At 70.2% G+C, this 56,845-nt stretch carries 51 protein-coding genes (1 of these 51 only partly in view); 25 read left to right on the forward strand and 26 right to left on the reverse strand.

The window, feature by feature from the left end:
• A protein-coding gene (locus ABR737_RS04745) for a M64 family metallopeptidase (protein WP_350248926.1) crosses the window boundary here: on the forward strand, positions 1-1,189 show its 3' portion. 152 nt of this gene lie to the left of the window's left edge; the window shows 1,189 of its 1,341 coding nt (coding positions 153-1,341); its start codon lies off the left edge, out of view; it ends in the stop codon at positions 1,187-1,189.
• A 413-nt stretch (positions 1,190-1,602) separates the two neighbouring features.
• On the opposite strand, the gene ABR737_RS04750 is transcribed toward ABR737_RS04745, so the two are convergent.
• Positions 1,603-3,201, reverse strand: coding sequence for a sigma-70 family RNA polymerase sigma factor (locus ABR737_RS04750; protein WP_350248927.1), 1,599 nt, complete (start codon positions 3,199-3,201; stop codon positions 1,603-1,605).
• A gap of 435 nt (positions 3,202-3,636) precedes the next feature.
• Here ABR737_RS04750 and ABR737_RS04755 point away from each other — a divergent pair, with 435 nt between their 5' ends.
• Positions 3,637-4,563, forward strand: a complete 927-nt coding sequence (locus ABR737_RS04755) for a CAP domain-containing protein (protein WP_350248928.1) — start codon at positions 3,637-3,639, stop codon at positions 4,561-4,563.
• A gap of 122 nt (positions 4,564-4,685) precedes the next feature.
• Here ABR737_RS04755 and ABR737_RS04760 read toward each other — a convergent pair whose 3' ends face one another.
• Positions 4,686-5,336, reverse strand: coding sequence for an alpha/beta fold hydrolase (locus ABR737_RS04760; protein WP_350248929.1), 651 nt, complete (start codon positions 5,334-5,336; stop codon positions 4,686-4,688).
• A 331-nt stretch (positions 5,337-5,667) separates the two neighbouring features.
• Between ABR737_RS04760 and ABR737_RS04765 the strand changes: the two genes are divergently transcribed.
• Positions 5,668-6,177: a MarR family winged helix-turn-helix transcriptional regulator gene (locus tag ABR737_RS04765; protein WP_350248930.1), complete on the forward strand. Its 510-nt coding sequence runs from the start codon at positions 5,668-5,670 to the stop codon at positions 6,175-6,177.
• A gap of 30 nt (positions 6,178-6,207) precedes the next feature.
• Here the strand turns inward: ABR737_RS04765 and ABR737_RS04770 are convergent, their stop codons facing one another.
• The 8 genes from ABR737_RS04770 to ABR737_RS04805 all read right to left on the reverse strand — a co-directional run bounded on the left by ABR737_RS04770 (position 6,208) and on the right by ABR737_RS04805 (position 14,370).
• A complete protein-coding gene (locus ABR737_RS04770) occupies positions 6,208-7,470 on the reverse strand; it encodes an amidohydrolase family protein (RefSeq protein WP_350248931.1) in 1,263 nt (420 codons plus the stop codon).
• Positions 7,467-7,994: a nuclear transport factor 2 family protein gene (locus ABR737_RS04775; protein ID WP_350248932.1), complete on the reverse strand. Its 528-nt coding sequence runs from the start codon at positions 7,992-7,994 to the stop codon at positions 7,467-7,469. Before ABR737_RS04775 ends, ABR737_RS04770 begins: the two co-directional genes overlap by 4 nt.
• A complete protein-coding gene (locus ABR737_RS04780; RefSeq protein ID WP_350248933.1) occupies positions 7,991-8,749 on the reverse strand; it encodes an O-methyltransferase in 759 nt (252 codons plus the stop codon). Before ABR737_RS04780 ends, ABR737_RS04775 begins: the two co-directional genes overlap by 4 nt.
• Positions 8,746-9,687: a TauD/TfdA family dioxygenase gene (locus ABR737_RS04785; protein ID WP_350248934.1), complete on the reverse strand. Its 942-nt coding sequence runs from the start codon at positions 9,685-9,687 to the stop codon at positions 8,746-8,748. Before ABR737_RS04785 ends, ABR737_RS04780 begins: the two co-directional genes overlap by 4 nt.
• A complete protein-coding gene (locus ABR737_RS04790) occupies positions 9,684-11,252 on the reverse strand; it encodes an AMP-binding protein (RefSeq protein ID WP_350248935.1) in 1,569 nt (522 codons plus the stop codon). Before ABR737_RS04790 ends, ABR737_RS04785 begins: the two co-directional genes overlap by 4 nt.
• The gene (locus tag ABR737_RS04795; protein ID WP_350248936.1) at positions 11,236-11,889 is read right to left on the reverse strand and encodes a thermostable hemolysin; all 654 of its coding nucleotides are present in this window, start codon (positions 11,887-11,889) and stop codon (positions 11,236-11,238) included. The genes ABR737_RS04790 and ABR737_RS04795 overlap by 17 nt, the downstream gene beginning before the upstream one ends.
• A gap of 29 nt (positions 11,890-11,918) precedes the next feature.
• The gene (locus ABR737_RS04800) at positions 11,919-12,923 is read right to left on the reverse strand and encodes a methyltransferase (RefSeq protein ID WP_350248937.1); all 1,005 of its coding nucleotides are present in this window, start codon (positions 12,921-12,923) and stop codon (positions 11,919-11,921) included.
• A gap of 835 nt (positions 12,924-13,758) precedes the next feature.
• On the reverse strand, positions 13,759-14,370 hold the full coding sequence (locus ABR737_RS04805) for a flavodoxin family protein (RefSeq protein WP_350248938.1): 612 nt from the start codon (positions 14,368-14,370) through the stop codon (positions 13,759-13,761).
• 486 nt (positions 14,371-14,856) lie between these two features.
• Between ABR737_RS04805 and ABR737_RS04810 the strand changes: the two genes are divergently transcribed.
• Entirely contained in the window at positions 14,857-15,153 is a 297-nt protein-coding gene (locus ABR737_RS04810) for a hypothetical protein (RefSeq protein ID WP_350248939.1), read from the forward strand.
• A 277-nt stretch (positions 15,154-15,430) separates the two neighbouring features.
• Positions 15,431-15,760: a DUF4326 domain-containing protein gene (locus ABR737_RS04815; protein WP_350248940.1), complete on the forward strand. Its 330-nt coding sequence runs from the start codon at positions 15,431-15,433 to the stop codon at positions 15,758-15,760.
• Positions 15,761-15,832: 72 nt separating this feature from the next.
• Here ABR737_RS04815 and ABR737_RS04820 read toward each other — a convergent pair whose 3' ends face one another.
• Positions 15,833-16,216, reverse strand: a complete 384-nt coding sequence (locus ABR737_RS04820) for a DUF3662 domain-containing protein (protein WP_502964281.1) — start codon at positions 16,214-16,216, stop codon at positions 15,833-15,835.
• A 184-nt stretch (positions 16,217-16,400) separates the two neighbouring features.
• Between ABR737_RS04820 and ABR737_RS04825 the strand changes: the two genes are divergently transcribed.
• Together ABR737_RS04825 and fabV are read left to right on the forward strand one after the other, a co-directional pair.
• Positions 16,401-16,967: a GNAT family N-acetyltransferase gene (locus ABR737_RS04825; RefSeq protein WP_350256674.1), complete on the forward strand. Its 567-nt coding sequence runs from the start codon at positions 16,401-16,403 to the stop codon at positions 16,965-16,967.
• 659 nt (positions 16,968-17,626) lie between these two features.
• Positions 17,627-18,835, forward strand: coding sequence for an enoyl-[acyl-carrier-protein] reductase FabV (gene fabV / locus ABR737_RS04830; protein WP_350248942.1), 1,209 nt, complete (start codon positions 17,627-17,629; stop codon positions 18,833-18,835).
• Positions 18,836-19,210: 375 nt separating this feature from the next.
• Here the strand turns inward: fabV and ABR737_RS04835 are convergent, their stop codons facing one another.
• The 4 genes from ABR737_RS04835 to ABR737_RS04850 form a co-directional block, all read right to left on the reverse strand.
• A complete protein-coding gene (locus ABR737_RS04835) occupies positions 19,211-19,648 on the reverse strand; it encodes an ATP-binding protein (RefSeq protein ID WP_350248943.1) in 438 nt (145 codons plus the stop codon).
• Between the two features lie 486 nt (positions 19,649-20,134).
• Entirely contained in the window at positions 20,135-21,238 is a 1,104-nt protein-coding gene (locus ABR737_RS04840; protein WP_350248944.1) for a CPBP family glutamic-type intramembrane protease, read from the reverse strand.
• 420 nt (positions 21,239-21,658) lie between these two features.
• A complete protein-coding gene (locus ABR737_RS04845) occupies positions 21,659-23,056 on the reverse strand; it encodes a purine-cytosine permease family protein (RefSeq protein ID WP_350248945.1) in 1,398 nt (465 codons plus the stop codon).
• Between the two features lie 200 nt (positions 23,057-23,256).
• A complete protein-coding gene (locus tag ABR737_RS04850; RefSeq protein WP_350248946.1) occupies positions 23,257-25,050 on the reverse strand; it encodes a pectate lyase-like domain-containing protein in 1,794 nt (597 codons plus the stop codon).
• 245 nt (positions 25,051-25,295) lie between these two features.
• Between ABR737_RS04850 and ABR737_RS04855 the strand changes: the two genes are divergently transcribed.
• Entirely contained in the window at positions 25,296-25,631 is a 336-nt protein-coding gene (locus ABR737_RS04855; RefSeq protein WP_350248947.1) for a hypothetical protein, read from the forward strand.
• Positions 25,632-25,697: 66 nt separating this feature from the next.
• Here the strand turns inward: ABR737_RS04855 and ABR737_RS04860 are convergent, their stop codons facing one another.
• Complete coding sequence (locus tag ABR737_RS04860; protein WP_350248948.1) at positions 25,698-27,533, reverse strand: glycoside hydrolase family 15 protein; 1,836 nt, start codon at positions 27,531-27,533, stop codon at positions 25,698-25,700.
• A 329-nt stretch (positions 27,534-27,862) separates the two neighbouring features.
• Here ABR737_RS04860 and ABR737_RS04865 point away from each other — a divergent pair, with 329 nt between their 5' ends.
• Positions 27,863-28,831, forward strand: coding sequence for a trypsin-like serine peptidase (locus tag ABR737_RS04865; RefSeq protein WP_350248949.1), 969 nt, complete (start codon positions 27,863-27,865; stop codon positions 28,829-28,831).
• 166 nt (positions 28,832-28,997) lie between these two features.
• Entirely contained in the window at positions 28,998-29,495 is a 498-nt protein-coding gene (locus ABR737_RS04870; protein ID WP_350248950.1) for a potassium channel family protein, read from the forward strand.
• A gap of 37 nt (positions 29,496-29,532) precedes the next feature.
• On the opposite strand, the gene ABR737_RS04875 is transcribed toward ABR737_RS04870, so the two are convergent.
• Entirely contained in the window at positions 29,533-30,327 is a 795-nt protein-coding gene (locus ABR737_RS04875; protein ID WP_350248951.1) for an alpha/beta fold hydrolase, read from the reverse strand.
• A gap of 216 nt (positions 30,328-30,543) precedes the next feature.
• Here ABR737_RS04875 and ABR737_RS04880 point away from each other — a divergent pair, with 216 nt between their 5' ends.
• Positions 30,544-30,876, forward strand: coding sequence for an MmcQ/YjbR family DNA-binding protein (locus ABR737_RS04880; RefSeq protein ID WP_502964470.1), 333 nt, complete (start codon positions 30,544-30,546; stop codon positions 30,874-30,876).
• Positions 30,877-31,049: 173 nt separating this feature from the next.
• Here ABR737_RS04880 and ABR737_RS04885 read toward each other — a convergent pair whose 3' ends face one another.
• Positions 31,050-31,220: a hypothetical protein gene (locus ABR737_RS04885; RefSeq protein WP_350248953.1), complete on the reverse strand. Its 171-nt coding sequence runs from the start codon at positions 31,218-31,220 to the stop codon at positions 31,050-31,052.
• A 380-nt stretch (positions 31,221-31,600) separates the two neighbouring features.
• Here ABR737_RS04885 and ABR737_RS04890 point away from each other — a divergent pair, with 380 nt between their 5' ends.
• The 4 genes from ABR737_RS04890 to ABR737_RS04905 all read left to right on the forward strand — a co-directional run bounded on the left by ABR737_RS04890 (position 31,601) and on the right by ABR737_RS04905 (position 37,315).
• Positions 31,601-32,014 (forward strand): hypothetical protein, encoded by a 414-nt coding sequence (locus ABR737_RS04890; protein WP_350248954.1) that lies wholly within the window; start codon positions 31,601-31,603, stop codon positions 32,012-32,014.
• Between the two features lie 271 nt (positions 32,015-32,285).
• Positions 32,286-34,766: an ATP-binding protein gene (locus tag ABR737_RS04895; protein ID WP_350248955.1), complete on the forward strand. Its 2,481-nt coding sequence runs from the start codon at positions 32,286-32,288 to the stop codon at positions 34,764-34,766.
• A gap of 521 nt (positions 34,767-35,287) precedes the next feature.
• Positions 35,288-36,046, forward strand: a complete 759-nt coding sequence (locus ABR737_RS04900) for a dioxygenase family protein (RefSeq protein ID WP_350248956.1) — start codon at positions 35,288-35,290, stop codon at positions 36,044-36,046.
• 90 nt (positions 36,047-36,136) lie between these two features.
• On the forward strand, positions 36,137-37,315 hold the full coding sequence (locus ABR737_RS04905; RefSeq protein ID WP_350248957.1) for a hypothetical protein: 1,179 nt from the start codon (positions 36,137-36,139) through the stop codon (positions 37,313-37,315).
• Positions 37,316-37,487: 172 nt separating this feature from the next.
• Here ABR737_RS04905 and hemC read toward each other — a convergent pair whose 3' ends face one another.
• Positions 37,488-38,423, reverse strand: coding sequence for a hydroxymethylbilane synthase (hemC, locus tag ABR737_RS04910; protein WP_350248958.1), 936 nt, complete (start codon positions 38,421-38,423; stop codon positions 37,488-37,490).
• Positions 38,424-38,544: 121 nt separating this feature from the next.
• On the opposite strand from hemC, the gene ABR737_RS04915 reads away from it, so the two are divergent.
• Positions 38,545-39,204 carry a maleylpyruvate isomerase N-terminal domain-containing protein gene (locus tag ABR737_RS04915; protein WP_350248959.1) on the forward strand — a complete coding sequence of 220 codons (660 nt, stop codon included), beginning with the start codon at positions 38,545-38,547 and terminating at the stop codon, positions 39,202-39,204.
• 246 nt (positions 39,205-39,450) lie between these two features.
• On the opposite strand, the gene proP is transcribed toward ABR737_RS04915, so the two are convergent.
• From proP to ABR737_RS04940, 5 genes are all read right to left on the reverse strand, one after another.
• The gene (proP, locus tag ABR737_RS04920; protein WP_350248960.1) at positions 39,451-40,962 is read right to left on the reverse strand and encodes a glycine betaine/L-proline transporter ProP; all 1,512 of its coding nucleotides are present in this window, start codon (positions 40,960-40,962) and stop codon (positions 39,451-39,453) included.
• A gap of 483 nt (positions 40,963-41,445) precedes the next feature.
• Positions 41,446-42,144 carry a class F sortase gene (locus ABR737_RS04925; protein WP_350248961.1) on the reverse strand — a complete coding sequence of 233 codons (699 nt, stop codon included), beginning with the start codon at positions 42,142-42,144 and terminating at the stop codon, positions 41,446-41,448.
• 127 nt (positions 42,145-42,271) lie between these two features.
• Positions 42,272-43,201, reverse strand: a complete 930-nt coding sequence (locus ABR737_RS04930; protein WP_350248962.1) for a hypothetical protein — start codon at positions 43,199-43,201, stop codon at positions 42,272-42,274.
• A 1,020-nt stretch (positions 43,202-44,221) separates the two neighbouring features.
• Positions 44,222-44,950: a Mut7-C RNAse domain-containing protein gene (locus tag ABR737_RS04935; RefSeq protein ID WP_350248963.1), complete on the reverse strand. Its 729-nt coding sequence runs from the start codon at positions 44,948-44,950 to the stop codon at positions 44,222-44,224.
• A gap of 233 nt (positions 44,951-45,183) precedes the next feature.
• Positions 45,184-45,945 carry a chitinase gene (locus ABR737_RS04940; RefSeq protein WP_350248964.1) on the reverse strand — a complete coding sequence of 254 codons (762 nt, stop codon included), beginning with the start codon at positions 45,943-45,945 and terminating at the stop codon, positions 45,184-45,186.
• 500 nt (positions 45,946-46,445) lie between these two features.
• On the opposite strand from ABR737_RS04940, the gene ABR737_RS04945 reads away from it, so the two are divergent.
• A complete protein-coding gene (locus ABR737_RS04945; RefSeq protein WP_350248965.1) occupies positions 46,446-47,144 on the forward strand; it encodes an aspartate/glutamate racemase family protein in 699 nt (232 codons plus the stop codon).
• A 630-nt stretch (positions 47,145-47,774) separates the two neighbouring features.
• On the opposite strand, the gene ABR737_RS04950 is transcribed toward ABR737_RS04945, so the two are convergent.
• Positions 47,775-48,311, reverse strand: a complete 537-nt coding sequence (locus ABR737_RS04950) for a helix-turn-helix domain-containing protein (protein WP_350248966.1) — start codon at positions 48,309-48,311, stop codon at positions 47,775-47,777.
• 64 nt (positions 48,312-48,375) lie between these two features.
• Here ABR737_RS04950 and ABR737_RS04955 point away from each other — a divergent pair, with 64 nt between their 5' ends.
• Positions 48,376-49,266: an alpha/beta fold hydrolase gene (locus ABR737_RS04955; RefSeq protein WP_350248967.1), complete on the forward strand. Its 891-nt coding sequence runs from the start codon at positions 48,376-48,378 to the stop codon at positions 49,264-49,266.
• A 303-nt stretch (positions 49,267-49,569) separates the two neighbouring features.
• Here ABR737_RS04955 and ABR737_RS04960 read toward each other — a convergent pair whose 3' ends face one another.
• A complete protein-coding gene (locus ABR737_RS04960; protein WP_088796009.1) occupies positions 49,570-49,800 on the reverse strand; it encodes a DUF6296 family protein in 231 nt (76 codons plus the stop codon).
• A gap of 722 nt (positions 49,801-50,522) precedes the next feature.
• On the opposite strand from ABR737_RS04960, the gene ABR737_RS04965 reads away from it, so the two are divergent.
• The 7 genes from ABR737_RS04965 to ABR737_RS04995 all read left to right on the forward strand — a co-directional run bounded on the left by ABR737_RS04965 (position 50,523) and on the right by ABR737_RS04995 (position 56,671).
• Positions 50,523-50,900 carry a VOC family protein gene (locus tag ABR737_RS04965; RefSeq protein WP_350248968.1) on the forward strand — a complete coding sequence of 126 codons (378 nt, stop codon included), beginning with the start codon at positions 50,523-50,525 and terminating at the stop codon, positions 50,898-50,900.
• 979 nt (positions 50,901-51,879) lie between these two features.
• Positions 51,880-52,635, forward strand: coding sequence for a hypothetical protein (locus tag ABR737_RS04970; protein ID WP_350248969.1), 756 nt, complete (start codon positions 51,880-51,882; stop codon positions 52,633-52,635).
• Positions 52,636-52,931: 296 nt separating this feature from the next.
• On the forward strand, positions 52,932-54,134 hold the full coding sequence (locus tag ABR737_RS04975) for a PQQ-dependent sugar dehydrogenase (RefSeq protein ID WP_350248970.1): 1,203 nt from the start codon (positions 52,932-52,934) through the stop codon (positions 54,132-54,134).
• A 260-nt stretch (positions 54,135-54,394) separates the two neighbouring features.
• Positions 54,395-54,934: a methylated-DNA--[protein]-cysteine S-methyltransferase gene (locus ABR737_RS04980; protein ID WP_350256675.1), complete on the forward strand. Its 540-nt coding sequence runs from the start codon at positions 54,395-54,397 to the stop codon at positions 54,932-54,934.
• 29 nt (positions 54,935-54,963) lie between these two features.
• The gene (locus ABR737_RS04985; protein WP_350248971.1) at positions 54,964-55,524 is read left to right on the forward strand and encodes a hypothetical protein; all 561 of its coding nucleotides are present in this window, start codon (positions 54,964-54,966) and stop codon (positions 55,522-55,524) included.
• Between the two features lie 259 nt (positions 55,525-55,783).
• Positions 55,784-56,410 carry an alpha-ketoglutarate-dependent dioxygenase AlkB family protein gene (locus tag ABR737_RS04990; RefSeq protein WP_350256676.1) on the forward strand — a complete coding sequence of 209 codons (627 nt, stop codon included), beginning with the start codon at positions 55,784-55,786 and terminating at the stop codon, positions 56,408-56,410.
• Between the two features lie 27 nt (positions 56,411-56,437).
• Positions 56,438-56,671: a DUF2277 domain-containing protein gene (locus tag ABR737_RS04995; protein WP_350248972.1), complete on the forward strand. Its 234-nt coding sequence runs from the start codon at positions 56,438-56,440 to the stop codon at positions 56,669-56,671.
• Positions 56,672-56,845 lie beyond the last annotated feature (174 nt).

Raw genomic sequence — 56,845 nt, forward strand, 5'->3', positions numbered from 1 at the left:
CCGCACCCAACAGGTCGAGTACTTCACCGGAGCGGCCGGTCACCCCCGGCACACCACCGTCCCGGCCTCGAAACCGGTCTCCCCCTCCGACAGGGCCGCGATCGCCGGCGACGGCGACGTCACCTCGATCGTGCAGAACGGCCCGGTCGGCGCCAAGCTCGATGTGGTCTTCGTCGGGGACGGCTACACCACCGCCCAGCAGGAGGACTTCCACGCGGACGTCCGCGCCAAGTGGGCCAAGATCTCTGCCGTCGAGCCCTATGCCTCGTACGCCGGACTGTTCAACGTCTGGGCCGTCGACGCCGTCTCCAACGAGTCCGGCGTCTCCGGGGACCCGACGCAGGACGTGGTCCGCGACACCGCCCTCGACTCCGCCTTCTTCTGCGACGGCACCGAGCGGCTGCTGTGCGTCGACACCGGCAAGGTCGAGGCGTACGCCTCCAAGGCCCCCGCGGCCGACCTCGTCGTGGTGCTCGCCAACTCCACCAAATACGGCGGCGCGGGGTACAACGACATCTCCTCGCAGGTCGGTTACGACGGGATCGCCACCGCCTCCTCGGACAACGACCGGTCCGACCAGATCGCGGTGCACGAGACGGGCCATTCACTCGGCAAGCTCGCCGACGAGTACGACTACGGCCAGTCCGGCACCTACTCCGGCCCCGAACCGGCCGAGGCCAACCTGACCACGCTCTCCGCCGACCAGATGACCGCTCAGCGGCAGAAGTGGTACCGCTGGATCGGCCAGGAATCGCCGGACGGCGGAGCGGTCGGCGCGTTCGAGGGCGGCGGCTACTACCAGTACGGGCTCAACCGCCCCACCGAGAACTCGATCATGCGGACACTCGGCCAGAAGTTCAACCTCCCCGGCCGCGAGGCGATGATCGCGGGCTTCTACCGCTATGCGAGCGTGCTGAGCAGCACCGTGGCCACCGACCGCGCCATACCGCGCAGGACGCGCCTCCATGTCGGCGCACCCGCCTCCGCAAAGGTGACGTGGTATGTCGACGGCCGCGAGCGCAGGGCCGCACGCGGCAGGTACACGGTCGTGGTGCGGGCCCTCGGCGTCCCGGCCGACGGCCGCACCCATACGGTCACGGCCAGGGCCACCGACCGTACGGCTGCCGTCCGTGACCCGGCACTGCGCAAGCAGCTCTCCGGGAAGCTGAGCTGGCGGGTCTCCCCCTGACGGCCAATTGGTCGTTGATTCCTTGTCGTTGCCCTTCGGACCGGCCGGATCTCTTCCATGCTGCCGGTGGCGTCTCCGGGGTGCCGCACCCGGAAGGCGGACGCACTACGGCCGGTGCGGTCGGGGGCGCGACGTTCTTGAGGGCGAGGTCGCTCAAGCCTCCCCAGGGGAAGACTTGGGCGGCGGCGTTCTGTCGACGTCGACGTTGCCGAAAGGTTTCAGCGCAGCGGACCGAGCAGACGGAGCAAGCAGAGCGGGCGGAGTGAGGCGGAGCGAGGAAGACCTGGCGGGCCCACGGCCGGACGTGACCGGACCGGACGGGACCGAACCGGACCGGACGGGACCGAACCGGACGGGATCGAACCGGACTGAACCGGACTGGACAGGCAGCCGGTGCCCCGGAGCAGCACGGGTCAGCGCGGTGCCGCGAGGTCCTGGGTCCACCAGGGCCCGCCCGCTCCCTGGACGACACCGATGCCGACCGATGTGAACTTGCAGTTCAGCAAGTTGTCGCGGTGCATGGCGTCGCCCATCCAGTCGTTCACCGCCGCGGCGGCAGTGCGCGGGCCCCGGTCGAGGTTCTCGCCCCAGCTGCTCCACTGATATCCGGCGGCGGTGATCCGCTCGTCGGGGCCGGTGCCGTCCGGGGCGTTGTGCTCGTAGTACTGACGTGCCGCCATGTCGGAGGAGTGGCGCCGCGCCGCGGTGTGCAGTCTCCGGTCGATGTGCAGCGGCCCGCAGCCGGCCCGGGCCCGCCGGCGGTTGATGAGCGAGGTGGCCTGTTCTTCCAGGCTGGGCGGGGCGGGGGTCGGCCGGGCGGACGGGGTGGGCGAGGCGGTGGCGGTCCGCGACGGGGTCGGGGTGGGTGTGGGGGTGGGAGTGGGTGTAGGGGTGGGGTCCGGCGTCGGCGGGGGTGAGGGCACGGTACGGGCCGCCTTCGGCTCGGCCCTCCGTTCGTCCTTCCGCTCGGCCGGCGGCGTAGCGGTCGACCACCACAAGGCGACGGTGACGGCCACGGCGAGCGTGGCGGTACCCGTTACGGCAGTGCCCTTCTTCACTCGGCGGGGCCGGGGAAGCCGCTTCGGCAGTGGGTGTGAGCCGGGCACACCGGATGCTCCGGGTACTCCGGACGCCCCGGACGCCCCGGACGCCCCGGACGCCCCGGACGCCCCGGGCACAGGGTGCGCAGGCGCCGCGGTCGCCGACGCCGTTGCGGCGGTGGGGGCCAGGGCGGCCGGCGGAGCGAGGTGCGCAGGCAGCGGCAGCAGGGCGAGGCCGGCCAGCAGTCCTTCCGCGGGCAGGAGGTCGTTCCAGTGCCCGGAGCAGGCCGCGCACCGGCGGGCATGGCGGGATATGCGTTTGCGCCACAGGGCGCAGGGTTTGTTGTCCCACGTGACGGTCACCTGGGCCAGCTCGGGACATGGGGGACTCGCCGAGAGCGCACGGACCACCACGCGCCCGGCCTCCAGCTGCTCCTTCATCCGCTGCACCCGCACCGCCGCGTGGCGGGAGTCGATGCCGACGGCGGCGACCAGCTCCGGCCTGGTGATCTCCCCGGCGGCCTCCAGCCACCACAGGGACAGCAGTGACCGGTCCCCCTCGTCCAGCCACCGGGTGGCCGCGGCCACTTCACGACGCTGGCCGGACAGTCCGAGTTTCAGGATGGTCAGGTCCACGAAATCGGCGGAGCGGTCGGCCCGTTCCGGCGCCTGGTCCCAGCCGACAACGGGCGTCTTGCGGTCGGCGGTCCACCGGCGGCGCACCTGGTTCATGGCGATCGCCACCAGCCAGGAGCGGAAGGAGGCCGGCTCCCGCAGGTCGGACAGCGACTCCAGGACGCGCAGCATGGTCTCCTGCACCACGTCGTCGACGTCCGCATGGCCGTCCAGTGCACGTCCCACGACGTTGTAGATCAGCGGCAGGTAGGAGGCGATCAGCTCCTCCCGGGCATGTTCGTCCCCGGCCTTGGCGGCCTCGACAGCCGCCGTCCCGTTTTCCTGCTTCACGCCCATTCATCCTGTTCATTCGTGCGTACTCGTAGCCCCCGCACTCAGGTGACCCCGCGAGCCCGTCGCAATAACAGAAAAACCTACGTGGATCCGGGAAGCGGCCGGGCGCCGGGCCACGCGCGGGGCTCAGTCCGGTGCCGGCGGCTCGGCCACGCGCCGCGGCAGGCGGCCCGCGGCATGACCGCTGAGGCGTTGCTGCACGACTGCCGAAGGGCGCGGCACAACCGTTGAACAGGAGCAGAGCGACCCGGCACGACCGCCGAAAAGGCCGCTGAGGGGGCTGCCAATGGCGCCACCGAGCAGGCCGCGAAAAATTCTTGCGAGCTTTTCGTTATCGGGCCCCGCCCCCGGGCTCTCCCATGTGTCGGCCCCCACGGACCACGCGCCACGCGGCACCACCCGGCCGGCAGATCCCCAGCCCCCACAGGAAACGGAACCATGAACAACGACCACCTGCAGACGGAGTTCCACGACGAGGCCCCGACGGAGGGCGGCCGCCGGGCGAACGGCTCCGCCGCACCCGGGCGTTCCGGCTCGTCCGGCCCCGGCGGCCGCTCGGGAGGCCGGCACGGACGGAACGGCGGTCAGCACCGCGGCGGCAGCCATCCCCGGCGGAAGGCGACACTGATCGCGGTGGCCTCGGTGATCGTCGTGGGCGCCTCCGGCGTGGCGCTGATACGTCCCGACTCCGGGACCGACCAGGCGCTCGCGGCAGACCAGTCCGCACCGGCGGCCCCGACCGCGACGACCTCCACTCCCCCGGCGCCGACCGCCTCGCGCCCGTCCAAGAGCCAGAAGCCGTCGGCCTCCCCGTCCAAGGCGAAACAACACGCCAAGCCGCACTCCACGCCCCGGCCGCACACCTCCCGCACCGGCCACAGCGCGGACACCGCCAAGAGCGCAGAGCCCCGCGCGGCCCGCCCCGAGTCGGCAACGGGGGACTCCGCCCCGGCCGGGACCCGGGCCGCGACAGGCACCGCCGCGGCGTTCGCGCAGAAGATCGTCGAGCTGGTCAACGCCCAGCGGGCGCAGCACGGTTGTGGTCCGCTCAGCGTCGACTCCCGGCTGCAGGCCGCGGCGCAGGCCCACTCGGACGACATGGCCGCCCGCAACTACTACGAGCACAACACCCCGGAGGGCGTGGACCCGGGAACCCGGATGACCAAGGCCGGTTTCCCGTGGGGTAGTTGGGCCGAGAACATCTTCAAGAGCCCCAAGGACCCGTCGACGGCGATGAAGGGCTGGATGGACAGCCCGGGCCACCGCGACAACATCCTCAACTGCTCCTACAAATCCACCGGGGTGGGCGTCAACCTCAGCGCCAACGGCCCGTGGTGGACCCAGGACTTCGCCACCCACTCCTGACCGGACCGGCGGCCCGACGCCCCGGCGCCGCCCCCGCCACTGCTGCGGCCGGGGCGGCGCCGGGGGTCGAGAATCCAAAGGCCGGGGCCGGACCGGACGGCGAGAACCAGCAACCCCGGAGGTCAGCCGCCCGCCGTGGCAAAGGTGCGCCCGAGGAAGCCGTCCAGGCTGCGGCGGGCCGCCTCGCCGTGCGGACCGGCGAAGATCTCGGCGGCGTGGAGGGTACCGGGCAGGACAGTGGCCTGGGCCTTCGGGAAGCCGTGGGCGACCTCGCGCAGCTTTCCTTCGTCGGAGAGCGGATCGTCGGTGGTCCCCAGGATCAGTAGTTCGCCGTCGTAGGACGTACCGCTCCCGGCGGTGAATCCGCCCAGCGAGGCCAGCGGGCTGATGCCGGCGACTCCGGCGGGGCGGGCGGTGCGGTCCGTGAGCATGCCGAGCATGAGCGTGCCGCCCAGACAACCGCCCACCCACGCCACGCTCGTGGTGCCCCGCGACCGCAGCAACCGGGTCGCGTCGGCCACGGTCCGGCTGCGGTCCCCGCCCCAGTCGAAGGTGACGACGTGGTAGCCGCCGGCCGCGAGCCGCTTGGCCTCGGCCGCCCATTCACAGGCATCGCCCCAGGAGATGGGGGCGAAGACGACACCGTGCGGACCGCTGCCCACAGTGACCAGACGGCCGCGCCCCGCGGAACCGGGCAGACGGTACGCGGTGGCGCCCCGGATGCCGTGGAAGCACGACGGCAGCCGGTCCGGGTCGGCGCTGAACTCTGCCATTCCGACGGTTCCTTCCTCCGTGGATCGATGGGTTCGCGCCATCGCGTTCCCTTGTGGGGCCGTGTCTCCGGTGCGGCCGGCACAGGCGGAGGTGCCGGTCAGCGCCAGAACCAGGACCGCCGCCATGGCCAGAGCACGCTTCGACTCACGCTCAATCATGAGCAAAGCATAGAGAGAAAGCATTAGAAAAAGCTATATTAAAAGGTATATGGAAAGCTTTTCACCATGTCCACATCTGGCGGTCACACAGTCTCCCCAGGTCAGAAGGTGCCTGTCCGGGCGGTGGGATATCTTTGGACTGAGCTATGAGGAAGAGGGAAGGCGGTTCGCGGTGGAGCCTGACCACGTAGACGAGATCATCTCGGCATGGGGACACGAGCTGCCCGAAATCGCCGGTCTCCCGCTGGAACTCGCCAAGCGGACCGCCCTGTTGGTTTCGGCTTTCGACGTCGCGGCAAGTGCCGAGCTGGAGAAGCTGGGGCTGACCCAGGCCGAGTACGGAGTGCTCGCCACCCTGCGACGGATCGGCGCGCCCTACCGCCTGAAGCCGACCGATCTCACGCATGCGCTCCTGCTGTCCTCCGGTGGGACCAGCAATGTCGTCAAGCGCTTGGTGGCCGCCGGCTATGTCACGCGCGCGGCGGCCGAGGACGATGCGCGCAGCAGCTGGGTGCAGCTCACACCGAGCGGGGTGGAGACCGCCGAGGCGGCGGTGCGCGCCACCACCGCCGTGCACGCCCGGCTCGTCGACCGCATTCCGGAACGTACCGCGAAGGCCCTCAGCGAGCAGCTGCGGATCGCGCTCGCCGCCATCGAGGAAGGCGTGCTGATCCGCCGCTGACGCAGCGGCGTCAGCGGCGGATCAGCGGCGTCAGCGGTCGGCCAGGCGGTCGCCCAGGTCCTGTGCCTGTGCCAGCAACCGCGGCAACCCGGCGTACACCAGCTTCCCCTGCCGCTTGGCGATCCGCCCGGCGACCATCACGGTGTCGACATCCGCGCGGTCCATCGACGACACGACAGCCGCGGTGGCGTCATGGACCGGCGCCACACCGGGCCGGTCGGTCCGCAGCACGATCACATCGGCCTGCTTGCCCGGGGCCAGCGAACCGATGCGGTCCGCCATCCCGAGCGCTTCGGCGCCGCCGAGCGTGGCGAACTCCAGGACCTCCTGCGTCGTGAGCAAGGGTGCGTCCGGGCCCGCGTGGCCTTGCAGGGCCGCGAAGCGCCCGATCTGGAAAGCGGCCCGCAGCTGGGTGAACATATCGCTGGGCGCGGCGACTTCGACGTCCACGCTGAGGCTGGGCCGCAGGCCGGCGGCCGCGGCCTCGGCGAACGGGGGCAGCCCGTGGCCCATGGTCATTTCGATGGCGGGCGCGACCGACAGCGCCGCACCGCTGTCGTGGATCAGTCGCAGCTCACCGGCGTCCATCCCGGTGCCGTGGATGAACACCGCTCCCGGCCGCAGCACGCCCAGGCGGCGCAGCCGGGAGACCGTACTGCCGCCCCGGATGTGCAGGGCGGTCGGCACCTCCAGTTCACGGGCCAGGCCCCAGCCGTGCCGGATGGTTTCGTCGCTGCCGGCCTCGGCGTTGAGCGCCATGGTCACCAGGGCGTCCTTGGCGTGCAGCCTGCGGGTGCGGACCCGGCGGGCGTCCTGCGCCGTGCCGTGTCCGTAGGCGAAGACGCTGCGCAGCCCCGAGTCGGTGAGCGCGTCGAGCAGGGCGTCGGTGTGCTCCTCGGTCGGCTTGGCGACGTTGGAGATGTCCTGGACGGTGGTCACCCCCGCGTCCAGGGCACCCAGCGCACTCAGCAGGTTTCCCAGGTGGAGATCGTCGGCGGTGAGCCGGGGTGCGAGGGTGTGCAGAACGGTCGCGAAGTACTGGTCGAGGGTCTGGTCGGCGCCGATGCCGCGCAGCGCCGCCTGCCACATGTGCCGGTGGGTGTCGATGAAGCCGGGGAGCACGAGGCACCCGTGGGCATCGATGCGCTCGTCCACCCCCGAGGCGTCGATGCCGGGGCGTACGGCGGCGATCCGGCCGTCCTCCACCAGGATGTCGGCGGACGGCAGTTCACCGAGGGCCGGGTCCATGGTGAGGACGCGGCCCCCGGTGATCAGCGAACGAGCGGTGCTCATGCAGTGCCCCACCCCTGGGGCGGTGCCAGGCGGCCCATCTGGAGGTTCCAGTATTCGGTGTTGCGCCGGCAGCGGCCGTCGGGGGCGAAGAGCAGGATGTTGGTCTCCAGGAAGGTCACCCAGTGGTCGCCGTCGGGGTTGATGGCGGGGGCCCGCAGCGTCACCCAGAGTTCGACGGCCGCCCGGTTCCCGGTGACGACCGGGGCGCCGTGACGGCCGGTCATCTCGCTCTGGCCCGCGGTGATGTCGCGCCAGTAGCGGCCGATGGCCTCGCGCCCGCGGAAGGTCTGCGCCGGGACGCCGGGCACCGCCTCGTACACGGCGTCTAACGTGAACAGCCGGACCGCGGCGGTGTCGTTCTTGGTCCGCCAGGCCTCCAGATAGGCATCGGTCCAGCGGGAGACATCGGCGACGGTGAGCCGGCCGGTCCGCTCGGTGGCGTGTGCGGCCGGGGTCACCGCCGCCAGGGGCAGCGCGGCGAGGCCGGCCCGGAGAAGGCTGCGGCGCTGGGTGCGGGGGTTCACGTGTCTTCAGTGCCCTTTCGGTGCGTACGGGGCCGCGCGCCGGCCGGCGCGCGCTCGGGGCCCGGTCGGCGGCGGCGTCCTGCCGCCTCCTGCAGGCGGAGGGAGAATTCGATGCCGTCGCCCAGCGGAAGCTGCTGGGAGAGGTAGCCGTTGGCGGCGGTGCGGACGTGGTCGGTGAACTCGGGCGGCAGCATCGGCAGGTTGTCGGACACGACCAGGGAGCCGGCCCGCAGTGCGGGTTCGAGCACCTTGAGGACCGGGAGATAGAGCTCCTTCCATCCGTCCAGCAGCACCAGATCGACCGGACCGGGAAGCGCGGCGAGCCGGTCGCGGGCGTCGCCGGTCCTGACCTCGGCGTAGGCACCGAGCCCCGCGCGCTCCAGGTGGCCGCGTGCACGGTCGGCCTTGCCGGGGTGCAGCTCCGATCCGATGATGCGGCCGCCGCCATTGTCGCGCAGTGCCGCCGCCGCATAGAGCGTCGAAGCGCCGAAGGAGGTGCCGAACTCCACCACGAGGGCCGGCCGCAGGCTCCGTACGAGCTGGTACAGGAAGGTGCCGACCTGCGGGTGCACGGGCAGCGCTGCCTGAGCACAGAGGTCGGCGGCCTCCTGGGCGGTGGGCGGCTGCGGCCAGTCGGCCGCGGTGGCGTAGGCGCGCTTCATCACGTCCGGGTCGTGGTGCTCGGCGGTGCGGGCGATCTCGTCCAGGACGGCGCGCACCCGTACGTCGTCGAGCCCGGCGGGTGAGGGGGTCATCGCCGCGCCTTCCCGTCCCGCACCGCGGCCTGCAGCGCGGGGGCGAGGTAGCTCTGTGCGTTGTAGACGGTCCGGTCGGTGTCGAGGATTTCGCGCCGGCCGTGCATCACCCGGGTGTTGTCGATCAGCGCCAGGTCGCCGTCCTGCCAGTCGATCTCCTCGGTCAGTTCGGTGGTGAGCCGGCGGAATTCGGCGAGGAGTTCGGCGGGTATCCCGGTGCCGTCGGCGAAGGTGATGCGCGGGGCCTCGTAGTTGTACGAGGGGCCGAAGATGCTGTTGGCCCAGGCGAGCCGGCTGCCGAAGAGCGTGGCACGGGCGGCGCCGGTGCGGAACGCGTAGTGGAGGGAACCGTCGTCATCGAGCCGGAGGGTGGTGGACACGTTCCTGCCCACCAGTTCCTTCATATCGGCGAAGGTGATGTCGTCGAGCTTCTTGCGGCCCTCGGTCTGGTGGCAGACGAACGCCTTCCACTTGGGCTCCTCCACCCGGCGGCTGTACATGATGTCCTTGATGCCGAAGACCGCGCGGGCCGTGTCGCCGGCCGCGTCCCAGACGCGGTAGCCGTCGCAGACCGTGGTCTGCGAGCCCCTGGCGGCGGCCTTCTCGCAGAGGAACCAGGTCAGGTCGGGGCCGAAGGGGCTGTTGCCATTCTCCAGGTGGAGGCCGACGGCGCCGGTGCCCGCGTCGACCTTCTGCGCGACCTCACCGCCGTGGAAGGAGCGCGCCGGGTCGAGGGTGATCCGGCTGGAGTGCGCCTTCACGAACGAGGTGAACTCCTCCAGGCCGGTGTGGAAGCCGCGGAAGAGCAGGAAGCCGGCGTCGGCGAGCAACCCGGTGACCCAGGCGGGGTCCAGCGTACGCAGCGAGCGGTCCCCGGCCGGTTGCACCAGCCGGCCGGAGGCGGCGCCGTAGGGCCGGACGTCAGCGATCGTGGTCATGCGTCAGCTCCTTGGTGGTCGTGCAGCGTTCCCTCGGTCAGAGCGGTGCGGACGGCTGCCCGCATGGGCCTGCCGGTGACGGTGAAGAACCTGCGGTAGAGGCGGTCGCCGGCCACCACGAGGTGCGGTACGGCGACCCGCTCCACCTCGGAGAGGTGTGCCTCGCCGAACTCCCTGACGGCGGCCTCGGCCGCCGCGAGGTCGGTGGACTCGTCGACGAGGAAGAGTCCGTGCAGAACGGTGAGTCCGTCGCCGACCACCGCGACGGCGCGGACGAACGGAAGTCGGGCGTATTGCGCCTCGACCCACTCGGGGGCCACGTTGCGACCCGCCGCGGTGATGATGACGTTCTTCTTGCGTCCGGTGATGCGGAGGAACCCCTCCTCGTCGAGGTGGGCCAGGTCGCCGGTGCGGAGCCAGCCGTCGGCGTCGAGGAGGAGGCTGGAGGGGTCGTCCCGGGTGTAGCCGGCGAACAGCGAGGTGCTGCTGACCAGGAGTTCACCGTCGTCGGCGATCTTGACGCGGACGTGCGGCAGCGGGCGGCCCACGGTGCCCAGGCGGCGGGCGGCCGGGGTGTTCCAGCTGACCACGGAGCTGTTCTCGGAGAGGCCGTACCCCTCGTGGACGGGGAGGCCGTGCTCCTCCAAGCGGTGCAGCAGATCGGGGTGCACGGGCGCACCGCCGCAGCAGATGAGCGGTGCGCCGGGAGTCCCGAACAGGGCCGGTGCGACCGCCCGTCCGCCCTCCGCGGCCTCGTCGGCGGCGGTGGCGAAGGCATCGATGAGCGCGGGGGTGGCGACCATCGCGGTCGGGCGGGACGCGGCCACATACGGCAGGGCGTCCACTACGGCCGCCGCTGCGGTGCCGACCAGGGCCTTGCCCGGCGGCATCAGGACGAGCGTCCCACCGTCGAGCAGAACCATGTAGAGGCCGGTGACCTGCTCGATGAGCAGGCTGAACGGGACGAGGGAGAGATAGCGGGTGAAGGCCCCGCGGGGCATCACCGACCGCAGCGATCCCAGCAGTTCATTCAGTGCCGCCGCCCGGATCCGCACGCCTTTGGGGCGTGAGGTGGTGCCGGAGGTGTGGATGACCTTGCACTCCCAGTCCGTTACGGCGCCGTCCGGCTCCAGCACCAACGGCGCGGACGGCACGGGCTCGTCCGCGGACAGCGGCAGCACCGTGCAGTGCGGGCCCAGGACCCGGTCCCTCCCCCACTGCGTCAGACGCTCCTGCCCGGCCGCGTCCGCCAGGCACAGATCGGTCTCCTCCAGCAGGCCGGCGGCCTGTTCGGCGGAGAAGGCGAGCGGGACCGGCACCTCGATGGCGTGTGCGGCGATCAGCGCGAGGTCGGCGACCACGAATTCGGGGGTGTTGCCGCAGACCACACCGATGCGCAGCGGCCGTCCGTCCCCCTGCCCGATCCGGTGGGCGAGGCCCGCGGCCCGGCGGGTGACCTCCCGGTAGCTGAGGGTCCGGGCCGGGACGCCGTCCTCCCCCAGTACCTCGATCATCGGGTGTGCCGACTCACCGAACCTGACCAGGCTCTCACTGATGGCCCGCATGACCGGCCACCTCCATGGCGCTGATGCTCAGTTGGAGATCGGTGACCGAGTAACGCCCGGTGGTGTCGGAGAACAGCCGGTCCAGGGCGTTCAGCGCGATGACACCGACCTGCGGCTGGTGGTCGTAGTACGAGCCCCAGCGCGCCGCCTCGTCCGGGGACAGCCGGCCCGGGTCGGCGGGCCCGAAGGGCACGAAGCAGATGCCGGTACGGCCCAGCGTCGTGATCAGGCTCCGGGTGACGGTGCACAGGATGTATTCCATGCCCAGGCACCAGGAGATGATCGGGGTGGCTCTGATCAGTTCGCGGCCGACCGAGACGCGGCGGGTGGCCAGTGCCCCCACCTCCACCACCCGCCTGCGGTCCACCGTGACCCCGAGGTGGGCCAGTACGGCGGCCTCGACTCCGGTGTCGAGATACCGCTCGGAGAACAGCTCCTGCTCCCTGCCGAAGGTGAGCCCCGCGCAGGCCAGTGGCGGGCAGGGCTCCGCCGCCCCGCCGCAGGCCGGACGGGCGACGATGAACGAGTCGGGCCGGGGCGCCACCTCGGCGCCATATGCCTGGGCGTACACCTCACGAGCGAGGTCCGCGGCGTCCAGCCATGCGCTGGTCGCCCGGTGTGCCAGATCGATCTGCACGGTGCTCCCCCCTTCCCCGGCTGCCGGCGTTACTTGGTGCCGACGACCAGAGAGACGGATGAGGGCAGTGCGATCCGCTCGACGGTCTTCAGGCCCGCCCCGGTGAGCCACCCGGAGATCTCCGGCAGGCTGTAGGTGCGGTCGCCGGAGCAGGCGTACATCGCCAGGGAGAACGCCGCGTTGTGCTCGTCGAGCTGTTCGCCGCGGACGTCTTCCAGCACCACGATCCGGCCCCCGGGCCGCAGCGCCTTCGCGGCCCGCGCGATCAGGTCCCGGTTCTCCTCGTCGGTGTGGTTGTGCACGATCTCGAAGAGGAAGACCACGTCATATCCGGTGCCGAGGTCGCCGGTCAGGAAGCTGCCGCGCTGGAGGCTGATCCGGTCGGCCAGCCCCGCCTTCTCGATCGCGGCTCCGGTGTCGGCAAGCGCCTCGGGCAGGTCGACGATGGTCGCGGAGAGTCCGGGGTGCCGTTCGCACATGGCCATCGCGTGCAGACCGTGCGAACCGCCCAGGTCCAGCAGGCGCCGCGCCCCCTCCGGCAGCGGCACGGCATCGACGATGGACTGCACCGTCAGACGCGACTTGACCCGCATGTACGCGGAGAAGTCCCGCCCGGCCTCGGGGTTATTGGCCCAGCGCTCCCACAGCGACCGGGCGGGCTTGCCGTCCCGTACGGCCTGCGGCAGATCCCACATGACGTTGGTGAGTTCATACGCCCACAGCAGTGCCGGGGTGAAGTCGTACTCGGCGTCCTTGCCCAGCCAGCGTTCGGCGAGCGGGCCGTTGCGGTAGCGCCCGTCCTCCAGGGTGAGCCAGCCCAGGACGGCGGCGACGTCGGCCACCGCGCGGGTGCCGTCCGTACTCGCGCCGATGGCCTTGGCCAGCTCGTCGAGGGTCTGGGGACCGCCCTCCTCCAGAGCGGTGAAGATGCCGAGCTTGGCGGCGGAGGTGAGCGCCGCGTAGCGGATGGTGGAACCGATCACCTCGTCGATCGGGTTGCCCGCCAGCTCGGCGTCGGTGGTGGTCTTGAACATGGCTGGTCTCCTCGGGATGGCAGGTGGCAACGGCCGCGCGGACGGCACGCGGCCAGGACATGCCGTGCTCACGGCGGCCCGCGGGCACGGTGCGGGTGATGGGGCTGCCGAACGGGGACGAGCTTCAGCCGGCCGGCCGGACCGGGGAGCGGATCCGTGTGGGGGGCGAACCGGCTCCGGCCGTGCCATGCGGGCGCGGCGGGGTGCCCCGCGCCGTGGCGGCCGTATTACTCCACGCCGTGGCGGCCGTGGTACTCCGCGCCGGTGGACGGGCCACCGGGTGGGGTTTCGTTCCGGGCCCGGCCGCGGCGCACGATGACCCGTCCCGGCCGGATTCGGCATCTTCCGGCATCGCCATCGGGGCCGGCATCGGCGAAACCGCCGACCGGACGTCGCGGAACCCTCGGGTGTCGGGCCCGGTGGCGGCCTGCCGACTTCGGGTATGAGGCCGGTGCGGGGCCCGGCGGCGGTGTCTTCGGCGGGCGTGCGGTCGGGTGGGAAGGGTGCGGTGCAGGGGCGGGTGCTCAGGCGTGACGGCGCGATGCCGCGGCGCCGGCGCGTTCTCCCGGAACACGCCGGACCCGGCCGGCCCCGGACGGGAAGCGCCCAGGGCCGCACCTGAGCGGAGATCGGGGACCGCCACGGAATCCGCGACCGCGGTTGCGCCGCGAGCGCGCCATGCGACGGCCGCCCCGATCCCCCAGGCGTGACGGCTGAACGCTGCGCCCCGGGTTGCCCTCGGACCGCACGTCCGCGTGCGGCGCCACGGCCATCTGACGGCAGTTCATCGGGTCCCCCTCCCGGGCACAGCGGCCTCCGTACGCGTCGTGGACGGTCAGGCGGAGACCTCATCGAACCCGACGGCCGCCCGGCCCGCCACGTGCACATGGGCGGTCTCGGCGATCCGGCGGCCGAGTGCCTCGGCCGTACGCAGATCGCTGGCACAGGGGGTGACGTCGGCCCCCTCGTCGTTGTTGGACTGCGACATGGCACCCAGCCAGCTGCCGAGCCGGTTGAGGTCCTCGGGGCTGCCGGAGGAGGTGTTCCAGCCGCCGTACTCGGCGAGACCGACCCAGATCATGCCGTGCTGGGCGGCGAACAGCGTGATGTCGATCAGCGCGTTGAGCTTGTCGCCCGCCATGTTGCCGCTGTTGGTGAAGCCACCCGCGATCTTGTTCTTCCAGCGCATGTTGTCGCCCCAGACCTGGCTGGTGGCCTCGACGAATGCGCGGAAGACGGCGCTGCTGCCGCCCATGTAGGTCGGCGTGCCGAAGATCAGGGCGTCGGACTCCTGCAGCACCTCCCACAGTTCGTCGTTCAGCTCGGCGAGGGAGACCAGGCGTACCTGAGTGTCGGGAACCTTCTCCGCACCGGCCGCGACGGCCGCCGCCTGCTTTGCGGTGTGGCCGTATCCACTGTGGTACGCCACCGCAACCTTGATCTGCATGCTTCTCCCCCACCCGGGATCAATACGATGTTTAGCTTTCACTAAAGCTGTTCAGAAAGCTTTAGGTGCCGGTTACGCTATCCATGCCCGCACGCCCAAGGCAAGCGACTCCGGACAACACCCTGAAAAGAACAGGTAAACCGGCAGGTCGGAATAGTTCACCCGGCCACCTCGCCTTCCGTCCTCCGAGCCCGCGCGCGAGGCGGCCAGACACCCCGGGGGCACCGACACCTTCGATGGGCGGCGAAAACGGACACCGGGACACACATTGCGGCCAGGCGCACAGGGGCCTGGTTGCTGAACACTGGCGCTTCGTCAAATGATTTTGCAGCCGGGACACTTCGCCGCGGGTAACCCAAAGCAACCTCGCTTGCGCAGCGATGTGACGCGCGTCACATCGCCCCGTGTCATACGGCGAAGCGGCCTCATCCGTGTGCAGGGTGACGGGCCCACGAGGGGCCCGCCGCTACGGGGAAAGGACATCACGTGCGTAACAGGCGAATTTTCACCACTGCGCTCGCTGCCGCCGCGCTCACGGTCATCGGACTGGGCGGCGCCGCTCAGGCACACGCCGCCACCGGGACCGAGGCGGCACCGGCCGCCGTCCACCTCCAGACCAAGCCGATGGACGGCCCGCCCGGAACCGTGTGGACCGGCAAGAAGTTCTGGACCCTCGGCGGCTGCCAGGCGGCGGGCACCGACCTGGTCAGCAGCGGCAAGTGGGCCGACCCCTTCTGCGACGGCTCGGGCCTCCAGTGGGACCTGTGGGCCCGGCCTCTGTAAGCCGTCCGCCGATGCCGGCGGCTCAGGGGTAGTCGCAGACAGCAAATCCGAACCGGGCGGTCCGTCCCGCGCAAGTCCGCGGTCACGGGGGAGGCGGCCGCCCGGTAACGAGGGGGAACGGCCGCCCGGCCGGTCACGAGGGGGACGGCCGGGCGGCCAGGACGGACAGTCGGGGCCAGAAAGCACAGTCGGGGAGTCAGGAGGGACAGCCGTGGGGCCAGGACCGACAGTCGGGGCCAAGAGCGGACGTCCACTCACGCCGGGTGAGAATGACGGCATGACACGTACGACGGTCGTCAATCTCAAGGGCCACCGGGACGACCCGGAGTACGCCGACGTGGTCTACGTAGGGCGTGCGATGCACCGGGGCGGCTGGCACCTCCCGGCGTCACCACTGGCCAGTCCATTCCGCCCGGGCCGGGACGGGTCCCGCGCGGAGGTGCTGGCGAAGTACCGCGCCTACCTGCTGGAGCGCCCTGACCTGCTCGCGCTCCTGCCCGCACTGCGCGGATGCCGGCTCGGCTGCTGGTGCGTCCCGGAGCCCTGCCACGCCCAGGTGATTGCCGAGATCGCCGACGCGACGGAGATCGCCGACTCGACGGAGTGAACCGAGTGAGGAGCCCTGCGGGAAGCGGAGGGGGCGGCCGGGCTCGCCGGCTCGGCGAAGCCCGGCTCCTGGTCACCCCCAGGGGCCTGCGGCACCAGCGGGAATGTGCGCAAGGGCCGCGCTCGACACGCGATACCGGCCGTTCGGCACTTCGCCGAGGGTGACATGGACGGTCAGGGGGCCCGCCCACTCATATCCGCGCTCGGCGGCGTGCCGGTCCAGCACATCGGTCAGATGCCGCCCCACCTGCCCGCCGCGTGCGGCCAGTTCATCGTGCACCCTGTGTGCGAGCTCGACGGTGTAGTCATTGGGCACGAGGACGCGGCTCTCACTGCAGACGACCGCGTGCTCATCGCACTCCTGACGTAGTGCGTCGAAGAGCTGAACCGGGTCGGTCCGGAAAACCTTGGCCAGCAGCGCACGCTCGCATTCCTCCACCACACGTTCCCAACGCATCAGCCATCCCATGGAGATCGTCTGCCCTGGGACGGGGTGCGCATGCAGGCCTGGTGTCGGCCCTGGCTCGCCGGAGGCCCGCAGGAGACCAGGTCGCGGGCCAGGATCGGCACCAGGCCCTCCGGCCACCAGGAAATTCCTTGGCCCCTCTTGCGCGGACAGTCACAATGAACGGGTGCCGATCATGACCTTCCCGGAACCCGGTGTCCCGCCCGCGCTGCGTACGCAGGTGGCGGAGCTACGGGACGAGGCCTGGCCCCCGGACTCCGCTTCGGCGCCCGGTACGTTCGCCCACGACCCGGCCTTGCAGCCGGTCTCGATGCTGCTCGTGGACGGTGCCACGGTGCTCGCCGCACTGGACATCCTCACCAAGCAGATCGTCCATGACGGCGAGCGCTACCGGGCCGCGGGGCTGAGCACGGTGGTGACCCGTGGCTCCGCCCGCGGCCAGGGCCATGGTCGCCGTCTGGTGACGGCCGCTCACGAGGCCATGGCAGCAAGCGGCCCGGACCTCGGCCTGTTCACCTGCGACCGCCCGCTTCAGCCCTTCTACGAAAGCGCGGGCTGGCATCATCTGCCCGGCGCGGTGCTGATCGGCGGGACGCCCCTGGCCCCGTTCCCCAGTGACCGCCCCGGCTTCGACAAGGTCACCATGGCCGACTTCTTCTCGCCCCGGAGCCGGCGGCACCGCTCCGCCTTCCCGCACTCCCGCATCGCGTTGTACCCGGGCGAGATCGACAAGCTCTGGTGATTCCTCATGACGAGGGAGCGCCCGGGCTCACCGCATGTCCGCGCCGTGCCTGGCTCAGCAGTTCCCGGCCGCGGCGCGTCTCCGCGGCGGCGACGGACCGCTCGGCCTCCCGGCCGCTGCGGGCGCAGGGGGTGTGGGCGAGCACCTTGACCCCACCATCGCGGCGGTGCCGAGCACCAGGGTGAGGATGACGACAGCGCTCTGATCCGGCGCCGGGTCCACATGCTCGCGCTCCGCGGGCATACTGCCGGCAGAATGCCCGCGGACGGCAGCGCAGACGGTGACCCCGAATCCGGACAAGTGGGCCTGACAGCAGGCGGGTTGTCCCTCTCCGAGTCCGAAGAACCGCTGCAGCAGACTGCCGCTGAACAGCGCGTCGAAGGCTACCCCGGCAACCAGGGTGGGCCACAGCGGAACGCCGCCGACTGGGCGGGGGCGCCGGGGGGGTACGACGTCGCGGCGTCATACGCGCACGGAACCCGCGCCGCTCGACGAACCGAGGGAAAACCTCCAAAACCACCCTGCCAACACTGTGCCCGCCGAAACGATCACAGGGAGGTATGGAGGCGCAGACTGGCAGACGCGGTACGTGCTCCGGTGGCGGCCGCTTCTCCTCCGCGACCAACTGGTCGAACCGGACGAACTGAAGGACGTGCGTCATGAGCGAACGTGTCATCACCCCGCGCAGCCGCGGATTCCTCTTCCTCGACTCCCATCCGGCCGGCTGCGAGCGCCTGGTGCAGGAGATGTGGCAGGCCACCCCCTCGCCCACCCATGTCCCTGGCGACGCTCCGGTGGCACTCGTCGTCGGCTCCTCGGCCGGCTACGGGCTCGCCGCGATGATCGCCGGCCTCGCCCGGACGGGGATCCGCGGCATCGGCGTCTGCTTCGAGAAGGCCCCCACCGAGCGCCGTACCGCCACGGCCGGCTGGTACCGCACCGCTGCCACCGCTGAACTCGCCCGCCGGCACGGCCAGGAGATGGTGTTCCTCAACGGCGACGCGTTCTCCGACGAGATGAAGGAGCAGGTCGCCGATCTCCTCCGACAACGATTCGGCCGACTGGACCACCTGATCTACTCGGTTGCCGCCCCTCGGCGCACCGACCCGGAGACCGGTGCCGCCTACGCCTCGGTCCTCAAGCCCATCGGCGAGCCGTACCGCACCAAGACCCTCGTCTTCGACGCTGACGGAACTCCGGAGGTCAAGGAGGTGGAAACCCCGCCGGCCAAGGACGACGACATCGAGCAGACCGTGGCGGTGATGGGTGGCGCGGACTGGGAACGGTGGGTCGACCACCTCGCCGACCGCGGCCTGCTCGCCGACGGATTCACCACGGCCGCCCTGTCGTACATCGGCTCCCCCCTGACGGACGGGATCTACCGGCAGGGGACCATCGGCGCCGCCAAGTCCCACCTCGAAGCGACCGCCCGCACGCTCGACGAGCGCCTGGACAAGCTGGTCGGCGGCCGCGCGGTGACCTCCGTCAACGGCGCGGCGGTCACCCAGTCCTCCACCGCCATTCCCGGCATCGCCCTCTACGTCGGCCTGCTGCGCGGCGCGCTCGGCGAGGGAATGGTGCCGCCGATCGCCCAGTTGGCCGACCTGTGGGACCAACTGACCGGTGTCCGGCCGCTCGACACCGATGAGGACGGCAGGGTCCGGCTCGACGGCTGGGAACTCAACAGCGCGGTCCAGGCCGCCGTCACCGAAAGGTGGGAGTCGGCCACCACCGAGACGATCGCCCGGCTCGCCGACCTCGACTGGTTCCACGCCGAGGTCCAGCGCCTCTACGGTTTCGCGGTACCGGGCATCGACTACGCGGCCCCGACCACGATTCAGGTTCCCTGGCCGGACGCCACGTCCTGACCGACTCCGGGTGGACGAGAGAGTGCGCGCTTCGTGTGGAAATCCCGCCGCGGCAAGGGCACTTTCCTCTGCTGACGGGCGGGGCCGGAGGGGGGCACCATGGCGCGATTCCCGGCTTGCGCGGCGCATTCGATTCCGTCATCAAGGAATTCGAGTGGAGGACCGTTGGCCGCCGAGGCTGCCGACTCCCTCATACGGACGATCGGGCGGTCCATCGGTATCGACGGCAGTGATCGCGATCGCGATATCCACCGCGTCTCGCATCGCGCATCTCATATCTCCGGGGATCGACCGGTCAAGCTCTCAATCCGGGCGGTCCGCCGCGCCAGACCGCTTCGCGCACAGGCCGTGGCTCATCGGCCACGGCCTGGCCGGTCACGGTGCGTCGCGCCCCTGACAGGGAATGACCGCCGTCACGGTTTTACCGGCGAGCTCTTGCTTGATCTCTACGCTGCTGGCGATGCGGCAGACCATCGACCATCCAAAACCGCCGCCCTCACCGCTGACATCCGGGGTGCGGGGGCGAGGGAGGACCGGGCTGGCGTCGCCCACGTCAACCACCACCGATTCCGGGCCCGCCCGCAGCCGCAGCGTGCACGTCTTTCCGCCCGCGTGCCGCACCGCATTGGTCACCAGCTCGGAGACGACCAGGATCACCGCCTCTTTGGTCTCCCTTTCCGTGGCGGGCTCCATTTGTTCCAGGAAGGTGGCGGCAAGGTGGCGTGCGGGTCCGACAGCCTCGGACCGGCAATCAAGTTGAAGCTCCAGCACCGGCGACGCCGTCATGGTGCGAGGAGCCTCGGCGGTGCTCATGATAAAGCTCACCTCATATCGCGTCGTCTTGCCTTCAGGCCGGAAAGAGTTCCCTCTTCCCGGGCTACCAACCACAATTTTCCGAGGTCGGACGAAATGGTTAGCTCGCCCTGGCGGCGAAAAGCCGGCCTCGCATCCGTCCCGAGCGGACAAGGAAAAGCGGAGCGGTGTGGAACACCTCACGCCACCTCGGCAACCGGACGGCCAGGACGGTCACCGCCATGGCCATGAGGCCTGCCGCACACCGTCGGCGCCGAAATGATCAGCGCGAGAAGCGGCGTCGGCAAAAGCGGAACCACCGTCATCATCCTCCGGACAGTCGCGTGCCCGCATCCGCCGCAAACAATCGGACATTACCCCTGTTTGCTTCACGGGCCGATGGGTACGGGCCGGTCTCGCCGTCGGCTATCGCGCCGGGCCCGGCACCGACCGGCGATCGCCTCTCCATCAATACAGGCAAATGCGGACATAAATCTCTATATGCCCCTAGGTGCCGCTACGTCGAATCACACGTGCCCCTGGGTCATGTGACGGCCACTCCCGTCCGACGCGTGACGTCCACACCCGCTCGACGCCGGAGTGCGGCCGCTCCCGTCCGGCCGGGACGAGCAGCGGGCCGGCGCCGGCGCCGGTCCAGACGCCCACGCTGTGCGTGGTCGCCGCGGACGGACGCCCGGGCCGAGGCGTCCGCGCCCTCACCCGGGATGACACCAGCCTCGCCCCGACGAAGACCATCGCCGTTGCCGCCAGATACCCCAGTTCGAGCACCGCGGCATGGGTCGGGGCAACCCTCGCCGACCAGCCCGCGCCGCGCTGTACGCCCTCGAACACCACACGATTGACGCTCAGGAAGGCCACATGGGTGCCGATCGCCGCCCACAGCGGCGCAGGTCCCGGCGCCGTCCGGGCGGCCACCAGCGTGAGCCCGAAGACCGAGAGCAACACCAGGTAGGCGATGGGATCCTGCCCCTCGGGGGTGAGGCCCATCGGCGCGGACGCCACGCCCACGAGCCGGGACACCCCGGCCTGCACCACGGTGGAGGCCGCCGGCACCAGCAGGAAAACCGCAGTCACCCCCAGGGCGGAGACCACTCCGCCGAGCCGGTCGCGCAACGAGGCCCAGGCATAGCCGCGCAGCGTCGCCTCCTCGGGCAGCGCCTCCAGCAGCACGGCCACCACGGCGTTGCCCACCAGGAACGAGGCGAGGGCCGCCGGGTCCAGGCCGGACCAGCGGACCCACCCGAGCGCGGTGCCGGCCCCGAGCACGGCGGCAGCACAGGAGACGGTGACGGCCAGGCCGCGGAAGAAGCCGAGTGGCGCCGAGGAAAGGGGACCGAGCCCCAGCGGACAGCGCCTCGCCGACCGGGCGGCCCGCAACCCCAGGACGGTGGGCACGGCCAGCGCACTCACCAGCGCGGCAGGCAGCAGCTGCCGCACCAGACCGTCGGCACCGAGCGCCCTGGCGAACACCTCCCCCAGCGCATTCCCCGCTCCCAGTGCGCACGCCATCACCGCGCCGCCCAGGAACGCTCTCCCCCAGGCCCGCCCCGCGGAGCCCCGAGCCGGCGTCGTGCCGTACGTCGTAGCCATCGGCTCTCCCTTCGCGTTCGGCGGGAAAGGCGTCCGAGTTCATCCGGATACGCCCGGATGCATCCTGGTGTGTGCGCCGGAATCTTCCCCGCGCATCGAACCGGGCAGGTGGTGGGGTTCGTCACCCCGGTACCGGACGCCGGACACCGGACGGGTGCCGGACCGCCGCACCCCGCAAGCTCTTCGGGAGCTACGTGTGCCCGCGGCATCGACCATGAAGCCGCCCACCGGCGCGCCCGACACGAACGGCTCCCGAAACCCTCCTGCGGCATGACCTACCGCCGCCGGGGACTACATCCCTCGGCCCAGCGGCCGTACGCGAAGGGCGGAGAGGCCGTCCGATGACGGCGTGGAGGAGAACGGCGTCCGGACGAGGGCCCGGCACATTCGCCCGCCCGCTCCCGGCGCAGCCACGGCGGGCTACTGCTCCGTGCGCCCCGTACCCGCCGTACGCGCACTCACAAAGAGCCTCAACGGGGCATAGACCGCCACAGAAACGATGAACGCGACGTAGTAGGCGAGATCGGCGCCATGCAGTGCGGCAGCGACCGGGCCGACGAACAGGGTCGTGTCCATGAAGGGCACGGCCGCGGCGAACGCGACGACAAAGGCGAGGCACGCGGGCCACCACGGCTGGGGACGGGCGAACTCGGCCCCGACGTCGATCGGCGCGCCGTGACGGGCCTTGGCACGCAGCCTCGCGTCGACGAGCACAATGCCCACGAACCCGGGGATCCAGTAGCCCACGAACAACAGCAGGTTCTGGAAGCGCACCGCGGTGTCCGCGGCGTGCATCCACAGCACCAGCAGAAAACCGAGTACGGCCGCGGCCGCCGCGGCGAGCGGCCGGGGTATCCGTATACCGGCCGTCTGGAGCGCCAGGGAGCCGCTGTAGTCGTTCATGGCGTTGCTGCACACCGCCGCGGCCGCAACGGCCAGCAGGCCGAAGGCGCCGAGGACCCCGCCGCCCAGCAGTCCGTGCACCCCGGCAGCGGTCTGATCGGTGAACAGCTCGGCTCCCCACAGCCCCAGCGCCTGCACCCAGGCGAACGAGAGCACCATGCCGAGCATGGAGTACCAGAACATCCTGGGCCGGGAGGTCTCACGCGGCAGGTAGCGGCTGAAGTCCGACGCATAGGGGGCCCACGAGATGGCCAGACTGAGCGCAATGGTGCTGGTCAGGACAAAGGCACCCAGACGATCAGCGCCGTGTGCGGAGCTCGATACGGGAAGCGGCACCCCGGACAGCAGCTTGACGCTCAGGACCACGAATGCGGCACCCAGCACAAAGGTCATCACCGTTTGGAGCTGATGGAGCGCCTCGTAGCCGAAGACGCCGACGGCTCCCTGGAGCAGCAGGACCACCAGCGCGCCCAGCCAGAACGGCCAGCCGAGCAGCTGGGCCAGCGCCTCACCGCCGAAGAGGCCGATCAGCGCGTCCCAGGCGACGGAGGAGAGCCACTGCATGATGCCGGGCAGTGCCACACCACGGCCGAAGGCCAGCCGCGACAGCGGTAGCTGACCGGTCCCGGTCTGGCTGCCCCAGGTGCCGAGGTAGGCGGCGGGCACCGCGCCGACGACGGTGCCGAGCACCATGGCCGTGAGAGCCGTCCAGAAGTCCAGCCCCAGGGAGATGCCCACGGTGCCGGAGAAGACTCCGGTCATCGTGAGGTTGGGGGCGAACCACACGGTGAAAAGGCGGGCAGATTTGCCGTAACGGTTGCTTTCGGGCACCGGCTCGATACCGTGCCGCTCGACCGCCAGGTCACCGGGATGGGCAGGCATCCGCCCTCGGAAGGCGGATTCTTCGATGGTCATGACTCTCCAGGCTCAACGGATGCGCCGCCCTACGGTAGGCCGGGCGGTCGGCCCACCCGTCACGGCCCCCTGACGCAGCCCCCTGGCACGGTGCCGCCGGCCATGGCTGGACGGAGGCATACGCCGTCCCAGGGGGCGGTCGGTGATCACGACAATCCGAGAGACCCGATGGAGCGACCCGAGCGACCCGAGGTCAAGGATCAGGGATAGGACACCACCGTCGACGGCACCGTCGAGGTGCCCGAGGTGGGGGCGCCGACGCCGTTGATCACGTGCTCGTACTGCCCCTTGCCGCCGAGGGAGACCACGAGCAGATCGTGGAGCTTCACGCCCGGCTTCTCCGGGGCCTCGAAGCCGTGGTCCTGGCGGATGGTGGGATCCACGTTGTAGAAGCAGTAGCTGCCCAGGCCCCACCCTTCGTGCGTGGTCACCCCGTCGGCGATCTTGTACGCGGCGTACCCCTTGGTGCTGCCGTTCTGCACCGCGGCCTGGTCGGGTGCGTCGTACGCCTTCTCATTCTGGAAGAAGACGGTGCGTCCCCGCTCACCGCGCCACTCCACGTCGTACTTGTTGAAGTGCTCGACGAAGAGCCCGGTCGCCAGGACGTCATCGCCGTTGACCCGGACCCCGTAGTCGGCCCGGTTGGTCTCCCAGCCCACACCGTCCCCGTGGTCGGCACGCCAGACCCAGGTGTGGTCGACGATGGTGTGGTGGCTGTTGATCACCATGCTGGTGGTCGCCTTGCCGGCGCCCGCCCCGCCGATCCGGATGAAGACGTCCTGCACCGTGGTCGGATTGGCGGCGTGGTCTGCAAAAGCGCCCTCGGGGCCGACCTCCAGCAGCGTGGTGGAGTTGACCGGTCCGGCATCGATCAGGAATCCGGCGAGCCGCACACCGTCGACGTCGGCGACCTTCACGGCCGTGACACCGTTGTCCGGAACGAGGGTCGCATACCCCAGCCCCAGGACCACGGTGTTCGGGCGCTGGACGTCTATCGGCCGGTCGAGGTGATAAATCCCGGGCGTGAGAAGCACGTTGAGGCCCTGCGCCAGCGCGGCGTTGAGGGTCGCCGCGGCCACGCCGGGCCTGGCCACATAGAACTGTCCGAGCGGCAGGGACCGGCCTCGTGGTGTGCCGCTTCCCCAGGTGGTGCCGCGCGCGTTGGTGCGCTGATCGGGCAGGAAGACCCGGTAGTCGGCCCCGTCGAGGTAGAGGAACGGCTTTTCGCGGGAGACCGGGGTGGTGTCGAGAGTGGTGTACGGGGGGTTGGGGAAGCTCTGCGCGGGGGCTCCCTCGACCCCCGAGAACACCATGTTCCACACGGCGTTGTTCCAGCCGCCCACGGAACTGTCGCGGCTGTACCACTGCTGCTGGGAGTACGGGCTCACCGTGCCGTCGATGCGGCTGTCGGCGATATAGCCGCCGCTGGCCCAGCCGTAGCCGTCGGGTGCCAGGTTCAGCCCGCCCTTGACGTGCATCCGCCGGAACGGGGCCGCCTGGGCCACCGCCCACCGGTTGGTGCCGTTGGCGGGGCGCAGCGCGAGGTTTTCCGCCGAGCGCCAGAAGTTTTGCGTGGCATTGCCGTTGAACCAGCCGGCGTCGACGGTCACATCACCGTTGAAGGTGGTGTCGTCGGGTGACAGCCCGAGGCCCGCGATGGAGGTGTAGAAGCCGAGCTGGGCGTTCAGCCCGTTGTAGGTGCCGGGTTTGAAGAGGAGTTGGTACCTCCCGTCGCCGAACTGGGCCGACTCCTGCCGCCGGAAGATCTCGTCGAGCTTCCCCTGGATGTCGGGCGTGGCGGGATCGAAGACCAGCACGTAGGGGCCGAGGTCGCCGCCGCCCGGCAGCCCCGCGGCGGCCGGCGCCGCGGACGCCCGGGAGGAAAGGACCGGCAGGCTCGCGGCGGGGAGCGCGGCTGCCATCGCGGCCAGGACTCCGCGGCGTGAGGGTCTTGGCGCGGGGGACGCCGTGGCGTCGGTGGGGGGTGTGGGCATAGCGGCTCTCCTGATTCAGGAAGTGAACGAGTGATGTTCATGGGAGCGCTCTCCTGCCCGATGCATGTTCATTGCATGGGAACGGTGCGTCAAGCCTTCCGTCGGAATCCGGCGTCTCACTCCTGACGCCACATCAAATAACAGCCACTTTGGGCATGTTGCTGCCGCACTGGGCCGAACCGGGGCCCGTCGGACACACGCCCTCCGTGTTCAGTAAATGTCGACGGAACGTGCAGCGGCGGGGTGTGCGCACACTGCGGGGTCATGCCCATGCCACAGATTTCCCCGGCTCCGGACGCCACCGTGGTGCGCGGCGCACGAAGCAGTACTCCATCGAACTGTGCCCCCGCGGCCCGATCGATGACCGTGATCCGGTGCTGTGGGCCCTGGTCCGGGACGAGGAGCCGGCCGCCTCCGGTCTGCCACGGCTGCGCTACCGGCTCCCGCTGCCGGCCGGCAGCCAGGACAAGGTGACAGCGGCGATCCGCCAGTACCTCGCGCCGCACCTGTGGTGGGGCGAGGAACAGCGCGAGCCCGGCCACCTCGGCCGCCCGGACGTCAGCCGACGCCCCAGGTCCTGAACGATCCTCAGATCCTGGGCGACCGTGCCGCTCCGCTGCGTGCCGCCCGCCGGGTTGTGCGGTGCGTCAGCCCAGGGCCCGGTCAAGGTTGAACGCGGCGCTGATGAGGCCGAGATGGGTGAAAGCCTGGGGGAAGTTGCCGATCTGTTCGCCGGTGTGGCCGATCTCTTCGGCGTACAGACCGAGGTGGTTGGCGTAGGTGAGCATCTTCTCGAAGGCGAGCCGGGCCTCGTCCACCCGGCCGGCGCGGGACAGCGCCTCGACATACCAGAACGAGCAGATCGAGAAGGTGCCCTCCTCGCCCCGTAGCCCGTCGGGGCTCCGGCGGGGGTCATAGCGGTAGACCAGGGAGTCGGACACCAGCTCCTCCCCCAGCGCATCGAGAGTGGAGAGCCACTTCGGGTCGGTGGGAGAGATGAACTTGGCCAGCGGCATCATCAGGACGGACGCGTCGAGGACTTCGTCGCCTTCGTGCTGGACGAATGCCTGTCGCCTGCTCGACCAGCCGCACTCCATGATCCGCCGGTAGATCGCGTCGCGGGCATGCGCCCACCGGGGCATATCCGCCGGCAGACCCCGATGGGTGGCGATGCGGATCGCGCGCTCGATCGCCACCCAGCACATCAGCTGCGAGTACAGAAAGCGCTGAGATTTGCTGCGCGTCTCCCAAATGCCTTCGTCCGGCTGGTCCCAGTGGTCGCAGACCCAGTTGACCAGGGTGCCGACGGTGGCCCAGTGCCCGCTGTGCAGCGGCTCCCCCCATTTGTCGTAGAGGTAGAGCGAGTCGATGAGGGCCCCGTAGATGTCCAGTTGGAGCTGGTGGACGGCCTCGTTGCCGATCCGGACGGGCGAGGAGCCCAGATGCCCTTCCCAGTGGAGGAGTTCTTCCTCGGGGAGTTCGCTGCGGCCGTCGATGCCGTACATGATCTGCAGCGGACCATCGGAACCGTCGTTGAGGGCGACGTTCTCCGACAGGAAGTGCACAAAGGCCTTGGCCTCATCGGTGAAGCCCAGTCTGAGCAGTGCGTAAATACAGAACGCGGCGTCCCTCACCCAGGCATAGCGGTAGTCCCAGTTGCGCTCGCCGCCTACCTGTTCGGGCAGGCTGGTGGTGGGAGCGGCCACGATGGCGCCGGTCGGGGCGTACGTGAGGAGCTTGAGGGTGAGCGCGGAGCGGTGCACCATCTCCCGCCAGCGCCCTCGGTAGCGGGAGCGCGACAGCCAGGTGCGCCAATACCGCACCGTGGCACCGAACAGGTCTTCCGCCTCCGCCAGCGGGCAGGCCCGCGGCTCCACCCCGCCGCCGATCCGGTCGAGCGCGAAGACGGCGGCCTCCCCCTCGCCCAGCAGGAACGAGGACGTGGCGTCCGGGCCGTCGATCTCGACCGGAACGCTGGAGGTCAGCGCCAGAGAGAGATCCGGGGACTCGAATACGGTCTGGCCCTGCCGCGCGCTCACGGTGTGCGTACTGCGCCCGTAGTCGAAGCGGGGGGCCACCCGTGCGGTGAACGGCAGGGCCCCGCGCACACAGAGCACCCGACGGATCAGCCGGTGGCGGTCCGCCTCTTGGGAGTCGCCGACGATCGGCATGAAGTCCTGAACCTCGCCGACGCCGTGGTCCGCAAAGAACCGCGTGATCAGGATGTTGGTGTCGGGAAAGTAGAACTGCTTCGTCCGGGCGGGAACGTCCGGGGCCAGTTCGAAGGCTCCGCCCCGGTCGGCGTCGAGGATCGCCGCGAAGACACTGGGGGCGTCGAAGCGCGCGCAGCAGTACCAGTCGATGGTGCCGTTGGTACCGACGAGTGCGGCCGTACGCATGTCCCCGATCAGGCCGTGCTCGGCGATGGGGGTGTAGCGGAGTGCGTCCGCCTTGCTGGGGCGGAGGCTCACGGCGGCGGTCATCCGACCTCCCCGGACGGGGGCTGCAGGAGCAGTGGATTCAGGTTACCTCCGTGCCGTCGCGGGCGGCGAGCGAGCGGTGTGCGCCCGGGACCGACTGCCGGGCTGTCACCGTGCGTGATCCCTACTCACAGAGGGAGTCGGCAAGGCTGCTTCCGCCGGCCACCGTCCCGGGCCTGGCTGCCTCGACCGCGGCCGCCGCGAGGTCTCCTGGCAGGCAGCGGGAATTCCGGCCCGGCCTCTCGCGCTGCGCCCCTCCGCCGTAGGACGATGACACGCTCGCCTCGCGCCTGCCCCGTTCCGTACGCCATGCCCTGGGAAGGACCCGGATCATGAGCAGACCGACTGCTGCACACGGCCGCCTCGCCCTCTGGCTCACCACCCTGCTCCTCGGAATGTCGCTCGCCCTCGCGCCCGGGCCCCTCGCTCACGCAGCGGGTGCGCCGGACGGCCCCGCTCACCCTGCCGCGTCGGCCGGCGCCTACTGGACCCCGCAGCGGATGCGGGCCGCACAGCCCGCCGTGGCCACCAGGAGTGGAACCGCGCCGCGCCCGGCAGCGGGCACCACTCCGCCGAGCCACCCGTTCGACGGCCTCCCCCAGGTGGGAACCTTCTTCTGGACGGACGGCAGCAACACCGGGCGGTTCTGCGGCGGCACGGTCGTGCGCAGCCCGCATCGCGACCTCGTGGTCAGTGCCGCACACTGTCTGCGCTCCCCCGACCCGAAGCGGCACCTCTCGTTCGTGCCGCAGTACCACGACGGGCTCACGCCGCACGGGATCTACCCCGTCGACCGCATCTACCTCGACCAGCGGTACTACGACCTCGGAACCGACGCGGGGGCCCGCTGGGACTTCGCGGTCGTGCGACTGGGGGCGAGGAGCGACGGGCGGGAGGCGGAGGACGTGGCCGGCGGCTTCGACCTGCTCCCGTACCCGGGGTACGACCACCGGAAGGTACGGCTCATCGGCTACCCCGGCAACAACGACACCAGCCACCCCAAACCCCTCGACTGCACCTCCTCCACACACCGCTACACCAGCACCGACCCAGCCGCCCCCGGGGACTTCCTGGAGATCGCCTGCGCGGGCTACATCGGCGGCACCTCCGGCGGGCCGTTCCTGGTACGGGACTTCACCGGCTACGCCCTGATCGGCGTCATCGGCGGCTACCACACCGGCGGCGACTTCCCGGACGTCTCCTACAGCTCCTACTTCACGGCGGACACCCTGGCGCTCTATGCGCACGCGGTGCACGGCGATCCGCCTGCCGCACCGCGCCAGGATCCGCCGTCGAAGTGATCGTGGACCTCTCCGGGCATTTCCTCGGGCCCGGTGAATGTCAGCCTTGATGTGAGCGTTCACGTCCGCGTTAATGTCCGCGTTGAGGTCCGCTTTAGGGTCCGCGTCAGGTCAGCGATGGCTCAGGGCTGGTTTCCACCAGACCCGCAGTGGAAGGTGACGCCCGGTGGTGCCGTCGTTTCTCTTGTCCGTGCTGAACCGCCTCTTCGGCAATGAATCGTGGCGTCGGCTTCATGCACAGGCGGCGCTCTGGGTCACGCTGGCCATGACCGCGGTACTTCTCGGCGGTGCCACTCTGGTCGTGGTCGCCGAATCCGGTGCGCCGCACGCCAATATCACGTCTTACCCGAGGGCATTGTGGTGGTCGATCGAGACGGCGACCACCGTGGGGTACGGGGATTTCTATCCGGTCACCCTGTGGGGCCGCGTCATTGCTTCGCTCCTGATGCTCAGCGCCATTACGGCGTTCGGGGTCATCACGGCCGCCCTCGCCACCTGGTTCGTCGGGCGCGCGGAGCAGGACGTGATCCGCATGGGCAAGGCGGTGGGGAATTATGCACGCGAGGACGCGGAAGCGCTCCGCTCGGAACTGCATACGCTGCACACGCGCTTCGACCACGTCGAGAACCTGATCCGGGACAAAGGCTCCCACTCCCCCTCTTGACCGAGGGGCGTTGCGGCCCCCATGCCGCGGTCCATGGCTATACCGAGGCGAGGAAGCCCCGGACCGCGTCCGCAAAGCCGACCGGGTCGTTGGCGTACAAGAAGTGGTCCGTCCCCAGTTCGACGACCCGTGTGCCGGGCCGCCGAGCGGCCATCTGTGCTGCCTGCTCCTCCGAAAGCACGCCGCCTTCGGTGCCGCGTATCAGCAGCGCCGGGCAGGTGGAGCGGGTCCAGTCGGCCCAGTGGTCGCCGTGGACCCGTTCCTCGGATTCGTAGATGTCCTTGGGGTGGAAGTGCAGGCCCCAAGTTCCCTCCGGCCGCTCGCGAACGGCCGATTCGAGGAAGGGGGCGAACGGTCCCAGCCGCGCCACGAAGGCCTCCCGGCTGGGGCAGGTGTCCTCCGGAAGGTTCAGCACGAACGCCAGCGGGTTGCTGCCGTCCAGGCCGAGCTCGGCACAGCCCTCGCCGTTGACCAGCGCGGTCACGCGCTCGGGGTGGCGGGCGGCGAACTGGTAGGCGTTGATCGCGCCCAGCGAGTGGCCGAGGAGGGCCGCGCGGTCCAGTCCCAGGTGGTCCATGAGGGCTTCCAGGTCGGCGAGGTAGCCCTCCCGGCTGTAGTCGGCCGCCCGGTCGGAATCGCCGTGGCCGCGCTGGTCGGGTGCGATGACCCGCCAGTCCGGGGCGAGGCGGGCGGCGAGATCGGCGTACGACATGCCCTCGGACATGTGTCCGTGCAGGGCGAGCAGCGGGCGGCCCGGTCCGCCGAAGTCCACCCAGGACAAGGTGCGACCGTCGAGGGTGAGCGCGGAACGCCTGGCGTCGTCGGTGTTCATGGGGTCACCGTAGACGGCATCTATACGGGCGTACAAGACGCTTGTTCAAGACAGTCGTATGAACCTCAATGCCATGCGGTCGACCACCCGCCTGACGAGAGAGAGGCGCCTCGAACTCCACAAAGGTGTGCTCTCGTTGAGCTACACCTCATCTGCTGGAACTGCCTCACAGAGGCCGCATCGTGATCGCGTACGGGCCCTAAGCTGGTGGCCGTGATGGATTCCGCCGATGTCCGCCGTATCGCCCTTTCCCTGCCCGAAACGGTGGAGAAGGTGGCCTGGGAGATGCCCACCTTCCGGGTCGCCGGAAAGATGTTCCTCACGATTCCCGACGATGAGACCTCGTTCGCCGTGCGATGCCCGAGGCACGAGCGGGAAGAGTTGATTGCCGCGGAGCCGGCGAAGTTCTGGGTACCGCCGCACGAAGCCGGCTCCGCCTGGGTGAGGGTACGGCTGGCCGCATTGGAGGACATCGACGAGCTGCGGGACATCCTCGTGGACTCCTGGAAGCAAGCAGCTCCGACGCGGCTCGTGGATGCCTTTCCCTGAACGGACTGAGTCGGCCCGCCCTGCTGAGCGGGCATATCCTGCCGATTCGGCATGCCCTGAAAATAATGCGCCCTGCACGCACGCAATGTGAGCGATGACGTTCAGACAGGGCATCGCCAGGCCAACGCCGCTCGGCTCACGTCATCGGACGAGGGCCGTCAGCAAGGCCCTCCTCACGGGCGGCGGCGCAGGTCGCTCCAGTCCAGTGCCTGGGACGCCGTCTGCTGGGAACGCTCGGCGGCCTCGCGGGCTTCGGCGAGGATGTCTCCGTGCTCCTCGACGAGCTCTTCGTAGATGGGTGTAGGGCTGGAGGTGTGCGTGGAAGTGTGCGTGGAGATGGTCATGTCGGTGTCCCGTTCCCTTGAGATTCTGTGACTGCGGCTTGATGGCTTCTCGCCGCCCTGGGAAGTAGGGAGCACCACAGTTGCATAGTCGGTGCACAAAGGGAGGTTTTCCCCACTCGTCCGCCGCTCCCCCGCGCGGGCGCTGGACATCGTGTCATGAGCGCGGCGAGCACGCAAAGATCATCCCAGAGCCCGAGACCCTGGGCGGTTCGCTCCCCCAACCGCAGGTGAGGGGACACTTCTCGTCAAGGACCGACGCCCGCCCGGCCCGCCGGTGTGCGTCACCTCACGCGCTCCGCCCCTGGCGAGCGCGTCGGCAGCAGCCGGTCATCGTCGTCGCTCTCGGCACACATCAGCTCGGCACAGTGGGAGGAGACCTTGTGAGCAAGGCGCTGTACGTAAGGTTTCAGGGGACCAGGCGCAATTCGAGAGGTCGCTACCCCGGCGTGTTCGGCCTCGCCAACGGCCTTGCGCGGGAGGGCAAGTTGAGCGACGAGCAGTACCGCTTCTGGCGCGCCGGCAATGACTGGTACGACGCCCACTTCACCAACCCCTCGGACATCGACCCCACCGTCTACGATCGGGACCTCAACCCCGGGGCGGTGGCCTGGTTCAAGGCCCATGCCGCGCATCTCATCGACCGGGTGGACGGATATCTGGAGCTCCTGGCCGCCCATCACGTGCCCTGCGAGCGGATCGAGTCCACGGACCCCGGAAGGATCATTTACGAGGACGACGAGCAGGTCGTTGCCGTGCCGTGGCAAGCGGCAGAGCCAGGGGTGGCGATGCCTTGACCGGGGACGGCTCCCAGGGCAACGCTGGTGCGGCTGAGGGATGTTGGGCAGGATGCCTGGTGTGACGACGTCGCGGGGTTGTGAAGCATGTGGTGCGCCGCTCCCGACGCCTTCCCGGGCGGCGGGCGGCAGCACGACCGCGGGCGGCCGGCCCGCGCGCTACTGCTCCCGTGCCTGTCGGCAACGCGCGTTCCGCCGGCGCGCGGAGCGTCGTACCCCATCCCGGGCGGAGCTTTCGGGGCACGGACTGCCGACGGCGCTCGATGCGTTCGTGGGTCGTGAGCGAGAGCTGTCGCGGTTACGTACGCTGCTGAGATCCGCGCGCCTCCTGACGCTGACGGGCCCGGGCGGAGTGGGCAAGACACGTCTGGCATTGGAGCTGGCGGGCGGTGTCCGGGGCGCCCGCGCGGGCCGGGCCCACTGGGTGGCGCTCGACTCGCTGGAGGACGGCACGCTGCTGCCGCAGGCGCTCGCCGCGGTCCTCGGGGTGCGCGAGCGCGGCGGCCGGGCCGGCGTCGAGGCAGTGATCCATGCGCTGGGCACCCGCACGGCGCTGATCGTGCTGGACAATTGCGAGCATCTGGCGGATGCCTGCGCCGGGCTGGCCGAGACGCTGCTCGTCCGTTGCCCCCGGCTGCGGATTATCGCCACCAGTCGGGAGACACTGCGAGTCCCCGGCGAGGTCGTCTTCCGTGTCGGCGAATTGTCGCTCTCGCCACCGGACGGGGACCACGACTTTGCCGAGCCACTGCGGTCGGAGGCAGTCAGGCTGTTCCTGGAACGCGCCCGGACGAGCGATGCGGAGTTCAGGCTCGGGCCCGGTGAGGCCCGTACGGTGGCCGAGATCTGCCGATGGCTGGACGGGCTGCCGCTGGCCATCGAACTGGCGGCGGGCAGGGCGGGATCGCTCTCCCTGCCGGGCATTCTGCACGGCCTCGACGATCAGCTGTCCCTGCTGACCGACGGCAGGAGGACCGGGCCGGAGCGGCATCGCGAGTTGGGGGCGGCGATCGACTGGAGCCACCGCCTGCTGGATCCGCTGGAAAGAGTGGTCTTCCGGCGGCTGTCGGTGCTCGGGGGCGGCTTCGACGCGCAGGGAGCCGCCGCGGTCTGCGCCGAGGGAGAGGGTGGCGGTCGGAGCGGCAGCGTACCGCGCACGGAAACGATCGGTCGTCGCGACCCGCACCGCCTCGTGCGCCGGGAGCAGGTGTTGCGCGTGATCTGCGCGCTGGAGGCCAAGTCTCTGGTCGTGAGGGTACGCGGGGATGAGCCACGGGGCACGGCGAGGTTCCGGCAGCTGAGTGCCATCCGGGCCTACGGAATGGAACGGCTCGCGGAAGCCGGGGAGCTGCAGGACACGTGGGACCGGGCGCTCGACTGGCTGGTGGAGCGGGCCGCGGGAGCCGTCGCGCCGGAGACGTTCCCCGACACCGCCGAGGGGCCCCTCGCCCAGGAGCAGGGGAACCTCACGGCGGCCGTCGCCCACGCCGCCTCCCGCTCCGACCGCCGGTACCTCCCCCTTGCGGTCGCGCTGGCTCGTTTGCTGTACCAACAGGAGCAGCTGACGGCCGCGCGCACGCTGCTGTCGGAGGTCTTGGAGCGGGCGCCCGACCACGAGGACCGCGGAGCGGCGTTGGCGCTGGCCGCGCGGTCGGCATGTCTGCAGGACGACCATGCCGCGGCCCTCACCTTCGCTCATGAGGCCGTCGCCGCCGGGCGGAGCGGACGGCATCCCGCCGAGCGGAGCGGGCGGCATCCCGCCGAGCGGAGCGGGCGGCATCCCGCCGGGCTGGCCAATGCCCTGGACGCGCTGGCGGCCGCCCGGCTGTGCCGGGGCGAGTTCTCCGAGGCCGTCGCCGTTTTCGCCGAGTGTCTCGATGTGGTCCAGATGCTCGGCCGTCCACTGGACCTCGCGCTCTGCCGGCACCATCTGGCGTGGGCGCTGCTCCACACGGGCGGGGCCGTACAGGCCGAGCAACTGATGCAGCAGTGTCTTCCCGAGCTGGAAGCACGGGCACCGCAGGGTCAGTTGACCGCCGCTCTGCACACCGCAGGAGCGATCCGGCTGGCGCAGGGCGACGTGGACGCCGCCGAGCGGAAGTTCGCCGAAGTGCTGCTCAAGACGCCGCCCGGCGAGAGCTACCACGCGCTCTACCCGTTGGAAGGGCTGGCCATCGTGTCGGCCGAGCGGGGGGACCTGGAGCGCTCGCTGCGGCTGTACGCGGCGGCCGCCGCGATACGGCGGCGCATCGACACCGAGCCGGAGGCGCACTGGTGGGAGCGGGTGGAGGCGGCGGTGGCGCGGGCCAAGGACGGGATTCCTCCCTCCGGGGTCAAGGCAGCGATGGCAGCGGGTCGCCGGCTCCGGGGAGCGCGGTTGGTCGCGTATGCGCTGCACGGCACGCCGCTTCGTTCCACGGGAGGCGACAGTGAACACGTCCGTTCCAAAGGACGCGACGGTGCGGAGGTCCGTTCCGCAGGAGGCGACAGTGACCAGGAAGTGAGGTCCGGCCGAGTCGGCATGGCCGCGCAGCCCCCGCTGACCGGACGTGAGTCGGCGGTCGCCGAGCTGGTCTCCGAAGGACTGACCAACCAGCAGATCGCCTCGCATCTGGGCCTCTCCAAGAGCACCGTGGCCAGCCATCTGGACCGGGTCCGGGACAAGTGGGGGGTCAGATCCCGTACGCAGATCGCCGTCCGGGCCGCGGGACGGGCAGCGGGACGGGCAGCGGGCGCCGAGCCCGGTCACTGAACCCAGGCGGCCACACCGATCGCGGGCGGGCGGTCCAGGCCGGTCCCCTTCCCGGTCCCGGTCCCGGTCCCAGCCCTGGTCCAAGCGCCAGCCCCAGCCCCGGTCCCGGCCCCGGTCCGAGCGTCCCCTCCCCCTCCCACTCCCACTCCCACTCCCGCACACCAGTGGTTTCGTCACGCGCACAACTCGCCGGTCATCCGACCGATGCGGAGGCCGACACGACATCGGAGGCTGAGCGGAAGAGAGCGCACCCGAAGGGGCGGCCGGCCATCCCGACCCCGCCCCCGCCGGCCAACCCGCAAAGGGCCATCCCCCGGACCCGCACCACAGGCACCGGGACGACGGTCACAGGGACAAGGGCAGGACGAGCCTCACAGGAATGGCCGTCGCCATGACACCACCGACGACCGCCACAGTCAGCCGTTCGTCACATCGCCACCGCTGACCCGGCCATCCGGACGCCCGGCCGTCCGTCCCCCTCGGGTGCCCCGTCCATGAGTTCCTTCCGGCAAGGAGATGCGATGCGGTACGCCGACGATATGAGCCAGGGGGCTGCAACCGGCCCGGTGCCCCCGACGCGGGAAGACGGCGAGCAGGGAAGGTCCAGGAGGTCCTTCATCAAGTCCACTTCCGCAGGCGTGACCTCCGTGGCCCTCGGGGTGGGCGTGGCGGCCTCGGCCGGCCCCACTGCCGAGGCCACGGAGCCGCGCCGGCCGGCGACGGCACGGCGAGCGGCGGTCCCGCTCGCCGTCACCCCGGCCTGCTCGGGCCACGAGACTCCGGCGTCCATCGAAGGCCCGTTGTTCAAGCCCAACTCTCCCGCACGGGGCGATCTGATCACACCGGGCATCCGCGGGGTACGGCTCGACCTCAGCGGAGTCGTGTACGACACCGCCTGCAAGCCGCTGCCCGACACGCTCATCGAGTTCTGGCAGTGCGACCAGAACGGCGACTACGACACCTCCGGGTTCTCGCTCCGCGGGCACCAGTACACGGACAGCCGAGGTGCCTACCTGCTCCGGACGATCATCCCCCGGGATTACTGGGGCCGTTGGGGCCAACGGGCACCGCACATCCACACCCGGGTGCAGGCGTCCGGCGGCCCCGTCCTCGTCACCCAGCTGTACTTCCCCGACGACACCCAGGCGTACGGCAGGGACTTCGCCGCCCTCAACGCCGCCGACCGGCTGCTCAACCGCGCCTGCACCATCGGTCTCAGTGGTCCGGCGGACGGCCGCTACACCGGCACCTTCGACTTCGTGATCACCACCAAGGTCTAAGGGGTGTCCCCCCGGCAAGCAGATGGGCGCACGCCCGTCGGCCAACCGCCCGTGCTCAGACCTGTTCCCCCACCTGACAAGGAAGTCCGCATGCCCTCGAGTAACCCCCTGCCCAAGCGGCGTCCCGGCCGGGCAGCGCTGTCGGCGGCGTTTGCCGCCACCGTGGTCACCGGGGCACTGGCCCTGACCGGCCTGAACGGTGAACCCGCGGCATCCGCAGCCTCTGCGGCAGCCACCGTTCCCGCCCCGCCCTCCCTCTCTTCCGCCTCCCGCGCGGACCGGTGGCAGGCGACACCGGTGCCCGTCAAGAAGGGCGATCTGACCGCCATAGCGGCGCTGAGTGACAAAGAGGCCTGGGCAGTGGGCAATCGGCTGAAGAGTGCCACCGCTCTGGAAGCCGTCGCGCTGCGCTGGGACGGGACGTCCTGGACCCAGGAATCCACACTGCCGGAGAACAGCTTTCCGCAGGCCCTCGCCGTCCGGTCGGCCGCCGACATCTGGACGGTGGGCAGCGCGTCGGTGCACTGGGACGGCACCAAGTGGACCACGTACCAGCTGGACCGCGATCCGGGCGGCCGGGTCGTCCCCGACGCCGTGACGACGACATCCGACGGGAAGGCCTGGACCGTGGGCCGGGCGATGGACCGGTCGGTCAAGGACGGAGTCCCGGCCATCCAGTCGTGGGACGGCAAGAGCTGGCACCGGCAGACCCTGCCCGATGTCGGCAAGGGCGAGCTCACCAGCGTAACGGCCGTCGCTCCGGACGACATCTGGGCGGCCGGCGCCGCGTACGCTCCCGATGCCACGTCACGGCAGACGGCGCTGCTGCTGCACTGGAACGGCAGCAGTTGGAAGCGCGTCACCGCGCCGGGCCCTCAGGGCTCCCATCACTGGCTCGGCGGCATCACCGCGTTCGGCGCCGATGACATCTGGGCCGTGGGCGGCAGCACTTCCGGCAGTACCGAACGTCCCCTGGCCGTGCACTGGAACGGCACCGCCTGGACGCAGGCAAAGACGCCGAACGTGGCGGACGGCCGGCTGCGGGCCGTCGGCAAGGCGGGCAACGGCGACCTGTGGGCCGTCGGAGGCAAGGGCGCCGCGCCCGTGGCTCTGCGGTGGAACCGAGAGGCCGGTCGCTGGGACGCTGCTTCGGCTCCGGGCATCGTCGTACGGAGCTTCACCACGGTGCCCAGGAGCGCCGACCTCTGGGCGGCCGGTATCGCCGGACAAGGAGACCTCGTGCCGGCGATCACCCGACTGAGGGGCTGAGCCGACGATCACCCGACCGAGGAGCTGAGCCGGCGATCACTGGGCCGACGGGCTGAGCCGACGGTCACCGTGGGGGTGGACAGGGCGCCTGTCGTCCGTCCACTCCTCCGGCAGTGGGTGGCACAGGCCCGCCGTCGGCCGACGAACACCGGCTCCCCCCCGGGACCGGACTTCAGTGCGCGATGCCGTCGATCAGCTCGCGGGCGCCCTGACGCAGCAGCGCGACGGCCACGGACGTGCCGAGCGTCTCCGGGGTGAGCGGGCCGGCCCATTCGTGCGCATGGAGGACCGTCTTGCCGTCCGGGGTGAACACACAGGCACGCAGCGACAGTTCGCCGCGCCGGTCGGTCTTGGCGTAGCCGGCGATCGGGCTGTTGCAGTGGCCCTGCAGCACGTGCAGCAGCATGCGTTCGGCGGTGGTCTCCTGGAAGGTCCGGGGGTGGCCCAGACCGCTGACGGCATCGATGGTGTCGGTATCGTCCTCGCGGCACTGCAGCGCCAGCACGCCCGCGCCGATGGGCGGGCACATCTCGTCCACCGACAGGATCTGGGTGATCACGTCCGTACGGCCGATGCGCTCGAGACCGGAGACGGCCAGCAGCAGTGCGTCCGCGTCACCGGCCGCCAGCTTCTCCATCCGGCGGTTGGCGTTGCCGCGCATCGGCACACACTGCAGGTGCGGGTGGGAGGCGGCGAGCTGGGCGATCCGGCGGACCGAGGAGGTACCGATGCGGGTGCCGTCGGGGAGTTCGTCGAGGGTGAGCCCACCGGGGTGAATCAGTGCGTCGCGGACGTCATCGCGTTCGAGGAAGGCGGCGAAAGTGGTGCCGGCCGGCAGCGGGCGGTCCCCCGGGATGTCCTTGACGCAGTGCACCGCGAGGTCCGCCTCACCGGCCAGGAGGGCGGCGTCGACCTCCTTGGTGAACGCTCCCTTGCCCTCGACCTGGGACAGGGCACCCATCCAGCGGTCGCCGGTCGTCTTGACCGGGATGACCTCGGTGGCGATGCCGGGATGGAGGGCGGCGAGTTCGGCGCGGACGCGCTCCACCTGTGCCAGGGCCATCGGCGAGTCGCGGGAGACGATACGGATCAGTTCAGGGGCGGACATGCGCCCACGATAGTCCGTCAGATGCGCGGGGCCCGCCACCAACGGGCCCGGCCCGCCCGCACTTCCGCACCCGCACGGTACGGTCCCCGCGCCGTACGGCCCCGCGCGGTACGGTCCCCGCATGACCCGATCGACCGAAGCCGACATCCTGCCGTCCTCAGCCGTCGCCGCGGATGATCTCGACCGCGCCGTCCAGCTCGCGGTGGCCGTGCTGCGCGAGGCGCCCCCAGCCGCGTGGGACGGCAAGGCGGGCTCGCTGGAGTGGGACTGCTGGGAGACCGTCGAACACCTCAGCGACGATCTGTTCGCCTACGCCGTTCAACTGGGGCCCCGGAGGCCGCCGTTGGAGGGCCCGGTGCCTTTCGTGTGGGAGAGCCGGCGGCCGGGCGGTCCCTCGAACGCCGTGCACGCCGACCGTGCGGCGGGTCCTGTCGGGCTGCTGCAGGTGCTGGAGGCGAGCGGCGCCCTACTGGTGGCCATGGTGCGTACGACGCCGCCGCGGGTGCGTGCCCACCATGTGTTCGGGGTGTCGGACCCGGAGGGCTTCGCCGCGATGGGCACCGTGGAGACGCTGGTGCACACCCACGACCTGGCACAAGGGCTCCAGCTCGTCTGGAACCCGCCCGCCGACGTCTGCGCGCGGGTGCTCGCCCGGCTGTTTCCGGATGTCCCGGAGGCCGCCGATCCCTGGCGCACCCTGTTGTGGGCCACCGGGCGCGCCGAACTGCCGGGGTACCCTCGCCGCACCGCCTGGCGCTGGTACGGCAGCGTTCGGGGATGACTTCCCGCTGAGGGCACGGCGCCCGGGCCGAAGGCACGACCCCGGACTGAGGGCACGGCGTTCGTACGGGGCTCGGGCCGAGGGCACGGCGCCCGGGCTGAAGGCACGGCGCCCGGGCTGAAGGCACGGCGCCCGGGCTGAAGGCACGGCGCCCGGGCTGAAGGCACGGCGCCCGGGCGATTGCGCCGGCCGGATGAACAACGGGCGCCTCACGCCGCTGCGTGCCTTCGGCCCGTCGTCCCCTTGTCAGTGCCGTGCCCAGGGGTGCCGCAGACGGAGCCAGAGGTCCCTGGCCCGTCGCCCCGCTTCGGTACGGCTCTTGGCCACCAGCTCCTGGGCCTGCTCCTCGCTCTCCACCATCGGGCCGGAGCCACGCAGCGGCTTGCCGGCCGTCTCGTGGAGGAAGAAGGTGGCGATGAGGCCGATGACGCCGGCCACCATGAGGTAGTAGGCGGGGACCAGGTCGTTGCCGGTCGCCTGGACCAGCGCGGAGGCAATGAGCGGTGTGGTGCCGCCGAACAGCGAGACCGAGATGTTGAAGGCGATCGACAGCGCGCCGTAGCGCAGCCGGGTCGGGAACAGTGCGGGCAGCGTCGATGCGGACGTACCGGCGAAGCACACCAGCAGGAGGCCCAGGATCAGGCATCCGAAGGCCGGCAGCAGGATGCCGCCGGCGCGGATGAGCAGCACCGCGGGCACGGCAAGGACGATCATGGCGGCGCTGCCCGCCATGAAGACGGGACGGCGGCCCCACCGGTCGGAGGTGCGGCCCACGGTGGTGATGGTGAGCACCACGACGATCATGGTGCCGAGGACGAGCAGCTGGGCGGTGAGGGCTTTCTGACCGAGGGTCTCGGTCATGAACGTCGGCAGGTACGAGGTCACCATGTAGTTGGTGACGTTGTAGAGCAGCACCAGGCCCATGCAGATCAGCACGGCCTCCCAGTACCGGGTGAAGATCTCCTTCAGCCGTCCCTTGCCGGACTGGCGGGCCTCCTCCACCGGGTCCTCGCCGCCCGCGGCCACGGCCGCCTCCGCATCGTGGTGTGCCTGTTCGGCCTCGCGCTGGAAGGCGGGTGTCTCCTCCAGCCTCAGCCGCATGTACAGGCCGATGAGCCCCAGCGGCCCGGCGACGAGGAACGGCAGGCGCCAGCCCCAGTCCACCAAGCCGTCGTCGCCGAGCACAGCCGTGAGCAGGGTCACCAGTCCGGAACCGAGCGCATACCCGACGAAGGTGCCGAAGTCGAGCCAGCTGCCGAGGAATCCGCGGCGGGTGTCCGGTGCGTATTCGGCGATGTAGGTGGTGGCTCCCGCGTACTCCCCGCCGGTGGAGAACCCCTGGACCAGACGGCAGATCAGCAGCAGAATCGGCGCGGCGAAGCCGACGGTGTGATAGGCGGGCAGAAATCCGACGGCGAAGGTACTGACCGCCATCATGATCATGGTGGCGGCGAGCACGCGTTTACGGCCGATACGGTCGCCGAGCGGACCGAATACCAAGCCACCGAGCGGCCGGACGAGAAATGCCGCGGCAAAGGTGGCAAAGGTCGATACGACCTGGGCACCGGGGGAACTCGACGGGAAGAACACCTTGCCCAAGGTGCCGGCCAGATAGGCGTAGACCCCGAAGTCGAACCACTCCATGGTGTTGCCCAGTGCCGCTGCCGACACCGCCTTGCGTACGGCGGGCCTGTCGGTGACCGTCACATCCTCGGCGCTCAGCGGCTGTTTGCGGCGGCGCAGCAGAATGCGGAGCATGCGGTCGGTGGCGGGAGTTCCCCCACGGGCCGGCTTCCGGCCCCTTCCCGGTTTCGACGGTCCTTGGCGTCCAGCGCTCATGTCATCCCGTCAACAGGGCGGAATCGGTTTCCTCATGATTTGCCCATCGGCCCAGCATGGGCCGGCTCACCCGTGATTTCTTCGACGGTTCATTATTCCCCGGCCGATCCGTATCGGGAGAAGGCCGGGCGCCGCGTGTCGCACGAGCTGACGGGTGTCGGGGTCATGGGCCCGGCGAACCGGACAGGCGGCGGGCCGAAAGTTACGCGCCCGCAGCGCCCCGGCCGTGGCAAAGCCCAGGCCGACCAGAGGGTCGGCCTGGGCTGGTTCCGGGGCGCCTGGGGCATCTCCGGGAGGGGAGGAGAGGCCACCGGGAGAAAACTCCTGGTGGAGCCTCCTGGTGGCCCTCGTGCAAGAGGTCTCCTGGGAGCGGGCTCCCGGGCGGCCCCGAACCGGAAGGGCTCAGACGTGTCGGTACGAGGCGAGGTGGGCGAACACCACGATGTTGTCGACGTAGTCCTTGACCTTCCGGTCGTATGCACCACCGCAGGTGATCACCCGGAGTTGCGCGGTGGGGGCATCGCCGTAGACCCGGTCGCTGGGGAACCTCGCCTTGTTGAAGGTCTCGACACTGTCGACCCTGAAGGTCGCGATCATGCCGTCCTCGCGGGTGATGTTGATCGAGTTGCCGGGCTTGAGCGCTTCGAGTTGCAGGAACACCGCCGGTCCGATCTTGGTGTCCACGTGACCGGCGATGATCGCCGAGCCGCGCTCACCCGGCGCCGCGCCGTCCTTGTACCAGCCGACGATGTTCTTGTTCATCGCGGGCGGGGCGTTGAGCTGTCCGGTCGGGCCGATGGTCAGCTGGGTGAAGGGCGCGTCCACGCCGATCTGCGGGATCGTCACCCGCTTCGGGGCGGAACGGGGCAGGGCCAGATCAGGGACTGCCGCGGCGGTTGAAGGACTCGGGGTGGCGGAGGACGCCACGGCCGGCTGGGACTGCGGTCTGGGGTCTGCCGAGGTGTCCACGGAGTTGTAGACGAGGAGAGAGCCCAGCAGAAACGCTCCCGCGGACCACAGCAGGCCGCGGCCGACGGGGCGGGACGCGGTGGAGGTCCGGGAGGGGTTCGAATTCGGCTGGGGCGACTGCTGGGCGGTCATGTGCAGGTGCCTTTCATGAACGGGCCGGCGGCGCGACATGAGGGCCACCGGTGATGCCATCGCCGCGGCCACCGTTCGCAGGGAACGGTGGCCGCGAGCACAGCGGCCCCCGTATGGGGCAGCCGGATCAGGCCGCCGCAGCGCCCGAGGAGTTGCGACGACGCAGCATGTAGGCACCAGCACCGAGACCACCGAGCATCAGCACGGAGCCGGCAGCCATACCGCCACCGGTCGCCAGGCCGCCACCGCCGGTGTGGATGCCACCGGTCGGCCTGCGGCGCTCGCCACCGCCGCCGTAGCCACCACCGTCGTGGTCACGGTCGCCGTAGCCACCCTTGTCGCGGCCGCCGTAGCCACCCTTGTCGTGGTCGCCGTAGCCGCCCTTGTCGCGGTCACGGTCTCCGCCGCGGCCGTGGTCGCGGTCGCCACCGCGGCCGTGGTCGCGGTCGCCACCGCGGCCGCCCTTGTCGTGGTCGTCGCCGTAGCCGCTGGTCTGGTCCCAGTCGCCCAGCACGGTCTTGGCCGCCATGGCGCCGCCGCCGGTGTGGACACCACCGCTCGGCCTGCGGTCGTTGCCGCAGTTGTCGCCGCCGTAGCCGCCGCGGCCGTGGTCACCACCGCCGTAGCCGCCACGGCCGTGGTCGCGGTCGCCGTAACCGCCACGGCCGTTGTCACGCCCGTTGTCGCGGCCGTTGTCGCGGCCGTTGTCGCGGCCGTTGCCACCCCGGCCGTTGTCACGGTCGCCGAAGCCACCGCGGCCGTTGTCGCGGCAGTTGTCACGGCCCCAGCCGCCGCGGCCGTGGTCACGGTCGCCGTAGCCGCCGCGGCCGTGGTCGCGGTCACCGCCGCGGCCGTGGTCGCGGTCGCCGCCACGGCCGTGGTCACGGTCTCCGCCGCGGCCGTGGTCGTCGCCGTTCCTGTCGTGGTCGTTGTTGCTGACGGAAGAGGTACTGTCCGAGGCAATGTCCGCCGTGATCATTGCGTTCGCAGCGGGGGCGGAGATTGCGAGCACCGCCGTAACGGCGGCTGAGGCGAACAGGGTGCGAGCAGTGCGCATGGGGACATGTTCCTTTCGGCGCGACTGCGAAGGCTGACTCTTTGCCGGCTCATCGGATCGCAGTGGCGACGTGATCACCGTCAGCCGGATCGCGGCCTCGCACCACCGGAGAATGTCGCATTCGAGGGACACCATGGGCTCTTCGGGTGGCCGGAGGCAGCGGATTCACCCGTTGGATGGCGCGCGTCGTCGGCGTGTCGCGTAACGAGTGGGCTAGAGGCACTTTTGCGGCCCTCCAGGGCGCCGCAATTCAGCCGCGAACAGGCGCGTCGAGCGGGGCTTCGCCGCGACACGCCGACGGCTGCGATGCCCGCGGCGACGCCCGCCGTGAGCCTGTGGTGACGCCATGGCGAGCCCGTGATGGCGCCCATGGCGAGCCCCCGTGGTGACGCCCCGGCACGATGGCGTGGGACGAGAGGTTTTCGGGAGCGAGCTCCACTCACTCGATGCGGCCCACGGCTGCTGGGCCGTGCGCCTTGCGGTCGGCAGCAGCCGTTCCGGGATGCGGTCGCTCAGGCATTCGCTTATGCGGTCGATTGTGTAGTCGCTCACGCAGACGGTCATGCAGTCGCTCACGCGGTCGGTTAAGCGTCGCTGCGTACGCCGTGAAGAACCGGCCGCCGGCCGGCCCGCGGGGAGGGCGGAGAAACACTCAACTCCCAGCAGGAAAAGCCCGTTCCTCCGTCGACGGTACCGATGGAGGCCGATCCGGAAGCGGCGGCCACTGCTCGCTGCTTGTGCCTGCCGGAATGCTGATCGGTACCGTAACCGTCAGTGCTCTCCCTCCCCTTGCCCCAGGGGCAGTTGTCGCACAAGGGCCTCGCCACCCACGCGAACCGTCACCCGCGGGGCGCTTCAAAGACGCTCACCCGATATGAGGGATTCGTACGTCCGACGGGCCGAGCCGGCAGGCGGTCCCCTGCGTCCCATGACAGATCGAGGGCACCATTTCCGTCGCTCCCCCTCACCGCGCCTGGCCTCGCCTACCGTGCCCCCAGGCCGTCACCTCAGGCCGTCACCTCAGGCCGTGCTGTCCCGGAGCGCCTTTTCCACGATCGCCTCCAGTCGCGCATGATGTGCCCCACGCCAATAGACGCGCCCGCAGGCAGTGCATTGCGCGAAGACGTCATACGTACGCTGGGTGCCGTGCTCCAGGTGCTCCCGGACCGAGTTCTTGTCAGCGTCCGCCAGTCGGCCGTTACAGGCGGTGCAGCGCGTCCACGGGGCGAGCGTGGGGGCGAAACGACCCAGTACGTCGCGGAGTTGGTCATCGGGCCGGTCACTGTAGACAAACGCGCCCGCCCAGATCTCCCGGCGTCGCAGCAATCCCCGGTCCCGGGAGAGCAGTACCCGCCGCTCCTTCGCCGAGAGCGCGGCCAGCGCCGCGTCACCAGGATCCTCGTTCGTGTACGCCGCGTCGACGCCGAGCAGCCGCAACCTGCGCGCCAGAGTGCCGAGGTGCACATCGAGCAGGAACCTCAGGGGCGCGCCGGCGATCCGCTGCGGGCGTTCGACGGCGTACACCTCGATGTTCTCGCCTGCCCCCGGCACATGGGAGACGGCAACCCCGACCCCGTCCACGACGAGTCGCCCGACCTCGGTGAGCGGGACGCCCAGCGACTCGACGACATGGCCGAGCGTCGATGAGCCATCGGTCACCACCGGCACGGGGGCAGTGGTGGTGTGCACCGATGCGACGAAAAGGTGCAGCTCAGGGGCGAAGCTCAGATGAATCTCGGGTCCGTTCACGCCGGACAGCATGCCATCGGGCAGGCCTGGCCAGCCAGCGGATTCCTGCCGGTCAAAGGAGGGACAACCATGCCTCTGGTCCGCCCCGCCATGCCGCAGTGTCGAGCCACCGGCCGGGCGCTGAGCCGCACGCGACCGCGCACCGTCCACCCCGCGGGCCGGCCGGGCCAATGTGTGGACACCGCGGCACTGGTGGTGGCCGGCGAGCTTTTCCGGCCGGGCCGGAGTCCTCCTCAGCAGCTCAAATTGTCGCCAGGTGTCGTCCCCAGGATCTGCACAAAGCTCTGGTAGCTGTTGATCCGGCTCTGCACCTGGCCGGGGTTGCCGCCGTTGCACTCAAGAGCACCGTTGATGCTGCGGATGGTTTCACCGAAACCGGCCCCGCTGACCATGGCCTGGTGCGGGGTCATGGTGCCCGGCCCGGTCTGTGTGTTCCAGTACCAAAGCGCGGTCTTCCAGGCGACGGCGGCGTCCTGCTCCACCAGATAGGGGTTGTTCAGCAGGTCGATGCCGAGCGCATCGCCCGCCGCCTTGTAGTTGAAATTCCAGCTGAGCTGCATCGGACCGCGGCCGTAATACGCCGCCTGACCTGCTGGGCACCCGTACGGCTGACTGGCATCGCAGTAGTGGGGGTAGTTCCCGGTGTTCTGTTCCACCACGTAGACGAGGCCACCGGTCTCGTGACTCACGTTCGCGAGGAATGCCGCGGCCTCCTGCCGCTTCACCGTGTCGCTCCCGGTGTTCGCGAACTCCGGATATGCGCTGAGAGCCGCGGTCAGGCCGCTGTAGGTGTAGAAGGCATTCCGGTTCGGGAACATCTGGTTGAACTGCGCCTCGCTGACGACAAACCCCTCGTCCCGGGCATCAGAACCGCCCGGTACCGCCACACAGCCCTCACAGCCCACTGCGGCTGTCGCAGGCGCCGCCGGAACGACGACGGCCAGGCTCGCGGCGATAGCGGCGGCGCTCAGCAGCGCGGCAATACGTGATCTCATCACGGTGACTCCTTCGCGCGGCCGGACTCCGGACAGGAGGGGCCACGGCGTGTGGGGGGAAGACCTCATGGACGAAGTGCCTGTGCCTGTGCCTCACGAAGCGAACTACATCAGTTGCCGTGTGCGCCGTATCGCCTCAACCGCTGCCCTCGAAGTGCGAGCAAGACGACGACTTCAACTACACCTGGAACTGCGACCGTGACCACCAGAGCCGCGGTCTAGACCAACCCAGGTTATGGCGCACGCATTGAACATGTCCATACCAATGCACCGTCCATCGGCGCTCAGTACTGACACTCAGTGCTGACAGTCAGTACCGACGACTGCATGGCAACTCGCCCCACGGTTACGGCCGTTCCACGCTCCTGCGCGAACGGGCCGGGACAAGCCGGGCCAGACCAGGCCGGGCCGGGCCGGGCCAGACCGGACCATGCCCGCTACATAGCGTCGGACCAGGCGGTGGCGACGCAACAGCGCACGCCCTGTGCGAAAGTGGCCCGATGAAGACAATCGGGTTGCTCGGTGGCATGAGCTGGGAGTCCACGGCGGAGTACTACCGGCTGCTGAACCAGTTGACGCGCGAGCGGCTGGGCGGTCTGCACTCCTCGAAGTGCGTGCTCTACTCCGTGGACTTCGCGGAGATCGAACGGCTGCAGGCCGAAGGACGCTGGGAGCAGGCCGGAGAGATACTGGCCGAGGCCGCCAGGGCGCTGGAGTCGGCCGGCGCGGACATGCTGCTGCTCTGCACCAACACCATGCACAAGGTCGCCGACCAGGTATCCGCTGCCGTGACCGTCCCGCTGCTGCACCTCGCCGACACCACCGCGGACGCCGTACGCACCAGTGGCCTGCGCCGCGTCGGACTGCTGGGCACCGCTTTCACCATGGAGCAGGACTTCTACCGCGGCCGGCTCGAAAGCCACGGACTGGACGTGCTCGTCCCGGACTCCGCCGGGAGAGGCGCCGTCCATCGCGTGATCTACGAGGAGCTGTGCCTCGGCATCGTCCGCGAGGAATCCCGGAAGTCGTTCCAGGCCGTCATCAACCAACTCGTCGACGCCGGGGCCGAGGGCATCGTGCTGGGCTGCACCGAGATCGAGCTGCTCATCGAGCCGGAGCACAGCCCGGTTCCGCTCTTTCCGACCACCCGTCTGCACGCCGAAGCAGCCGTCACGCACGCCCTCGCCGACGCCCCGTAACAGGCCCTTGCCGGCGCCTTGTAGCCCGTACGGCCTAGCGCAGCAGCGCCGCGATGACCGCGGGCCCGAACAACGGCAACGCCCCGAAGTCAGCGAAGGGAAGCTTACGGACGATCAGGGTTGGGAAGTGTGCTGCCGCCAACTCCCCTATCGTCACAAATTATTGGGTCGCGACCGGGTTTGAACTCGCGGCAGGTAGGCTGACGTGGTGTCGCGTAGCGAGTTAGAACGATTGGCCAGAATCCGGATGCAGGTCACCGGTGAGACGCTCGAACGCGCCATGGCCGTACTCGAAGGCCAGACAGCTTTCTCCGCATTGCCCTCCGCGTCCGACGCCGAGCCCGATCCCGCCGAAAGCGTTGAGATCAGCGAGGCCGGCACGGACAGCGAAAGCGCTACGAGCAACGGGGACAGTGAGGCCCGCGTAGTGCCCGAGGTCCGACGGACGCCTCCCAAACGAAACCACCTGCGGGGCCTCTGAGCCGGCGAGCGGCCCCCCGACGCACCATGCCTTGGGCATGCGCCTGGCTCCTGCCCCGGACTCCTCAGCCCCTTGACTCCTCCACTCACCAGCCCCTCCCGGCTCCTTCGCTCCCCGGCCCCCCGGCTCCCGAAGCGGATCGTGCGCCATCAGGACGCCGGCGGCTCGGCGGGGAAGAGGATGGGGCTGAGGAGGTAGGGTGCGCGGCCCGGGATGGGCTCGTTGCCGAGGGAGGGCTGCAGGGCCTCGACCAGTTTCCCGAGGAGTCCGGTGAGTTCGTCCGGGCTGAGCCAGAGGGTGCCCTGGCGATAGGAGACCGAGTCGTCGGCCGGGTTCGCGCCGTCGCGGTCGAGGTAGGCGTTGAATTCGGCGATGAGGACGGCCATGGCGGCCGCGAAGCCGCGGCGGTGGTCGTCCAGGGACATGGCCGCGGCGGCGTCGCCGTCGATCGAGGGACGGTCCTTGCGCAGGCGGTACCGGCGCTCGACCGCGCCGCGCACGCGGTGCTCCCCGGCCACTTCGAGGAAGCCGGCCTCCGTCAGCAGGGCGACATGCCGGTAGACGGTCACCTTCGACACCCCGGGCATCCGGGCACACAGCTCACCCGTGGTGAGCTCACGCCCGCCGGACAGGGCGTGCACCACGCGCAGGCGAACCGGATGGAGAAGCAGATCGACGGTATCCACGCTCCTACTCTTTCACGAATGATACCGTTATCGAAATTGAAATCGTTAGCCGACGGGGGCGAAGATGAGGCAGACGACGGGGCGAGCGGTGTCCGTGAACGGGCGGTCGGTTCATGTGGAGGTGTCGGGCCGGGGCACCGACTGGGTCGTCTTCGAGGCCGGCTCGGGCCAGGGCCGGACCTGCTGGGATGCGGTAATGCCGCTACTGGCCGACCGGGCCCGACTGGTGGCCTACGACCGCGCCGGGTTCGGCCGCAGTGGCCGGAGGTCAGATCAGTTGTCGGTCGATGACATGGCCGCCGACCTGGTCACCCTGGTCGACGCGGTGATACCGCAGCCGGCCGGGGTCGTGCTCGTTGCGCACAGTATGGGCGGGCTGGTAGCGCGCCGCGCCGTGGAGAGCCTGGGCCCACGGCTTCGGGGACTGTTGCTGCTCGACCCGACACCGGAGCGTGCACCCGTCTACGACACGTTCGACCGGACCGCAGTAAAGATCGACCGCGCCATGGCCGTGACACAGGCACTGGTCCGGTTCCGCCCGCTGGCCCGCATGGTCAGCGGAAACGTCCGCCGCCTCTTCCCCGCGGACACCTACGAGACCATGCTCGCCGAGGATTTTGTCCCGGCCGGCATCGCGCAGACGAGGAGGGAGTTCAAGGCCGTAGCCGCGGCCATCCCCCAGTTCCGCGCCGAGCCGCCCGGCCGCCCGACCTGTCCGACGGTCCTGCTCTCGGCATCCCGCCCCGTGAAGGGCCGCGAAAAGCAGCATGCCGTCGTCGCCGAGCACCAGCGACGCTGGACCGAGACGCTGCCGGACGGGCACTTCGAAGAGGTCGACTCGGGGCACCTCATCCAGGCCGAGCAGCCGGCGATCGTCGCGGACCGGGTCACGCACCTCCTCGGCCCGTCACCGGAGCGCCGCACGCCGTCAGGCCGCCGCACCCCATCTGTCTGACGATTCCCCGCCCGCCCACGCAAAACACCGGGCGCTTCTACGAGCCGTCCCGTCTACGAGCCGCCTGCCCGGCCTCTCATCCGTGGCGGGCTCTCTTCGGGCGCGCCCCGCGGGCCGCCTGCCCGGAATGGCCTGGCCCTGCCCCCCGGAATGACACGGATCGAAATCATCTGTGCACATAGCGTGAGAGGCAACGCGCCGTAAATGTCTGCCCCGTAAATATCGGCCCCGCAGGCAGAGGCCCGTAATCATCCGCCCACAGGCATCTGCCCGTAGACATCCGCGGGCCGAACTTCTGACATCTCATGGAGTCAGAGGTCGCGCCAGCAGCGGCGTCTTAAGCATCTGATGTCCCCCGCTGGCCAGCATGCGTACTTCACCCCGGTCACTGATCTCCGCGCGCACGATCCCCGACTCGTCCTCGTAGACCGGGTAGCCGCCCGCTCCTGCGCGCTCGGTGCGACGCACAATCACCACGTCATCCTCGACGGCAGGTGCTTGAAATACCAGCTCATAACATTCCGGATAATCCATCGGGACCTCCCGACACGACTCGGCAGGTGCTCCGGCGTCACTCCCCCACCGCCGCTGCACCTCGGCCCTTCCATCGTCACCCACACCCGTCCGGCGCGCCTGAGGAGGACACAGAGATGACCGGAACCCATGTCGGCGTGCGGGACGGAAGCCACGCGGGGCGGAATCCGTGCCCGGGCGGTATCCACGCTGAGCGGAATCCATGGGAGGCGGAATCCATGCAGCGCGGCCAGGCGAATCGAGGCAAATCGATGCCAGTCCATGTGTCGGCGCATCTGGCCTTGTCATCCGGGCGCGGGCGGGATCAAGGCCGTACCGGCGATGCCGCGCCTCACGCGGCTCCGCGGCCGCCCCCAGGTGCGTGAGCCCCGCTCCCGTGCGCTGTCACGGGAGCGGGGCGGGTCCGAGAAGCGCCAGCAGCTCGGATAGTTACGGGAGCCACGGTAGGGGGCACCACTGACAACGGCGGGTCCGGCGGAGCTCAACAAGGAGTGCGGGCAGAGCCACCTCGCCCAGGAACGATGAGACCGCGATGGCCTGCGCGTGCGGCGACGCCCAGGATGTGGCCACGGCACCGATCGCGACGACGGACTTCAGACCTCACCCGATCGGGGTAGCGCCCGCCCGTCCACGGTGCGATCCTCGTCGGCCTGGGCAGGCCACGAACAGCGGCCGAGCCGGGCCGGAGACGGACAGGTTCCAGTGATTCGAAGGGTGCGAGGGTGGCGGGAAAGCCTTGGTTTTCACTTGCGACGGTGGTTCTGGACTGCCCGGATGCCCATGCGCTTGCCGAGTTCTACCAGCGGCTCCTCGGCTGGGAAGTGAAATCCAGCGAACCGGACTGGGTGCTGCTCAGGGGCCCGGACGGAGGCACGGGGCTCTCGTTCCAGTCCGAGCCTGGGTATCGGGCTCCCATATGGCCGGAACGTCCCCGGGAGCAGCAGAAGATGTTGCATCTCGACATCCGGGTCGATGACCTTGCGGAGGCCGAGGCGTATGCCGTCGCAGCGGGCGCGTCACGGGCCGAATTTCAGCCGCAGGACGATGTCCGGGTGCTTTTTGACCCGGCGGGGCATCCGTTCTGCCTCTTCCTTCATTGAAGGAGGGGGTGGGGTGTTGGTTGGGCAGTGAGCTTTGCGGGGCTTGCCGGACCAGTTAGGGCTGTTGGGGCTGTTCGATCTCTCGGGCTTGTTGGGCCTGCTGGGTCTGCTGGGTCTGATGGGCCTGTCGGGCTTGCTTGTTGAACGGTGCCGGCCTTCAGCAGGGGAAGGGAGGCCTCCTCCGTAACGCCGGGCGACCGCGGAGCGTGTGGGAAGGGACACATGCAGGCAGCGAAGCGCGAACGAAGGGCCGACTGTCCTCGCTGGTCAGGAAGTTGAGGTGGCGTCGGGGCAGCGACTGGGGCGCCCACTGCGGGCCGGGGGACGCCGCGCGCGGGTCTGCGTTGTCAGTGTCTGCCCCTAGCATTGCTCATATGTCCCCAACTCCTTCTGCCCCTACGGGTGCGCCCGTTCCTGCTTCCGAGGCGAACGAATCGATCCGGCGATTTGTACGCGCCCGTCGCGGTATGGCGTGGTCGGCTCAGGACATGGCGGAGTATGCGGTGCTGCTGGAGATCTGGACACTGGCGGTGCGCTCGGAGGTCGTCGAGGCGGCGTAGGCTCGGCGCACGTTCAACTCGGCGGCCTGTGACCGACCTTCCTGGTTCCTGTTACCTGCCGCGCCTCATTTCTTGGCCCCTGGTTCCTGACTCCTGCCACCTGGCTCGTTGGCTGCGGTCTCGTGGGCTCCTGGGCTTGCACCTGGCCAGCAGCAATCCGTGGCACGCCCGCCCAGTGGACGATCTCCGGTGAACGAGCAGATGCCAAGGCTGCGTTAGTGGTGCGTTAGTCGATCGGCAGCGGCCGGCACCACCCTGGAGCCCGTCCCGCTCATGACGGCGGCACCCACGCCATGTCCCAAGCCCATGGCGAAACCAACGCGCACAGCCACGCCCAGGCCCACGCAGCACCAGCGCGATGCCGCAGCAACGCTGTGGCGGAAGAGCAGAGTGCAGACAAGGGGCAGAAAAGGGGACTCATGTCCTGGAACAAAGCCTCGGAGGACGACGCAGCCATCAGCAGCGCCACGGCGTCCCCCACCACCGTAGGCTCCGCCTTACACCGTGGGCGCCGGATCGTTGCCGCTTCGCTGATCGCCGTTGCCGCACTCTCCTTGACCGCCTGTGGCAGCGACGGTGACACCACGAAGGCGAGCACCAAGGTCTCGTCACGGCCCGATGCCAAGGATCTGGCCAAGGAGGCCGCAGCCCTCGGCAGGGCAGCCGACGAACCGGAGCCCAAGGACAAGTCGGCACCGAGCCAGAAGCCATCCGACGCCGGAAAGAGCCACGGTGGCGGCTCCGCGGCAGGCGGCGGCAAGACGAGTCGCGGCAGCGGGACGAGCAGCGGGAGCGGAACGGGGGGCAAGGGCAGCACGAGCGGTGCCGGCTCAGATTCCGGCTCTGCGGCCGGTAGCGAGTCTACGCCGGACGGCAAGAGCGTGAGCGGCACCTGGAACGGCGTCCTCAAGTACCTGGCTCCCGGCAAGATGACCGTGGCCCCGGCCTCCGGAGCCGAGCAGGGCTTCTCCATCGGCCCGGAGACCAAGGCCCTGGGGGCCGCTGCCATGTGCGGTGGGCCGGACGGCGGCGTCACGATGGACGAGAGCGGTTACGGCACCTCCCCGTGCACCGAATCGCAGTTGGACGAGGCCGCCAGGATGAACTCCCTCGAGGTCCGGGTCACCGTCGAGGACGGCATAGCGACGACGGTCGCCGAGCATTACCACCCCTGAGCATCGAGAGGATACGGAAATCCGGCCAACTCCTCTGACCAACCCGGCCGTTCATCCCCGAGAGCGCTGACCAGCCCGCCGCCGTGGCCCTCCCCCGTCCACGGCGGCAGCAGCTTGTTGGGCCATCACCCCGGCGCAGTGGCTTCCGGGGCCGAACGGCAGGAAGCTTGCCCCTCAGCTCGGCGACGCCGAAGGCTCGCCCCCGAGCCAAAGCCGGAGGGCGCGCGCGTCGCCTCTTCCTCGCTGGAGGACCCATGCGCATGCGCACCAGAGCCGCACACCGCACCGTTGGGACCGTGGCCCTCGCTTCTGCCCTGGCGGTCGGACTTCTCGTCTCGGCACCCGGCATGAGCCAGGGCGCCACGAGCCGTCGCGCCGGAACCCACCACGCCGCCGGAGCAGGACACGCCACGGGAGCAGGCCACGTCGCCAGTGCGAATCCCCTGGCCCATACGGGTCAGCTGACCGATACGGGACGCCTGGACAGTACGCGTCGCCTGGCCGACAGCCCACCGGTTCATGCGGTGTCCGAGCCCGGCGCGCCCGAGACCATCTCGACGGGCTGGACCGTTCCCTGGGGTCTGAGCTGGCTGCCGGAAGGTTCGGCCCTGCTTACCGAGCGCGATACGTTCAAGGTCTACACGCTCACCCGGAGCGGTACGAAGCGGCTGGCCGGCGAGGTTCCGGACGTCGTCACCACCGGCGGCGAGGGCGGCCTGCTGAGCATCGCCGTATCGCCGTCCTGGAAAACCGATCACTACGTGTACGTGATGCACACCGCCGCCGAAGGCAACCGCATCGCGCGCATGACCTTCGACGGCAGCACCCTCAGCGGCTACCAGGTGGTGGTCGACGGCATCAAGAAGAACACGTACCACAACGGCGGGCGCATCAAGTTCGGCCCCGACGGCTACCTCTACGCCACCACGGGCGACGCCCAGACGCCCGATCTCGCCCAGGACAAGAGCTCCCTCAACGGCAAGATCCTGCGGATGACCCTCGAGGGAAAGCCGGCTCCCGGCAACCCTTTCCGCTCGCTGGTCTACTCCTTCGGCCACCGTAACCCCCAGGGCCTCACCTGGGATGTCCAAGGCCGCTTGTGGGAAGCCGAGTTGGGGGACAGCAAGTACGACGAGCTGAATCTCATCGAGCCGGGCAAGAATTACGGCTGGCCCCGGTGCGAGGGCAGGTGCTCGACCTCCGGGATGACCGACCCCAAGTGTCAGTGGCCCGTCGCGGAAGCCTCCCTCAGCGCGGTCGCCTACGCCGACGGGGCGATCTACATGGCCGCCCTGCGCGGTGAACGCCTGTGGCGCATCCCGGTCGACGGCAGCAGCGCGGGCACCCCGAAGGCGTACTACACCCACGACTACGGACGGCTGCGTACGGTCGAGTCCGTACCCGGTACACAGTCCCTCTGGCTGACCACCACCAACGCCGACAACAACGGCAATGGCGAGGCGGGCTCCGACAAGGTGTTCCAGATCGACCTGAGGTAGCTCCCCAGTGGGCAGCACGGTCGACGTGTCGGTCGGCGTGTCGGCCGTCGCCCGTACGGCGGGGCGACACGCCGGTGGCCGGAGTGCCGTAGGTGAGGGTGGCGCCGATGGGGCTACGGGGCGATGTGGGGCGAATGGCTGGAGCCGTCGGCTGTGGCCGACCGCGGCGCAACCGTGACGTCCGATTTCCGCCAGCCGCGACGCGGTCGAGCCCGCAGACTCGGGAAGTGAAAGCACCCCACGCGAACGAGGAGAGCGCCATGACCTCCCCCGCGGCATCCACCGCCACCACCTGCTACACCACGCTCGACAGCCCCCTGGGCGCGCTGCTGCTCGTCGGCCAGGAATCGTCCACCGCACCCGGCGGCACCGCTCTGACCTCCCTCTCCATGCCTCAGCAGCGGGGCGCCGCCGCCGTACAGCCGCACTGGCGCCGCGATTCCCGTCCCTTCACCGAGGTCGTACGCCAGCTCCGCGCCTACTTCACCGGCGAGCTCTTCCGCTTCACGCTCGAATTCCGCACCACCGGTACGGAATTCCAGGAGCGCGTATGGCAGGCCCTGGAAGCCATCCCGTACGGCACCACGACCACCTACGGCCGACTCGCCGAGGGCCTCGGCGTGTCGCGGGCCGACGTACGGGCTCTGGGCGCGGCGATCGGGGCGAATCCCCTGCTGATCGTGCGCCCCTGCCATCGTGTGATCGGCGCGGATGGCTCGATGCGCGGCTACGCGGCAGGGGTCGAACACAAAACCGCGCTGCTCACGCACGAGGGCACCCTTCAGCCGACGCTGATCTGAGTCCGGCCTCGCCCGGTATCCCTTCGATCATGACCTCTCCCCTCATTTCCCCGGCGGAGACGGCCGCATACGGCGACCTCCCCGCCCCCGCTCCGCACTCCGACGCCGAACTCACCGCCCTGCTCGGCCTGTTGACCGCGCCCGGGGCTCGTATCGCCACGGTGGTCGTCGGGCACAGCCGGGACACCGCGTCGCGGTCGGCAGCGGCGGCATTCGCCGAAGCCTGGCGTGCCCTCGGGCGTCTGCCGGTGCTCGCCGTGGTCGACTGGCCGGAGTCCGCCGCGTCCTGGCTCCGGGCCGCGCGCCGGTTCACGGCCGAGGAGCCTGACGCCTGGGTGGTGGCCGCCGCGCCTCTCGGCTGGGCCCAGATGAGCCGCCGGCTGCGTCACAGCACCGACTGGGACCCGACGCGCACCTACGGCTTCGCGGCTCTCGGCGACTCCCGCATACCCGCCCTGGCCGGGCCGGCGACGCTGCAGGGCATGCGCGGTGCCGCCGCCGACGGCAGCACTTGGACCGTCGACCGCGCCTGGGTCACCCACCGGCTACCGGCCCGTCCGCCGACGGCTCGCCCCCGTGGCACGCTGTAATCAGCGAGCGACAAGGCAAGGCAAGGCAAGGCAAGGCAAGGAGTACATGAGCACGCCACTTCCCGGCTTCGAGGACTTCGAGGGCTTCGGGGAACCAGAACCTGGGGCCCCCGGAAGGCGTGTGCCCAACGACTCCGGCAGCAGCGGTACGAGCCCCGGCGCGGCCCCTCCTCTGGGGCGTCTACAAGGGCTCCTTCAAGATCTCCCTCACCCCGCCCCAGCCGCCCGGGGCCAGGCCCCCTCAGGCAGCGGCCGAGAGATCGCCCCCGGTGCCGTCCATGTCCCCGGCTGGCTGACCATGGCCCAGCAACGCGAGCTCGTCACCGCGTGTCGCGACTGGGCGCGCGGCCCGGCCCCGATCCGGCACACCAAGCTACCGCGTGGCGGTGTGATGTCCGTCCAGACCGTGTGCATCGGCTGGCACTGGCAGCCGTACGCGTACACCCGCACCGCCGATGATGTAAACGGCGCCCGAGTAGCCGAATTCCCTGACTGGATGGTCGAGTTGGGCCGTCGTGCGGTGGCCGAGGCGTATCAGGATGCCGCCGCGGGCGACGACTACACGCCGGACACCGCACTGATCAACTTCTACGACGGCCAAGCGAAGATGGGCATGCACCAGGACAAGGAGGAACGCTCCGACGCACCGGTGGTCTCCCTCAGCATCGGCGACACCTGCGTCTTCCGGTTCGGCAATACGGAGACGCGCACCAAGCCGTACACCGACATCGAGCTGGCCTCCGGTGATCTCTTCGTCTTCGGCGGACCGTCCCGTTTCGCGTACCACGGAGTGCCCAAGGTCAGGCCGGGCACCGGCGACCCCGCGTCCGGCCTGACCGCCGGGCGCCTCAACATCACCATGCGGATGACCGGACTCGACGGATAGCTGCCGCGCGCGAGGCAGACTGGACTCATGTGCCGCAGCATCAAGACGCTCCGTCCGCCCGCCACCCCCGAGGTCACCGACGAGGACATCCGGGCCGCTGCCTTGCAGTACGTCCGCAAGGTCTCCGGATTCCGCGCCCCGGCCGCACACAACCGCGAGGTGTTCGACCAGGCCGTGGACGCCGTAACGGCCGCGACCCAGGAACTCCTCGACGGCCTCCAGATCCGCGGCTCCACCGCCCGCCGGTCCTCCCGCCCCTGAGCCGCCCCTCGACCAGCACCCGGCTCGCCCGCTGGATCACCGGCTGCTTCACCGGCTCCACTGCCAGCTGAAACACCGGCGACAGCACCAGGCGCGCACTCGGCGACGGCTTCACCTCTGGGCGATCGCGCGGACACCGACCGTACGCAGAGGGGGGCAAGAAGGGGGAACACG

This window comes from Streptomyces sp. Edi2 (assembly GCF_040253635.1).
In the GTDB taxonomy this organism is placed as follows: Bacteria; Actinomycetota; Actinomycetes; order Streptomycetales; family Streptomycetaceae; genus Streptomyces.

What these genes read in the sequence shown, in the direction of transcription:
- ABR737_RS04945 (WP_350248965.1), top strand. Translation starts at nt 46,446, where the DNA reads ATGAAGACAATCGGGTTGCTCGGTGGCATGAGCTGGGAGTCCACGGCG.
- ABR737_RS04915 (WP_350248959.1), top strand. Translation starts at nt 38,545, where the DNA reads ATGACCCGATCGACCGAAGCCGACATCCTGCCGTCCTCAGCCGTCGCC.
- ABR737_RS04995 (WP_350248972.1), top strand. Translation starts at nt 56,438, where the DNA reads ATGTGCCGCAGCATCAAGACGCTCCGTCCGCCCGCCACCCCCGAGGTC.
- ABR737_RS04770 (WP_350248931.1), bottom strand. Translation starts at nt 7,470, where the DNA reads ATGAGCACCGCTCGTTCGCTGATCACCGGGGGCCGCGTCCTCACCATG.
- ABR737_RS04845 (WP_350248945.1), bottom strand. Translation starts at nt 23,056, where the DNA reads ATGACCATCGAAGAATCCGCCTTCCGAGGGCGGATGCCTGCCCATCCC.
- ABR737_RS04970 (WP_350248969.1), top strand. Translation starts at nt 51,880, where the DNA reads ATGTCCTGGAACAAAGCCTCGGAGGACGACGCAGCCATCAGCAGCGCC.
- ABR737_RS04805 (WP_350248938.1), bottom strand. Translation starts at nt 14,370, where the DNA reads ATGCAGATCAAGGTTGCGGTGGCGTACCACAGTGGATACGGCCACACC.
- ABR737_RS04955 (WP_350248967.1), top strand. Translation starts at nt 48,376, where the DNA reads ATGAGGCAGACGACGGGGCGAGCGGTGTCCGTGAACGGGCGGTCGGTT.
- fabV (WP_350248942.1), top strand. Translation starts at nt 17,627, where the DNA reads ATGAGCGAACGTGTCATCACCCCGCGCAGCCGCGGATTCCTCTTCCTC.
- ABR737_RS04865 (WP_350248949.1), top strand. Translation starts at nt 27,863, where the DNA reads ATGAGCAGACCGACTGCTGCACACGGCCGCCTCGCCCTCTGGCTCACC.
- ABR737_RS04835 (WP_350248943.1), bottom strand. Translation starts at nt 19,648, where the DNA reads ATGAGCACCGCCGAGGCTCCTCGCACCATGACGGCGTCGCCGGTGCTG.
- hemC (WP_350248958.1), bottom strand. Translation starts at nt 38,423, where the DNA reads ATGTCCGCCCCTGAACTGATCCGTATCGTCTCCCGCGACTCGCCGATG.
- ABR737_RS04930 (WP_350248962.1), bottom strand. Translation starts at nt 43,201, where the DNA reads ATGCGCACTGCTCGCACCCTGTTCGCCTCAGCCGCCGTTACGGCGGTG.
- ABR737_RS04985 (WP_350248971.1), top strand. Translation starts at nt 54,964, where the DNA reads ATGACCTCTCCCCTCATTTCCCCGGCGGAGACGGCCGCATACGGCGAC.
- ABR737_RS04850 (WP_350248946.1), bottom strand. Translation starts at nt 25,050, where the DNA reads ATGCCCACACCCCCCACCGACGCCACGGCGTCCCCCGCGCCAAGACCC.
- ABR737_RS04880 (WP_502964470.1), top strand. Translation starts at nt 30,544, where the DNA reads ATGGATTCCGCCGATGTCCGCCGTATCGCCCTTTCCCTGCCCGAAACG.
- ABR737_RS04750 (WP_350248927.1), bottom strand. Translation starts at nt 3,201, where the DNA reads ATGGGCGTGAAGCAGGAAAACGGGACGGCGGCTGTCGAGGCCGCCAAG.
- ABR737_RS04860 (WP_350248948.1), bottom strand. Translation starts at nt 27,533, where the DNA reads ATGACCGCCGCCGTGAGCCTCCGCCCCAGCAAGGCGGACGCACTCCGC.
- ABR737_RS04905 (WP_350248957.1), top strand. Translation starts at nt 36,137, where the DNA reads ATGCCCTCGAGTAACCCCCTGCCCAAGCGGCGTCCCGGCCGGGCAGCG.
- ABR737_RS04980 (WP_350256675.1), top strand. Translation starts at nt 54,395, where the DNA reads ATGACCTCCCCCGCGGCATCCACCGCCACCACCTGCTACACCACGCTC.
- ABR737_RS04875 (WP_350248951.1), bottom strand. Translation starts at nt 30,327, where the DNA reads ATGAACACCGACGACGCCAGGCGTTCCGCGCTCACCCTCGACGGTCGC.
- ABR737_RS04900 (WP_350248956.1), top strand. Translation starts at nt 35,288, where the DNA reads ATGCGGTACGCCGACGATATGAGCCAGGGGGCTGCAACCGGCCCGGTG.
- ABR737_RS04940 (WP_350248964.1), bottom strand. Translation starts at nt 45,945, where the DNA reads ATGAGATCACGTATTGCCGCGCTGCTGAGCGCCGCCGCTATCGCCGCG.
- ABR737_RS04785 (WP_350248934.1), bottom strand. Translation starts at nt 9,687, where the DNA reads ATGACCACGATCGCTGACGTCCGGCCCTACGGCGCCGCCTCCGGCCGG.
- ABR737_RS04925 (WP_350248961.1), bottom strand. Translation starts at nt 42,144, where the DNA reads ATGACCGCCCAGCAGTCGCCCCAGCCGAATTCGAACCCCTCCCGGACC.
- ABR737_RS04815 (WP_350248940.1), top strand. Translation starts at nt 15,431, where the DNA reads ATGACACGTACGACGGTCGTCAATCTCAAGGGCCACCGGGACGACCCG.
- ABR737_RS04790 (WP_350248935.1), bottom strand. Translation starts at nt 11,252, where the DNA reads ATGCGGGCCATCAGTGAGAGCCTGGTCAGGTTCGGTGAGTCGGCACAC.
- ABR737_RS04800 (WP_350248937.1), bottom strand. Translation starts at nt 12,923, where the DNA reads ATGTTCAAGACCACCACCGACGCCGAGCTGGCGGGCAACCCGATCGAC.
- proP (WP_350248960.1), bottom strand. Translation starts at nt 40,962, where the DNA reads ATGCTCCGCATTCTGCTGCGCCGCCGCAAACAGCCGCTGAGCGCCGAG.
- ABR737_RS04760 (WP_350248929.1), bottom strand. Translation starts at nt 5,336, where the DNA reads ATGGCAGAGTTCAGCGCCGACCCGGACCGGCTGCCGTCGTGCTTCCAC.
- ABR737_RS04780 (WP_350248933.1), bottom strand. Translation starts at nt 8,749, where the DNA reads ATGACCCCCTCACCCGCCGGGCTCGACGACGTACGGGTGCGCGCCGTC.
- ABR737_RS04960 (WP_088796009.1), bottom strand. Translation starts at nt 49,800, where the DNA reads ATGGATTATCCGGAATGTTATGAGCTGGTATTTCAAGCACCTGCCGTC.
- ABR737_RS04820 (WP_502964281.1), bottom strand. Translation starts at nt 16,216, where the DNA reads ATGCGTTGGGAACGTGTGGTGGAGGAATGCGAGCGTGCGCTGCTGGCC.
- ABR737_RS04755 (WP_350248928.1), top strand. Translation starts at nt 3,637, where the DNA reads ATGAACAACGACCACCTGCAGACGGAGTTCCACGACGAGGCCCCGACG.
- ABR737_RS04825 (WP_350256674.1), top strand. Translation starts at nt 16,401, where the DNA reads ATGACCTTCCCGGAACCCGGTGTCCCGCCCGCGCTGCGTACGCAGGTG.
- ABR737_RS04885 (WP_350248953.1), bottom strand. Translation starts at nt 31,220, where the DNA reads ATGACCATCTCCACGCACACTTCCACGCACACCTCCAGCCCTACACCC.
- ABR737_RS04840 (WP_350248944.1), bottom strand. Translation starts at nt 21,238, where the DNA reads ATGGCTACGACGTACGGCACGACGCCGGCTCGGGGCTCCGCGGGGCGG.